The organism is uncultured Croceicoccus sp. (assembly GCF_947496385.1).
Taxonomy (GTDB): domain Bacteria; phylum Pseudomonadota; class Alphaproteobacteria; order Sphingomonadales; family Sphingomonadaceae; genus Croceicoccus.
This window is the reverse complement of the sequence record NZ_CANMCP010000002.1, coordinates 166726-221190: the sequence shown is the minus strand read 5'-3', so window position 1 is coordinate 221190 and position 54465 is coordinate 166726. Positions and strand designations below refer to the sequence as shown.

General features: G+C 65.2%; 64 protein-coding genes and 1 pseudogene (1 of these 65 only partly in view). 35 read left to right on the top strand and 30 right to left on the bottom strand.

Going from position 1 to position 54465, the window contains the following annotated elements; all coding sequences use genetic code 11:
* Positions 1 to 531, bottom strand: partial view of a thioredoxin domain-containing protein gene (locus Q0897_RS04830; protein WP_299307920.1) — the 5' portion only. The gene continues 153 nt to the left of window position 1, outside the view; the window shows 531 of its 684 coding nt (coding positions 1–531); the start codon lies at positions 529 to 531; its stop codon lies off the left edge, out of view.
* A complete protein-coding gene (locus Q0897_RS04825) occupies positions 531 to 1079 on the bottom strand; it encodes a DciA family protein (protein ID WP_299307919.1) in 549 nt (182 codons plus the stop codon). Before Q0897_RS04825 ends, Q0897_RS04830 begins: the two co-directional genes overlap by 1 nt.
* A 66-nt stretch (positions 1080 to 1145) precedes the next feature.
* On the opposite strand from Q0897_RS04825, the gene Q0897_RS04820 reads away from it, so the two are divergent.
* Both Q0897_RS04820 and nudC read left to right on the top strand, forming a co-directional pair.
* Entirely contained in the window at positions 1146 to 2177 is a 1032-nt protein-coding gene (locus tag Q0897_RS04820) for an A/G-specific adenine glycosylase (RefSeq protein WP_299308162.1), read from the top strand.
* Positions 2178 to 2203: 26 nt separating this feature from the next.
* Entirely contained in the window at positions 2204 to 3091 is an 888-nt protein-coding gene (gene nudC / locus Q0897_RS04815) for an NAD(+) diphosphatase (protein ID WP_299307918.1), read from the top strand.
* 30 nt (positions 3092 to 3121) lie between these two features.
* Here nudC and Q0897_RS04810 read toward each other — a convergent pair whose 3' ends face one another.
* The 3 genes from Q0897_RS04810 to mgtE are packed head-to-tail and all read right to left on the bottom strand — an operon-like array spanning position 3122 to position 5291.
* Positions 3122 to 3370: a hypothetical protein gene (locus Q0897_RS04810; protein WP_299307917.1), complete on the bottom strand. Its 249-nt coding sequence runs from the start codon at positions 3368 to 3370 to the stop codon at positions 3122 to 3124.
* A gap of 59 nt (positions 3371 to 3429) precedes the next feature.
* Positions 3430 to 3825 carry a DUF1489 family protein gene (locus Q0897_RS04805; protein ID WP_202085518.1) on the bottom strand — a complete coding sequence of 132 codons (396 nt, stop codon included), beginning with the start codon at positions 3823 to 3825 and terminating at the stop codon, positions 3430 to 3432.
* 47 nt (positions 3826 to 3872) lie between these two features.
* Positions 3873 to 5291: a magnesium transporter gene (gene mgtE / locus Q0897_RS04800; RefSeq protein WP_299308160.1), complete on the bottom strand. Its 1419-nt coding sequence runs from the start codon at positions 5289 to 5291 to the stop codon at positions 3873 to 3875.
* A gap of 212 nt (positions 5292 to 5503) precedes the next feature.
* Between mgtE and Q0897_RS04795 the strand changes: the two genes are divergently transcribed.
* Positions 5504 to 5968, top strand: coding sequence for a peptidylprolyl isomerase (locus Q0897_RS04795; protein WP_202085516.1), 465 nt, complete (start codon positions 5504 to 5506; stop codon positions 5966 to 5968).
* Between the two features lie 65 nt (positions 5969 to 6033).
* Here Q0897_RS04795 and Q0897_RS04790 read toward each other — a convergent pair whose 3' ends face one another.
* The 13 genes from Q0897_RS04790 to Q0897_RS04730 all read right to left on the bottom strand — a co-directional run bounded on the left by Q0897_RS04790 (position 6034) and on the right by Q0897_RS04730 (position 16161).
* A complete protein-coding gene (locus Q0897_RS04790; RefSeq protein WP_299307915.1) occupies positions 6034 to 6918 on the bottom strand; it encodes a LysR substrate-binding domain-containing protein in 885 nt (294 codons plus the stop codon).
* Positions 6918 to 7865 (bottom strand): hemolysin family protein, encoded by a 948-nt coding sequence (locus tag Q0897_RS04785; RefSeq protein ID WP_299307913.1) that lies wholly within the window; start codon positions 7863 to 7865, stop codon positions 6918 to 6920. Before Q0897_RS04785 ends, Q0897_RS04790 begins: the two co-directional genes overlap by 1 nt.
* A 39-nt stretch (positions 7866 to 7904) precedes the next feature.
* Positions 7905 to 8411, bottom strand: a complete 507-nt coding sequence (gene ybeY / locus Q0897_RS04780) for an rRNA maturation RNase YbeY (RefSeq protein ID WP_299307911.1) — start codon at positions 8409 to 8411, stop codon at positions 7905 to 7907.
* Between the two features lie 5 nt (positions 8412 to 8416).
* Complete coding sequence (locus Q0897_RS04775) at positions 8417 to 9436, bottom strand: PhoH family protein (RefSeq protein WP_299308159.1); 1020 nt, start codon at positions 9434 to 9436, stop codon at positions 8417 to 8419.
* Between the two features lie 123 nt (positions 9437 to 9559).
* Positions 9560 to 10402: a hypothetical protein gene (locus Q0897_RS04770; RefSeq protein WP_299307909.1), complete on the bottom strand. Its 843-nt coding sequence runs from the start codon at positions 10400 to 10402 to the stop codon at positions 9560 to 9562.
* Positions 10402 to 11742 carry a tRNA (N6-isopentenyl adenosine(37)-C2)-methylthiotransferase MiaB gene (miaB, locus tag Q0897_RS04765; protein WP_299307907.1) on the bottom strand — a complete coding sequence of 447 codons (1341 nt, stop codon included), beginning with the start codon at positions 11740 to 11742 and terminating at the stop codon, positions 10402 to 10404. Before miaB ends, Q0897_RS04770 begins: the two co-directional genes overlap by 1 nt.
* Positions 11743 to 11799: 57 nt before the next feature.
* On the bottom strand, positions 11800 to 12573 hold the full coding sequence (locus tag Q0897_RS04760) for a lysophospholipid acyltransferase family protein (protein WP_299307905.1): 774 nt from the start codon (positions 12571 to 12573) through the stop codon (positions 11800 to 11802).
* 2 nt (positions 12574 to 12575) lie between these two features.
* On the bottom strand, positions 12576 to 12995 hold the full coding sequence (locus Q0897_RS04755; RefSeq protein ID WP_202085509.1) for a Fur family transcriptional regulator: 420 nt from the start codon (positions 12993 to 12995) through the stop codon (positions 12576 to 12578).
* A 143-nt stretch (positions 12996 to 13138) separates the two neighbouring features.
* The gene (locus tag Q0897_RS04750) at positions 13139 to 13570 is read right to left on the bottom strand and encodes a MucR family transcriptional regulator (protein WP_299307903.1); all 432 of its coding nucleotides are present in this window, start codon (positions 13568 to 13570) and stop codon (positions 13139 to 13141) included.
* A 216-nt stretch (positions 13571 to 13786) separates the two neighbouring features.
* Entirely contained in the window at positions 13787 to 14278 is a 492-nt protein-coding gene (locus Q0897_RS04745; protein ID WP_299307902.1) for a GNAT family N-acetyltransferase, read from the bottom strand.
* Between the two features lie 6 nt (positions 14279 to 14284).
* A complete protein-coding gene (gene tsaB, locus Q0897_RS04740) occupies positions 14285 to 14920 on the bottom strand; it encodes a tRNA (adenosine(37)-N6)-threonylcarbamoyltransferase complex dimerization subunit type 1 TsaB (RefSeq protein ID WP_299307900.1) in 636 nt (211 codons plus the stop codon).
* Between the two features lie 21 nt (positions 14921 to 14941).
* Complete coding sequence (locus tag Q0897_RS04735) at positions 14942 to 15547, bottom strand: malonic semialdehyde reductase (RefSeq protein WP_299307898.1); 606 nt, start codon at positions 15545 to 15547, stop codon at positions 14942 to 14944.
* A 38-nt stretch (positions 15548 to 15585) separates the two neighbouring features.
* Positions 15586 to 16161: a NifU family protein gene (locus Q0897_RS04730; protein ID WP_299308157.1), complete on the bottom strand. Its 576-nt coding sequence runs from the start codon at positions 16159 to 16161 to the stop codon at positions 15586 to 15588.
* A gap of 137 nt (positions 16162 to 16298) precedes the next feature.
* On the opposite strand from Q0897_RS04730, the gene Q0897_RS04725 reads away from it, so the two are divergent.
* The 7 genes from Q0897_RS04725 (at position 16299) to Q0897_RS04695 (ending at position 27000) form a co-directional block, all read left to right on the top strand.
* Complete coding sequence (locus Q0897_RS04725; protein WP_299307896.1) at positions 16299 to 19217, top strand: M16 family metallopeptidase; 2919 nt, start codon at positions 16299 to 16301, stop codon at positions 19215 to 19217.
* A gap of 159 nt (positions 19218 to 19376) precedes the next feature.
* Positions 19377 to 20750, top strand: coding sequence for a class II 3-deoxy-7-phosphoheptulonate synthase (locus tag Q0897_RS04720; protein ID WP_299307894.1), 1374 nt, complete (start codon positions 19377 to 19379; stop codon positions 20748 to 20750).
* 168 nt (positions 20751 to 20918) lie between these two features.
* Complete coding sequence (egtB, locus tag Q0897_RS04715; protein WP_299308155.1) at positions 20919 to 22139, top strand: ergothioneine biosynthesis protein EgtB; 1221 nt, start codon at positions 20919 to 20921, stop codon at positions 22137 to 22139.
* A gap of 10 nt (positions 22140 to 22149) precedes the next feature.
* Positions 22150 to 23154 (top strand): L-histidine N(alpha)-methyltransferase, encoded by a 1005-nt coding sequence (egtD, locus tag Q0897_RS04710; protein WP_299307892.1) that lies wholly within the window; start codon positions 22150 to 22152, stop codon positions 23152 to 23154.
* 122 nt (positions 23155 to 23276) lie between these two features.
* Positions 23277 to 24302: an aspartate-semialdehyde dehydrogenase gene (locus tag Q0897_RS04705; protein ID WP_299307890.1), complete on the top strand. Its 1026-nt coding sequence runs from the start codon at positions 23277 to 23279 to the stop codon at positions 24300 to 24302.
* A gap of 7 nt (positions 24303 to 24309) precedes the next feature.
* Positions 24310 to 25071: an alpha/beta fold hydrolase gene (locus Q0897_RS04700; RefSeq protein ID WP_299307888.1), complete on the top strand. Its 762-nt coding sequence runs from the start codon at positions 24310 to 24312 to the stop codon at positions 25069 to 25071.
* 63 nt (positions 25072 to 25134) lie between these two features.
* Complete coding sequence (locus tag Q0897_RS04695; protein ID WP_299307886.1) at positions 25135 to 27000, top strand: M2 family metallopeptidase; 1866 nt, start codon at positions 25135 to 25137, stop codon at positions 26998 to 27000.
* Between the two features lie 52 nt (positions 27001 to 27052).
* On the opposite strand, the gene Q0897_RS04690 is transcribed toward Q0897_RS04695, so the two are convergent.
* From Q0897_RS04690 to Q0897_RS04675, 4 genes are all read right to left on the bottom strand, one after another.
* Complete coding sequence (locus tag Q0897_RS04690; protein WP_202085495.1) at positions 27053 to 27190, bottom strand: DUF2256 domain-containing protein; 138 nt, start codon at positions 27188 to 27190, stop codon at positions 27053 to 27055.
* Positions 27191 to 27266: 76 nt separating this feature from the next.
* Positions 27267 to 28016: a 3-oxoacyl-[acyl-carrier-protein] reductase gene (gene fabG / locus Q0897_RS04685; RefSeq protein ID WP_299307884.1), complete on the bottom strand. Its 750-nt coding sequence runs from the start codon at positions 28014 to 28016 to the stop codon at positions 27267 to 27269.
* Between the two features lie 3 nt (positions 28017 to 28019).
* Positions 28020 to 28961, bottom strand: a complete 942-nt coding sequence (gene fabD / locus Q0897_RS04680) for an ACP S-malonyltransferase (protein WP_299307882.1) — start codon at positions 28959 to 28961, stop codon at positions 28020 to 28022.
* Between the two features lie 69 nt (positions 28962 to 29030).
* Positions 29031 to 29849: an LD-carboxypeptidase gene (locus Q0897_RS04675; protein ID WP_299307881.1), complete on the bottom strand. Its 819-nt coding sequence runs from the start codon at positions 29847 to 29849 to the stop codon at positions 29031 to 29033.
* A gap of 68 nt (positions 29850 to 29917) precedes the next feature.
* On the opposite strand from Q0897_RS04675, the gene Q0897_RS04670 reads away from it, so the two are divergent.
* The 8 genes from Q0897_RS04670 (at position 29918) to Q0897_RS04635 (ending at position 37152) form a co-directional block, all read left to right on the top strand.
* Positions 29918 to 31351, top strand: coding sequence for a Mur ligase family protein (locus Q0897_RS04670; protein ID WP_299307879.1), 1434 nt, complete (start codon positions 29918 to 29920; stop codon positions 31349 to 31351).
* Between the two features lie 41 nt (positions 31352 to 31392).
* The gene (locus Q0897_RS04665) at positions 31393 to 32331 is read left to right on the top strand and encodes a DUF808 domain-containing protein (RefSeq protein ID WP_299307877.1); all 939 of its coding nucleotides are present in this window, start codon (positions 31393 to 31395) and stop codon (positions 32329 to 32331) included.
* A gap of 144 nt (positions 32332 to 32475) precedes the next feature.
* Positions 32476 to 32859 (top strand): 30S ribosomal protein S6, encoded by a 384-nt coding sequence (gene rpsF / locus Q0897_RS04660; protein WP_202085483.1) that lies wholly within the window; start codon positions 32476 to 32478, stop codon positions 32857 to 32859.
* Positions 32859 to 33083: a 30S ribosomal protein S18 gene (rpsR, locus tag Q0897_RS04655; RefSeq protein WP_047821188.1), complete on the top strand. Its 225-nt coding sequence runs from the start codon at positions 32859 to 32861 to the stop codon at positions 33081 to 33083. The genes rpsF and rpsR overlap by 1 nt, the downstream gene beginning before the upstream one ends.
* 12 nt (positions 33084 to 33095) lie before the next feature.
* Positions 33096 to 33716 carry a 50S ribosomal protein L9 gene (gene rplI / locus Q0897_RS04650; protein ID WP_299307872.1) on the top strand — a complete coding sequence of 207 codons (621 nt, stop codon included), beginning with the start codon at positions 33096 to 33098 and terminating at the stop codon, positions 33714 to 33716.
* Between the two features lie 171 nt (positions 33717 to 33887).
* Positions 33888 to 35327, top strand: coding sequence for an AMP nucleosidase (locus tag Q0897_RS04645; RefSeq protein WP_299307871.1), 1440 nt, complete (start codon positions 33888 to 33890; stop codon positions 35325 to 35327).
* Between the two features lie 157 nt (positions 35328 to 35484).
* Positions 35485 to 36621, top strand: coding sequence for a DNA polymerase III subunit beta (gene dnaN, locus Q0897_RS04640; RefSeq protein ID WP_299307870.1), 1137 nt, complete (start codon positions 35485 to 35487; stop codon positions 36619 to 36621).
* 120 nt (positions 36622 to 36741) lie between these two features.
* Complete coding sequence (locus Q0897_RS04635) at positions 36742 to 37152, top strand: hypothetical protein (protein ID WP_299307869.1); 411 nt, start codon at positions 36742 to 36744, stop codon at positions 37150 to 37152.
* 73 nt (positions 37153 to 37225) lie between these two features.
* On the opposite strand, the gene Q0897_RS04630 is transcribed toward Q0897_RS04635, so the two are convergent.
* Together Q0897_RS04630 and Q0897_RS04625 are read right to left on the bottom strand one after the other, a co-directional pair.
* Positions 37226 to 38530, bottom strand: coding sequence for an aminotransferase class V-fold PLP-dependent enzyme (locus Q0897_RS04630; RefSeq protein ID WP_299307867.1), 1305 nt, complete (start codon positions 38528 to 38530; stop codon positions 37226 to 37228).
* Entirely contained in the window at positions 38530 to 38955 is a 426-nt protein-coding gene (locus Q0897_RS04625; RefSeq protein WP_299307865.1) for a TonB-dependent receptor, read from the bottom strand. Before Q0897_RS04625 ends, Q0897_RS04630 begins: the two co-directional genes overlap by 1 nt.
* A 7-nt stretch (positions 38956 to 38962) precedes the next feature.
* Between Q0897_RS04625 and Q0897_RS04620 the strand changes: the two genes are divergently transcribed.
* Complete coding sequence (locus tag Q0897_RS04620) at positions 38963 to 39988, top strand: type I restriction endonuclease (RefSeq protein ID WP_299307864.1); 1026 nt, start codon at positions 38963 to 38965, stop codon at positions 39986 to 39988.
* A 24-nt stretch (positions 39989 to 40012) separates the two neighbouring features.
* Here the strand turns inward: Q0897_RS04620 and Q0897_RS04615 are convergent, their stop codons facing one another.
* Positions 40013 to 40417: a hypothetical protein gene (locus Q0897_RS04615; protein ID WP_299307863.1), complete on the bottom strand. Its 405-nt coding sequence runs from the start codon at positions 40415 to 40417 to the stop codon at positions 40013 to 40015.
* On the opposite strand from Q0897_RS04615, the gene Q0897_RS04610 reads away from it, so the two are divergent.
* The 12 genes from Q0897_RS04610 (at position 40404) to Q0897_RS04555 (ending at position 47835) form a co-directional block, all read left to right on the top strand.
* Positions 40404 to 40709, top strand: a complete 306-nt coding sequence (locus tag Q0897_RS04610; RefSeq protein ID WP_299307862.1) for a hypothetical protein — start codon at positions 40404 to 40406, stop codon at positions 40707 to 40709. The two genes, Q0897_RS04615 and Q0897_RS04610, sit on opposite strands and share 14 nt — an antisense overlap.
* A complete protein-coding gene (locus Q0897_RS04605; RefSeq protein WP_299307861.1) occupies positions 40706 to 41299 on the top strand; it encodes a hypothetical protein in 594 nt (197 codons plus the stop codon). Before Q0897_RS04610 ends, Q0897_RS04605 begins: the two co-directional genes overlap by 4 nt.
* Positions 41299 to 41907, top strand: a complete 609-nt coding sequence (locus Q0897_RS04600) for a hypothetical protein (protein WP_299307859.1) — start codon at positions 41299 to 41301, stop codon at positions 41905 to 41907. Before Q0897_RS04605 ends, Q0897_RS04600 begins: the two co-directional genes overlap by 1 nt.
* A gap of 8 nt (positions 41908 to 41915) precedes the next feature.
* Positions 41916 to 42227: a hypothetical protein gene (locus Q0897_RS04595; RefSeq protein ID WP_299307858.1), complete on the top strand. Its 312-nt coding sequence runs from the start codon at positions 41916 to 41918 to the stop codon at positions 42225 to 42227.
* A 50-nt stretch (positions 42228 to 42277) separates the two neighbouring features.
* Complete coding sequence (locus tag Q0897_RS04590; protein ID WP_299307857.1) at positions 42278 to 43585, top strand: hypothetical protein; 1308 nt, start codon at positions 42278 to 42280, stop codon at positions 43583 to 43585.
* 57 nt (positions 43586 to 43642) lie between these two features.
* Positions 43643 to 44128, top strand: coding sequence for a hypothetical protein (locus tag Q0897_RS04585; RefSeq protein ID WP_299307856.1), 486 nt, complete (start codon positions 43643 to 43645; stop codon positions 44126 to 44128).
* A gap of 12 nt (positions 44129 to 44140) precedes the next feature.
* Positions 44141 to 44536, top strand: coding sequence for a hypothetical protein (locus Q0897_RS04580; protein ID WP_299307854.1), 396 nt, complete (start codon positions 44141 to 44143; stop codon positions 44534 to 44536).
* The gene (locus tag Q0897_RS04575) at positions 44533 to 46458 is read left to right on the top strand and encodes an SGNH/GDSL hydrolase family protein (RefSeq protein ID WP_299307853.1); all 1926 of its coding nucleotides are present in this window, start codon (positions 44533 to 44535) and stop codon (positions 46456 to 46458) included. The genes Q0897_RS04580 and Q0897_RS04575 overlap by 4 nt, the downstream gene beginning before the upstream one ends.
* Positions 46459 to 46544: 86 nt before the next feature.
* On the top strand, positions 46545 to 46772 hold the full coding sequence (locus tag Q0897_RS04570; RefSeq protein WP_299307852.1) for a hypothetical protein: 228 nt from the start codon (positions 46545 to 46547) through the stop codon (positions 46770 to 46772).
* Positions 46765 to 47238: a lysozyme gene (locus Q0897_RS04565; protein ID WP_299307851.1), complete on the top strand. Its 474-nt coding sequence runs from the start codon at positions 46765 to 46767 to the stop codon at positions 47236 to 47238. The genes Q0897_RS04570 and Q0897_RS04565 overlap by 8 nt, the downstream gene beginning before the upstream one ends.
* Positions 47238 to 47633 (top strand): hypothetical protein, encoded by a 396-nt coding sequence (locus Q0897_RS04560; protein ID WP_299307850.1) that lies wholly within the window; start codon positions 47238 to 47240, stop codon positions 47631 to 47633. The genes Q0897_RS04565 and Q0897_RS04560 overlap by 1 nt, the downstream gene beginning before the upstream one ends.
* Positions 47593 to 47835, top strand: a complete 243-nt coding sequence (locus Q0897_RS04555; RefSeq protein ID WP_299308181.1) for a hypothetical protein — start codon at positions 47593 to 47595, stop codon at positions 47833 to 47835. The genes Q0897_RS04560 and Q0897_RS04555 overlap by 41 nt, the downstream gene beginning before the upstream one ends.
* A 22-nt stretch (positions 47836 to 47857) precedes the next feature.
* On the opposite strand, the pseudogene Q0897_RS04550 reads toward Q0897_RS04555, so the two are convergent.
* A pseudogene (locus Q0897_RS04550) lies at positions 47858 to 48061 on the bottom strand (type II toxin-antitoxin system HicB family antitoxin); the annotation flags it as partial.
* 14 nt (positions 48062 to 48075) lie between these two features.
* Between Q0897_RS04550 and Q0897_RS04545 the strand changes: the two are divergent.
* Positions 48076 to 49263, top strand: a complete 1188-nt coding sequence (locus tag Q0897_RS04545; RefSeq protein ID WP_299307849.1) for an integrase arm-type DNA-binding domain-containing protein — start codon at positions 48076 to 48078, stop codon at positions 49261 to 49263.
* A 450-nt stretch (positions 49264 to 49713) separates the two neighbouring features.
* Here Q0897_RS04545 and Q0897_RS04540 read toward each other — a convergent pair whose 3' ends face one another.
* Both Q0897_RS04540 and Q0897_RS04535 read right to left on the bottom strand, forming a co-directional pair.
* Complete coding sequence (locus Q0897_RS04540) at positions 49714 to 50199, bottom strand: hypothetical protein (protein WP_299307848.1); 486 nt, start codon at positions 50197 to 50199, stop codon at positions 49714 to 49716.
* On the bottom strand, positions 50196 to 50330 hold the full coding sequence (locus Q0897_RS04535) for a hypothetical protein (RefSeq protein WP_299307847.1): 135 nt from the start codon (positions 50328 to 50330) through the stop codon (positions 50196 to 50198). Before Q0897_RS04535 ends, Q0897_RS04540 begins: the two co-directional genes overlap by 4 nt.
* Before the next feature lie 137 nt (positions 50331 to 50467).
* Between Q0897_RS04535 and Q0897_RS04530 the strand changes: the two genes are divergently transcribed.
* Genes Q0897_RS04530 through Q0897_RS04520 form a run of 3 tightly spaced genes read left to right on the top strand, consistent with a single transcriptional unit; the run spans position 50468 to position 52448 of the window.
* A complete protein-coding gene (locus Q0897_RS04530; protein ID WP_299307846.1) occupies positions 50468 to 51469 on the top strand; it encodes a DNA-primase RepB domain-containing protein in 1002 nt (333 codons plus the stop codon).
* Positions 51466 to 51708: a hypothetical protein gene (locus Q0897_RS04525; protein ID WP_299307845.1), complete on the top strand. Its 243-nt coding sequence runs from the start codon at positions 51466 to 51468 to the stop codon at positions 51706 to 51708. The genes Q0897_RS04530 and Q0897_RS04525 overlap by 4 nt, the downstream gene beginning before the upstream one ends.
* Before the next feature lie 47 nt (positions 51709 to 51755).
* A complete protein-coding gene (locus Q0897_RS04520) occupies positions 51756 to 52448 on the top strand; it encodes a hypothetical protein (protein ID WP_299307844.1) in 693 nt (230 codons plus the stop codon).
* Between the two features lie 239 nt (positions 52449 to 52687).
* Here the strand turns inward: Q0897_RS04520 and Q0897_RS04515 are convergent, their stop codons facing one another.
* Together Q0897_RS04515 and Q0897_RS04510 are read right to left on the bottom strand one after the other, a co-directional pair.
* Complete coding sequence (locus tag Q0897_RS04515; RefSeq protein WP_299307843.1) at positions 52688 to 53554, bottom strand: hypothetical protein; 867 nt, start codon at positions 53552 to 53554, stop codon at positions 52688 to 52690.
* A gap of 19 nt (positions 53555 to 53573) precedes the next feature.
* Positions 53574 to 54437: a tyrosine-type recombinase/integrase gene (locus Q0897_RS04510; protein ID WP_299307842.1), complete on the bottom strand. Its 864-nt coding sequence runs from the start codon at positions 54435 to 54437 to the stop codon at positions 53574 to 53576.
* Positions 54438 to 54465: the final 28 nt, after the last annotated feature.

The window sequence follows — 54465 nt, the reverse complement described above, 5'->3', positions numbered from 1 at the left end:
ATCGTCCGCGATGCAGCGGTCGAGCGCCGCCGGGGTATAGCCGCGCCCCTTCATCAGGTCGTACAGCCCCGCATCGCGGGCAAGCGCCTGCCGCCGGGCCGCGTTGGTGCCAGTTTCGTAACGCGCCCGCTGTGCAGGCGTGGTCGCGCGGATGCGATCGAGCCATTGCGGCTGCGCCTTCATCAACACGGCGTGGTTCGCGGCGAAATTCACCGGCTTGCCGCAATTGGCGATCAGCGCCACGGTCAGGTCGAGCGGGTCGCGAACGAGATGGCGAATCTCCACCCCGACATGGCCGGGCCGGGCATAGGCGAGCTTGAGCATGTCGCCGGCCTCCTGCTCGAAATGCGCGCAATGCGGGCAGGTATAGCTCACATATTCGGCGAGCCGCATATCGGCATCGGCCCGGCCGATGAGGTGGCCCGCCATCGGCGCGGTCTGCGTCGTCGCACTCTCCTGCGCCGATACGGCGGGCGTGGCGGCCAGGCTCGCGGCGAGCGCGGTGCCGAGTACTGCCAAGATCATGCGCATCAGTTCTTCGTCCTGTTCCCTGCCGATTCCATCGAGCGTGCCAGCGATTCCAGCACGGTACGAAGTTCCGGATCGCCAATATCGCGCAGCGATTCGCCCAGTTCCATCGAAATCGGTTTGAGCGATGGGGGCGCCGCCGGCCGTGCCCCATTGTCCTTCGGCGGCTGAACCGCGCCTTGCCGGATCTTCACCCGCTGTATCGCGCGATAGCCGAAGAACCGGTTCACCCGCTCGATAATGTCGGGTACGACATGCTGAATGAGCGGGGCATGCGCGGGCAGCACCACGAGGTTGAGCGTGCCATCCGCCTTTTCGCCGGGGGGAAAGCGGATGGATTCGGGGGCGGTGACGCGCGCGTGTTCGGCCCCGACGATCTCGGGCCAGCGCGTGACGATGCTCGACTGCACGAAACCGAAGCGGCGAAACGCGGTTCGCCCGATCTGCGGCATGAGATCGGCAATCGGCTTCGCCCCGCCGCCGCGCGGACGCTCATACGGCTTGGCGGCGCCTTTGCGCGGTTTTGCAGGTTTGGCGGAGTCGCTTTTCATTGATGCACCGCCCATGCCATAGAACCGGGCGTGAAGACCAGTTCCCAGATGTTCGAACCCGACCCCATGCCCGCGCGCCTGTTGCTGTCATGGTACGATGCCTTTGCGCGCGATCTGCCGTGGCGGACCCCGCCCGGTTCGAAGGCGCGGCCCGATCCCTACCGCGTGTGGCTGTCGGAAATCATGTTGCAGCAGACCACGGTGGCCGCCGTGCGCCCCTATTTCGGGCAATTCACCGCGCGCTGGCCCGATGTGGACGCGCTCGCGGCGGCGGACGACGATGCGGTCATGGCGGCATGGGCGGGGCTTGGCTATTATGCACGGGCGCGCAACCTGCTGGCCTGTGCAAGGGCGGTGAGCCTGCGCGGCGGCTTTCCCGATACGGAGGAGGGGTTGCGCGCCCTGCCCGGTGTCGGCGCCTATACCGCGGCGGCGATTGCGGCAATCGCGTTCGGCAGGCGGGCGGTCGTCGTCGATGCAAATGTCGAACGGGTGGTTTCGCGCCTGTTCGCAATCACGGAACCGCTCCCGAAATCGCGCCCCACGATCCGTGCCGCAACGGACGCGATCACGCCCGACATGCGCGCCGGCGATTTCGCGCAGGCGATGATGGACCTCGGCGCGACGATCTGCACGCCCAAGGGGCCGGATTGCCCCGGATGTCCGTTGAACGCCGGTTGCTTGGGACGCGAGCAGGGCGTGGCCGCCGAACTGCCCCGCAAATTGCCGAAGAAACCCCGGCCCGACCGCCGCGGCACCGCGTTCGCCGCCGTGCATGACGGTGATGTCCTGCTTGTCCGGCGGGCGGGGCGGGAGATGCTTGGCGGGATGTGGGCCTTGCCCGACGATGGCTGGGCAGCGGGACGGGACGGGGACGGCATGGCCCCGTTTCCGGCCGACTGGACCAGGGCGGACGGGACCGTCGATCATGGCTTTACCCATTTTGCCCTGTCGCTCTCGGTCATGAGGACGGAACTCGCGACCCGGCGCAATCTGCCGGAGGGTCAGTGGTGGCCTCTCGACCGGATCGCGGAGGCCGGGCTGCCGACCTTGTTTGCAAAGGCGGTGCGGCTGGCGCTTTGCGATACGGCGGATTAGGGATGGTGGCCGAGAGGAACCGCACCATGTCCACACCCGCCGCCGCAAAGCCCTGTTTCATCGACCGTGCCGTCCATTTGCGCGGAGATAGCGAGGCGATCGCTGCGCTGCTTCGGGGCGATGCGCGGCTTTTGTCGATGGCCGGCATGGCGCCCGATTTCGATGCGCAGGACCGGCTGCGCTGGACCGCGCTGTCCGACGCGCCGGAGGGGTCAGAGCTGGTATTCCTCGGTCTCGATGGGGAGCGGGGCTGTTTCGCGGCGGTCCCGGCGATCAGCGATCCGGTGCCGATGCGCGCCGTGCGCGACCTTGCCGCGCGGCTGCATTCGGATGAGTTCGCCGTGTTCGCCTGCGCGCGGAGCATGGCCGACTGGCACGCGCGCCACCGGTTCTGTGCCGTGTGCGGTGCGCCGACGCGTATCGCGCGGGGCGGGTGGCAGCGGGACTGCACCGATCCGGCCTGCGCCGCGACGCATTATCCGCGTTCCGACCCGGTGGCGATCATGACCGTGGAACACCGCCGCCCCGATGGCGAACGCGTGCTGCTGCTCGGGCGGCAGGCGGGCTTTCCCGCCGGCATGTATTCCGCGCTCGCCGGCTTTGTCGAACCGGGCGAAACGCTGGAGGATGCGGTCGCGCGCGAGGTGATGGAGGAGGCGGGCGTCCGCGTCCGCGACGTCACCTATCGGGCGAGCCAGGCATGGCCGTTTCCCTCGCAATTGATGCTGGGTTGCCATGCGCATGCCGACGATGACCGTATCACCGTGGACGAAAACGAGCTGGAGGATGCGCGCTGGTTCACGCGGGCGCAGATCGCCGATGCGCGCGATGGAAAGGCCGGGGCGGGATTTTCGATGCCGCCTGCCTATGCCATCGCGCATCGGCTGATCTGCGAATGGTGGGAGCGGGGCTGAACCCGCGCCCCTGTGGGTTCAGTCGTCGGTTCAGTCCGCGCGTTCGGACTGTATCGCAGCGCGGGTCTTTTCACCCTTTTGCGCGTCCTGTGCGGGCTGATCCTGTCCGGTGACGCGTTCGACCTGATTTTCGGGGGTGAAGGCGTTCTTCTCCTCCGCCCGCTTGCCCACGCGGCGTTCCAGGTCGCCGCCGGCGGAGCCTTGCTGCGACGGGGTGGCCTGTTCCTGTGCCGCATCGATGATGTCATTGTCGGGGTGACGCGATTGGCGTTCTGGCATGTGCTTTCTCCTTTACCCGGTCAACGGGCCGGGGAGGGCACACGTTCCGTCGTTCTCGCTCAGACGAGGCCCAGCTTCGTCAGACGGTTGAGCAGACGGCCCGGAAGCACGTCGCCCGGATCCGCGCCCTCGGGAAGGTCGCGCGGCGCGTCCGCCTCCTCCAGATAGCGCCAGCCTTGATGCGCACGCTTGGGCCGGGTTTCCACCGCGATCAGTTCGGGGGCGAGCACGATGTCATACCGGCCATCCTCACGCTTTTCGAAGGCGCGGATCTCGCTCCTCCCGACGATGGCATGGTCCACGATCCAGTAGAGCGAGCCGCCGATCATCTCCTCGTGCCGTTTCGGGATGTAGCGGGTGTTGATACGAAACTCGGCCTCGTGCGCGGCGATCCGCTGGCGCAGGCCGTCGACGCCATTGGCGCGAAAGGCGATCTTGGTCATGTTGAGCGGCATGATGCCTATCTAGGGAGCAGCGGCGCCATGTGCCAGCGCCGCGCGTTTCATCCCGTCAGCCCGCTCGCCACCGCGAGGCCGAGAAACGCGAAGAAACCCATGGAATCGGTAATCATCGTGACGAACACGGACGATGCCACGGCCGGATCCTGATTCATCCGGTCGAACAATACGGGCACGGCGACGCCCGCGAAACCGGCGGTGACGATATTGATGACGACCGCCGCCCCGATCACCGCGCCCAGCATCGGGGTAAAGATGAACGCCGTCGCCGCACCGATGAGCACCGCGACCGTCCCGCCGTTGAGCAGGGCGACCCGCATTTCGCGCCATATCACGCGCCGGGTGTTCGACCGGGTAAGCTGATTGGTGGCGAGCGCGCGCACCGCGACCGCCATCGTTTGCGTCCCCGCATTGCCGCCGATGCTGGCCACGATCGGCATGAGCACGGCGAGCGCGACGAGCCGTTCGATCGCGGCGCCGAAGCTCGCGATGATGAGCGAGGCGATGAGCGCCGTGCCCAGATTCGCGATGAGCCAGCGCACACGCTCGGTATAGGATTGGCGAATCGGCTCGTTGATGTCGCCTTCGCCCGCGCCGGACATGAGCAATGCGTCCTCGCCAGCCTCTTCCGACATGATGTGGACGATGTCGTCGGCGGTAATCTGGCCGAGCAGGCGGCCGGAACCATCGACCACGGCGGCGGAAATCAGGGCGTATTTCTGAAAGCGGAGCGCGACCTCTTCCTGGTCCATTTCCACGGGGATCAAGGTCTGGTCCCGCTTCATCACGTCGGAAATCGCGATATTGCGCGGCACGCGAAGGATCCACGATAGCTGGCACGTGCCGACCGGGCGGTGCGCGGGATCGACGACGAACACTTCCCAGAATTCGGTCGAAAGATCGGCGTTTTCGCGCAGGTAATCGATGAGGTCGCCGACGGTGATATGCTCGGGCACCGCGACCAGGTCGCGCTGCATCAAACGGCCCGCCGATTCCTCGGGAAAGGACAGCGCGCTTTCGATGGCGGCGCGGTCGCCGGGGTCCATCTCGGCAAGGACGGCGTCGCGCTCATTCTCGTCCAGATCCTCGATCAGGGCGACGGCGTCGTCGGTTTCGAGCTGTTCGGCGATCTGCGCGACGGCATCGGGCGACAATGCGGCGATAAGCTCGTCGCGCACGTGCTCGTTCAGCTCGGCGATGACCTCGCTGTTCATCAGCTCGGCAATGGCGGCGCCCAGTGCGGGGCGTTCCTCGCGGGCGAAAATCTCGAATAGATCGGCGATGTCGGCGGGGTGGAGCGGTTCGACCAGATCGTAGACGCGCTGCCGCTCGTCTTCCTCGAGCGCCTCGCGCACTTCCTCGACGAATTCGGGCCTCAGCCGGTCATCCTCGTCGAGCCGTTCCTCACGCGCGTCGAGATCGGCGGCGAGGCGCGCGGACTCCCCTGCGGAATCGTCCATCATGGCGTGTTCGTCGCGGTCCATCGGCGACGAGGGATAGGCGGCGGCGCCATTAAATCAACCGCGAAGCGCGCCTCGGGCGCATTGTGGAAAAACCTGTCGACAAGTTCCGGGAAAAACTCGGTAAAACGCGGGGATGACTTTGCGGACGCCCTTCCTATATCGGGGCCAGCCAATGGCGGGACGTTCCCGCCCGATTAGTATCAGGAGATTGCATGGCCGACGAAACACTGACCTTCACGCTGGACACCGGCAATGGCGAGGGCGGCGATGTCGTCATCAAGCTGCTTCCCGACATCGCACCCAACCACGTCGCCCGGATCAAGGAGCTGGCGAGCGAAGGGTTCTATGACGGGGTGAAGTTCCACCGCGTGATTCCCGGTTTCATGGCGCAGGGCGGCTGCCCCAACGGCACCGGCATGGGCGGATCGAAGAAGCCGGACCTGAAACAGGAATTCAACGATCACAAGCACGTGCGCGGCACCTGCTCGATGGCGCGCACGCAGGATCCGAACAGCGCGAACAGCCAGTTCTTCATCTGCTTCGACGATGCGAGCTTCCTCGATCGGCAATATACCGTCTGGGGCCAGGTTGAGAGCGGCATGGACCATGTCGACGCATTGCCCAAGGGCGAGCCGCCGCGCGAACCCGGCACGATCGTCAAGGCGACGGTGGGCTGAGCCTGCGTCGCACGATGTGAAAAAAGGCCGCGGGGGCGATCACCCCTGCGGCCTTTTTTCTGGCGTCACAGCTTCGCGTTCACCAACCAGTCGTGGAAAATCCGCACCGGCCGGTTTTCGAGCGCGCGCGGACGGCACACGAACCAGTAGCTATACGGGCTTTCCACCTCCAGATCGTAGAGCGGGGCCAGCCGCGCATCGTTGGAGCGGGACAGATGGTCCCCGTGCATGATCGCCACGCCCAGCCCCTGCGCGGCGGCTTCGAGGATGAGCGGGCCGCTGTCGTAATGATCGACGGTGGGGCGGTGGCGCGGCAGGAGCCCGGCGGCCTTGCGCCACGCTTCGAAACTGCGCTCCATATCCGAATGGACGAGGAAGTTCTGCTTCGCGAGGAGATCGGGGTCAGGCGTATCGCCGAGCATCGCCACAAGCTCGGTCGAGGCGATGGCATGGACGCGGTTCTGGTCGAGTTGCACCATGTGCAGCGAAGGATCCGGCCCGTCGGACAGGATGATCGCGGCATCGAGCGTATCGCCGAGCCGCGGCACCGGATGCGAGGAGCTTTCCATGTCGATATGCAACGCCGGATACAGCCGCCGCAATTCGCGCATCCGCGGCACGAGCCGCTGCGCCGCGAAGAGCGGCATCACCGCGAGGCGCAGGCGCAGGAGCCGCGAATCGCCCATGTGCGTGCCGATCTTCTCGGCCAGCTCGTCGAGCGCGGGGGCGACCGCATCGAACAGGCTTTGCCCGTCCTCGGTCAGCTTCATTGCCTGATGCTGCCGCAGGAAGAGCTTCTTGCCCACGAAATCCTCCAGCGCGGTGACCCGGCGCGACAGCGCGGACGGGGACAGCGCCAGCTCGTTCGCCGCCGCTTTTGCCGAACCGAGCCGGACGATGCGGACAAACGCCTCGAGACTGCGCAGCGGGGGAAGGCGGCGCGTCGCCATCAGCCTTCGGCCTCTTCGTCCGCGTCGGTTTCGGGCACGGGCGGGTGCAGCCGCAGCCGTTCGACATGGCGTTCGTCGCCGGCGATGATCTCGATCCGCCAGCCGCTGTCATGGTGGAGCACGCTGCCGACCTTGGGCACTTCCTCCGCCAGCACGAAGGCCAGCCCGCCCAGCGTATCGACCGACCCTTCGATGACGGCGAGCTCGGGATCGACGCGGCGCGCCACCTCGGTCAGCTCGGTTCGGGCGTCGGCGTCCCACATGCCGCCGTCGATCGGCACGAGCTGCTCGACCGGGGCATCGTCATGCTCGTCCTCGATATCGCCGATGATCTCCTCGACCAGATCCTCGATCGTGATGACCCCGTCGGTGCCCGAATATTCGTCGACCACGATCGCGAGATGGACCCGATGCGACCGCATGTCGGCCAGCACGTCCAGCGCCCCGCGCGCCTGCGGCACGTAGACCGGCTGCCGCATGAGCACGGTCCAGTCATCGGGCGGGGTTTCGCCGGTGGCGAGGAAGGGGAACACGTCCTTGATCAGCATCATGCCGATCACGTGATCGAGCGATTCGGCATAGACCGGGATGCGCGAATGGCCGTGTTCGGCAAAGGTCGCGACCAGCTCGGCCCAGCTTGCGCTGCGTTCGATGGCGATGATCTCGCTGCGCGGAATGGCGACGTCGTCGGCGTCGTTCTCGCTGAAATGCAGGAGATTGCGGAGCATCTGCCGTTCGGTCTGCGACAGGTCGCCATTGGCATGATCGGCCGCGGTGTCGCGATCCTCCTCATGCTCGTCAATGGCTTCCTCGATCTGCTCGCGCAGCGATCTTTCGCCTTCATTGTCGAAGAAGGCGCGTATGCGATGCCACAACGCCCTTCGGTCAGGCTCCGGGTTGCGCGTATCGCCAGATTGGCTGCCGTCCGGCATCGTCGTGTCTTTCATCCTCGGTCATCGGCCCGCCCGTCGTGGGGGGCGCCACTCTCATAAATCGCGATCCGCATAGGGATCGTCGATCCCCAATGCCGCCAGCGCCCTGATTTCGAGCGCTTCCATCGCCTCGGCCTCTTCGTCCCCATCCTCGTGATCGAAACCGGCGAGGTGGAGGAGGCCGTGAATCAGCAGATGCGTTGCATGATCTGCAAGCGCAACCTGTTTTTCCTCGGCCTCGCGCCTGCATACACCATGCGCCATGATGATGTCGCCCAGCATCACGGGCGCGCCGGGCCGTTCCGCGGCACGCAGCAGCTCCTCGCGCGCGATCATCGGAAAGCTCAGCACGTTGGTCGGCTTGTCCTTCGCGCGCCATTCCTGGTTGAGCGCGTGGACTTCCTCGTCCTCGCCCATGACGACGCTCACCAGAATCTCGGAATGCGCCAGTTCGGGCAGGACATGCGCCACGGCCCGCGCGGCCGCGGCACAGCGCGCCTCCCAATCGGTGTCCTGACCCCAGACAGGATCGACGTCGAGCTCGATCGTGGCGGCGGACATGCGCGTCAGCCCTGCTGCCCTTCATAGGCATCGACGATGCGGCCCACGACCGGGTGACGCACCACGTCGGCGGCGGTGAAGCGCGCCATCCCGATGCCCTCCACCCCTTCGAGCCGTTTGACCGCGTCGGCGAGCCCCGAAAAGCTGTCTCCGCCCGGAATGTCGACCTGCCGCGGATCGCCGCACACCACCATGCGGCTGTTCTGGCCAAAGCGGGTGAGGAACATCTTCATCTGCGCCGGGGTGGTGTTCTGCGCCTCGTCGAGGATGACGAACGCATCGGCGAGCGTGCGCCCGCGCATGAAGGCGATGGGCGCGATCTCGATCTCTCCACTGGCGAGGCGGCGTTCGACCTGTTCGGGCGGCATGCAGTCGTAAAGCGCGTCGTAAAGCGGGCGGAGATAGGGGTCGACCTTCTCCTTCATGTCGCCGGGCAGGAAGCCGAGCCGCTCGCCCGCCTCGACCGCGGGGCGCGAGAGGATGAGCCGCTGCACGCTGCCGGTGATGAGCTGCGCGACGGCCTGCGCGACGGCGAGATAGGTCTTGCCCGTGCCCGCCGGGCCGAGCGCAAAGATGATGTCGTTGCTGGTGAGCGCGCGCATGTAGTCGATCTGCGCCGCCGAACGCGGGGCGATGGTCTTCTTGCGCGTGCGGATCATCACCGGCGGGCGCTTGTCATCGCCGCGCACGATCCCGTCGAGCGTGGGTTCGTCCGACATCGCGATGAGCGATTCGACCGCCCCGGCGTCGAGTTCGAAACCGCTTTGAATCCGTTGATGCATGGCTTGGAGGACGTCGCGGGCGCGTTCGACCGCATCCTCGCTGCCCTCGATCTGCACGCGATTGCCGCGCGCCGCGATATACACGCCGAGCCTGTTTTCGATGCGGACCAGATTGGCATCGAACTGCCCGAAAAGCGCGGCCAGCACGCCGGGGTTGTCGAACTCCATCTCCGTGCGCGAACGATGGCCCGCGGGGCCGGCGGCGATGGGGTCGTAGGGGCTGTTTTCGTCCGTGCCGGACATGCGCGCCTGTTTGCGGCTCACTGAGTTTCCTTGTCTGTGTCCGCGCCGATCATCCGGGGCGAATCGTCATCAGGTGAATGTAGGCGCCGCAAGCGCGGTGACAAGGACATGTGTCACCTCTGCTCAGCGCGCGCGGCCCGCGACCGCCGTTTCGCCCGCGGCGAGCAGCAAATCGCCATTGGGGCCAACGACATAGGCCGGATCGGCGGAGAGCACGCGCAGGAGGCGACGCTGCGCCTCCGACAGCGCGGCGGTACCGGGACAGGCGCGGCTTTCAACATCGCTCAGAACAAGCGTCCCGGCTCGCACATCGACCCGGCCCGAAATCGTATCCGCGCACCCGATATCCACCGAAAGCCGCCCCTCCGCCACGCGCAGCAGCACGGGCGAATCATCCGGCGACGACAGCATCAGCGCGAATTGCCGCCCCTCGATCACCGGGGCGGGAAAGCTGTCGCGCGCCGGTCCGTCCGGAACGAGAATGGCGCGGTGCCCGCCGCCCGCAATCGCGATCCGGCCATCGCCATCGCGGCCGATGGCGGGGCGCGTGGTCAGTATCGCAGACAGCGCGTTGTCCGGTGCATCGGGCGGGCAATTGACGAGCGTGGACGGCCCGCGCAGCACGGCGAGGCTGTCGCCGGTCGCGATATACAGCCCCTCGTGATGGTTGCAGCCATCCCATGACAGGGTCGTTTGCGTAAAGCGGACGGAGCTTTCGCCAAAATCGTCCACGGGCGCCGCATCGTCGAGCGAGACGAGCCGGAAGCGCCCCTCGACACCGGCGAAGTCTGCACGCGCGAAACCAGCCGGCAGGGCGGGCGCCGCCGTATCCCCGGTCGGCGCAGTTGTTGCCGCAGCCACGGGCGCAGCCGGCGGCGTATCCTCCGCCCGATCCCCGCATGCCGACAGCAGCACGGCGAGGGGCAGCATCACCGACCCCGCCGCCCATGCCGCGGCCCGGCGCATCAGGCGTCCACGGTTCCCAACCGGCGCGCGGCAAGGCTGTTCGGTCCGGCCTGTTCGAGCTCCACCGTCACCAGGTCACCGATTTCGGCATCCCCTGTGAAATAGGCGGATTGCAGCCAGGGCGTCTTGCCGATCCACTGGCCATCGCGGCGACCCTTGCGCTCGACCAGGATGTCGCAGCGCTTGCCGACCGTGCTTTCGTTGAAGGCTTGCGAATGCACGGCGAGCAGGGATTGCAGCCGTTGCAGCCGTTCGTCCATGACGGCCTCGGGCACCTGTGCGTCCATGGTGGCGGCGGGCGTGCCGGGGCGCGGGCTGTATTTAAAGCTGAACGCCGCGGCATAGCGGATGTCGTCCACCATGCGCAGCGTCTCCTCGAACTCGGCATCGGTTTCGCCGGGAAAGCCGACGATGAAATCGCCCGAAATCGCGATGTCGGGCCGGGCCTCGCGGAATTGTTCGATCACGCGGACATAGCTTTGCGCCGTGTGGCTGCGGTTCATCGCGGCCAGCACCCGGTCGCTCCCCGACTGCACGGGCAAGTGGAGATAGGGCATCAGCTTGTCGAGCTCGCCATGCGCGGCGATCAGGCCGGGGGTCATGTCGTTGGGATGGCTGGTGGTATAGCGGATGCGGGCAAGGTCGGGCAGGGCAGCCAGCGCGCGGACCAGCCCTTCGAGGCCGACGGCACGGCCCCTGTCATCCTCGCCCCGCCAGGCATTCACGTTCTGACCGAGCAGCGTGATCTCGCGCGCGCCGCCATCGACGAGCCGCTTCGCCTCCTCCACCAGATCGGCGAAGGGGCGGCTGATTTCCGCGCCGCGGGTATAGGGCACCACGCAATAGGTGCAGAATTTGTCGCAGCCTTCCTGCACGGTGAGGAACGCCGATGGTGCACGCTTGCGCCGGGCGGGCAGCGCACCGAATTTCGCGATCGCCGGCATGTCGGTGTCGGTCACGCGCTCGCCCTTCACCGCACGGTCGATCATCTGCGGCAGGCGGTGATAGGCCTGCGGGCCGACCACCATGGAAACGCCGGGGCTGCGCGCCATGATCTCCTCGCCCTCAGCCTGGGCGACGCATCCGGCGACGGCGATCATCGGTTCGCGGCCCGATTTCGCGCCCGCCTTGCGCAGGCGGCCAATGTCGGAATAGACCTTTTCGGCGGCCTTCTCGCGGATGTGACAGGTGTTGAGAACGACGAGATCGGCCTCCTCGCCCTCCGCGGCGGGAACGATGCCCTGCTCGCTCAGCATCTCGGCCATGCGCTCGCCGTCATAGACGTTCATCTGGCAGCCGAAGCTTTTGACTCGGAAATTTTTCGGTGCGGCTTTGGTCATGCGCCGCCGCTTACACCCAATCGCCATCCCGCGAAAGGGAGTGGCTAAAGCGCGTCCTTATCGCGCGTGGCTGCGGTCGAGCGCCTCGGTCAATGCGCCTTGCGCCGCGCGGGTCATCGCCTTGCGCCCGTCGAGCGCGTCGCCCGAAAGCGGGGTGAGAAAGCGCACCGTCACGGCAACAGGCGTCCGGCCCGCGACAATGCGCAGGAAATTGTGCAGGCCCGGCTCGTCCCCGACCCAGCAGACGGCGGGCGCGTCGGGGCCGTAATCCATGAAAACCGGCTGCACCGAAACGCCGGGCGGCACCGGGTCGATCGCGGACAGGAGTGCACTTTTAAGCGGGAGCATCTCGTGCCCGTTGGCGGTCGTGCCTTCGGGAAAAAGGACGAGCGTGTGCGACACGTCGAGCGCGTCGCGGATGCTGTCGGCCTGCTCGCCCACGGTCTGCCGCCGCGACCGGGCGATGAACACCGTGTCGTTCATGTCGCACAGCCATTTGAGCGGGCCGACACCGGCGAGCCCGTCATGCGCGACAAAGGCCGCCCCCGACACGCGGGCCAGCACCAGAATATCCATCCAACTGACATGATTGGCAATAAGGATGCGCCGCCCCGATGCCGGCACCCCGTCGGTGCGGACGCGAATGCCGGCAATGCGCGCAATGCCCGACAGGAACGCGGGCGGCACCCGGTTCGGCATGCGGAGCAGGCGGGTCAGGTAATAGGCCGGCACGCACATCGCGAGCCATACCAGCATCGCCGCAATGCGCGGCACCACGCGCCAGTCGGACAGCGACAGTCCGCTGCCGTGCGCCACGGTCGGCGCGCCCATGCCTAGTCCCGGTCCAGCCTTACGCCGTAGAGTTCCATGCGGTGATCGACCAGGCGAAAGCCCAGCCGCTCGGCAATCTGGCGCTGCAACGCTTCGAGTTCGGGATCCACGAATTCGACGACCTTGCCGGTTTCCACGTCGATCAGATGATCGTGATGCGCCTCTGGCGTGGCTTCGTAACGGGCGCGGCCATTGCCGAAATCGTGGCGGTCGAGGATGCCCGCCTCCTCGAACAGGCGGACGGTACGATAGACCGTCGCGATCGAGATGCGCGGATCGACCGCGCTGGCGCGTTCGTGCACCTTTTCCACGTCGGGATGGTCTTCGCTTTCCGACAATACCTTCGCGATCACGCGCCGCTGGTCGGTGATGCGCAGGCCGCGTTCAGCACAGATTGCTTCGAGATCGATAGGATTGGGCACGGGGTATCAACGCCTTTTTCTTCGCGCCGGACCGCCGCACGAAGGGCGGGCCGGCAGTTTGCGGCCAATCATAGACCGCGTGTCCGTCAGTGCAACCGCCCCGTACCCATCGATCACCCGATCATGCGACGCGCGGCGCGGGATCAGCTTTTCTTCTTGACCCGCGTGCCAGGCTTGCGACCGAGGCCGATCTTCTTGGCCAGTTCGCGGCGCTTTTCCGCGTAATTGGGCGCGACCATCGGATAATCCGCGGGCAGGTTCCAGCGCGCGCGATATTCATCGGGCGTCATGTTGTAATGCGTCATGAGATGGCGTTTCAGCATCTTGAGCTTCTTGCCGTCTTCGAGGCAGACGATGTAGTCGGGCTTTACCGATGCGCGGATCGATACGGCGGGTTCGGGCGGGGCCTCGTCCTGCTTCACCTCGCCGTCCAGTCCGGCGAGCGCGGCGTGCACCGCGGTGATGAGCGTGGGGACATCGGAAACATCGATGGCATTGTTGCTCACATGAGCGGCCACGATGTCCGAGGTCAAAGTAATGAGGGTTTCCTTCATATCCAGGTCGGACTGTTCCATCTCTCGGACTTTCAAACGGGGGTTAATGATTTGTTTCATACGCGCTTTTTGTTGAGGGGGGCGCGTATGAGGCGTCTGCCACTTAAAGTGCGGAAACGCATTTACAAGCCTTCGGAGGCGAATCTCCTACAGCAACACGCCTTAACACGAGCCTAAAACGCGGCAGGTTGGCGAAGTATCGGCAAATAATGATCGCAAGGCGCGGCCAAACGATATTTAATAATAGGGCTGGCCGGCGATGGGTTCGATTGCATAAGTGACGGCGTCGCGCTCGGTTCCGTCGCGGCCCTTGTAATATCCGGGCCGGCGCCCCACCGGACAGAAGCCGATCCCCTCGTAAAGCGCACGGGCCGGATTGTCGGACCGCATTTCGAGGAAAAGCCGCGCCACGCCCCCGACCGCCGCCCGGTCGATCACGTCGATCAGCAGATGCCGCCCGTAACCGCGCCCCCGCCAGCGCGGCGCCACCGCGATGAGCATCAGCTCCGCCTCGTCCAGAACGGTGCGCACCACCGCGAATCCCGCCGCCTCGCACGATGTGTCGAACGGGCCGTCGAACCGCCCGTCACTACGGATGATGGAATATTGCGTGCCGGGCATGAGCAGGCCGCCCGTCAATTGTGCACGGGTCCATGCCTCGCCGAAGGCGGGATCGAACGCGCTTTTCATCACGTCCATCATCGCGTCGATGTCGTCGTGCGGCGGCACGTGGCGCTATCCGGTAAGGGCGGGCGGTTCGATACCGCCGGGCAATTTCGCATCCGGTCCGCGCCCGTAAGCCGGGCGGACATCCCCCGTCAGCCGCGCCGCATGCAGGAGGGGGAAGCGCCGCGCATCCGGCAGCATCGGCATCGCCGTGCCAGACCCGCGCCGCGCAACCAGCGCCTCTGCCTGATTGCCGGCGATGCGCTCGCATACGATGGCTGCGGCGGCATCGTCGGGGCGCAGCGAACGCACCGCGTCCAGCGGCGTGGCATCGTCGCCGAACGATTGCACGAACCATTCGCCATGACCGCCGGTGTTGCACACCGCGACCGGCTCGCCCGCATCGGCGACCGCCTGCGCCGCGACGAGCGCATGCGTATGATAGCCGAGCAGCGGAACGCCCCACGCCACGCCCAGCGCGCGCCCCGCAGCAAGCCCGACGCGAATGCCGGTAAAGCTTCCCGGTCCCAGCGCGACGGCAATCCGGTCGGCGCGCCCGCGCCCCGGCAATTGCGCGATCATCGGGATCAGCCGTTCGGCATGACCGCGGCCCAGAACCGCATGGTCCCCCGCGATCAGCGTGTCACGGTCGAACAGCGCGGTGGAACACGCCTCCGTCGCGCAATCGATGACCAGCGTCTTCACGAAACCCGGCCCCGTGCCCGATCAGAGGACGATATTGAACGTCTCGAAATCGGGACGCGGGCTGCGGTCATAGGTGCTGTCCATGTCGCCGTAGCCGAGAGTGGAAATGAAATTGGGACGCCAGCGCGGATGATCGCCGAGGAATTCGGACGTCACCTTGTCCGCGTCGAAGCCCGACATCGGCCCGCAATCGAGACCGAGCGCGCGGCATGCGATGATGAAATAGGCGCCCTGCAGGCTCGAATTGCGAAAGGCGCTTTCGCGGCGCGCGTCCTCATCCTCGAACCAGCTTTTCGCGTCGGTATGGGGGAACAGCCAGGGCAGCTCCTCGTGAAAGTCGAGATCCATCGCGAGGATGACCGCAACGGGCGCCTGCTCGATCTTGTCGCGATTGCCCTCGCTCGCACAGGCGGCGAGGCGTTTGCGCGCATCGTCCGATGTGCACCAGATCAGCCGCGCGGGAAGCTGATTGGCCGAGGTCGGCCCCATCTTCATGAGGTCCCAGATGCGGTGCAGCATGTCGGGCGCGACCGGCTTGTCGAGATAGCCGTTCATCGTCCGCGCCTCGCGAAAGATGCGGTCCAGCGCATGGGCGTCGACGGGCTGGGGAAGGGCGGTGTCGGTCATGATCGGCCTCTGAACTGTCGAAAAGGGCGCGGCGGGGTTCAGGCCGCGCGCACTTCGCTCACTTCGGGAACGTAATGTTTCAGCAAGCCCTCGATCCCGTGTTTCAGCGTCGCGGTCGAGGACGGGCAACCCGAACAAGCCCCCTGCATGCCGAGATAGACGACGCCATCGTCGAACCCGCGATAGACGATATCGCCGCCATCGGCCGCGACCGCCGGGCGCACCCGGGTTTCGAGCAGGTCCTTGATCTGCGCGATGATGTCGGCGTCTTCCTCCCGGTCGGCGACGACGGGATCGGTTTCGGCCGGCACGGAAAATTCCGCCCCGCCGCCTGCGAACAGAGGCGCTTCGGACACGAAATGGTCGAGCAGGACCGAGACCACCTGCGGCTTCAGCGCGGACCAGTCGGCGCCCGGCGCCGCGGTCACCGCCACGAAATCGCCGCCGAACAACACGCCCGTCACATCGCCGAGCGAGAACAGCGCGGACGCCAGCGGCGAGGCTTCGGCCGTTTCGGGGTCGGTAAACTCGCGCGTGCCGGATGGCATCACCTGCCGTCCGGGCAGGAATTTCAGCGTGGAGGGATTGGGCGTGGTTTCGGTTTCGATGAACATGCGCCCGATGTAGAGAGAAACCGCCTGCATTCAAGCGCCATCGTCGCCCCGCGCCAACAGGCCGATGCCGGTATTCAGTGGCGCTTCATCACCCGGCCACCTATATGGCGCCCATGATATTGAACGCCCGCACGGCCATGCGTCTTGCCGTATCGCCCTTCGCCCTCTCGCTCTCCGCTCTCGTGGGCCTTTCCGCCCTTTCACCCGCCGCCCATGCACAACCCGCCCCGTCCGCCGAGGCGAGCCGCGAATGGCCGCAGGTGGAAACGGACCGCCCTTGGATCTACCGCGGGAGCGACGTGCCGCCCGATACCGAATGGGATTTCGGCGAGCTGGAAAACGGGCTGCGCTATGCGGTGCGCTTCAACGAGGTGCCGCAGGGGCAGGTGTCGATCCGCGTGCGCGTCGATGCCGGGTCGCTCCACGAAACCGAGGATGAGCGCGGCTTTGCCCATCTTCTCGAACATCTTGTGTTCCGGGAATCGAAATATCTCGGGCCGGGGGAGACGATCCCCCGCTGGGAACAGCTCGGCGCGACGTTCGGCAACGATACCAACGCCGAAACGACCCCGACGCAGACCGTGTACAAGCTCGACGTGCCCGACATGGACCCGGCGAAGGCGGACGAGGTGTTTCGCTTGCTGTCGGGCATGGTCACGGCGCCCACGCTTTCCGAAAAGGGCGTGAAGACCGAGGTGCCCATCGTGCTCGCCGAAAAGCGGGAGCGGGGCGGCGCCGGCCTCCGCGTGAGCGAGGCCAGCCGGGAGACCTATTTCGCGGGGCAGCCGCTCGCCACCCGCGCGCCCATCGGTACGGAGGCCACGCTGGGCGCCGCGGGGCGGCGGAACGTGCGCGCGTTCTATGACCGGTGGTACCGGCCGGAGAACACCGTGATTTCCATTGCAGGCGATCTCGATCCTGCGTTGATGACGCAGCTCCTGCAGAAATATTTCGGCGGCTGGAAGGGGAAGGGCCGCGCCGTGCCGGCGCCCGACTTCGGCGATCCGGTCGCAGGCGCCGATGCCCGCTCCGCAGAAGGCGCGCTGGCGCCCGTGGGGGAGACGCGGGTGATGGTCGAACCCGACCTGCCGCGCAATGTCGGCTATGCCGTGCTCCGCCCATGGGAGAAGGTCGCCGATACCATCGCGTATAACGAGGGGCTGCTCCTCGATCAGCTGGCGATCTCGGTACTGAATCGCAGGCTGGAGGCGCAGGCCCGCGCCGGCGGCAGCTATCTCGCCGCGCAGGTCGGCCAGGACGACGTCAACCGCAGCGCGGACGTGACCTTCGTATCGGTCACGCCCCTGTCCGACGACTGGCAGGCCGCGCTGAACGATGTACGCGCGGTGATCGCGTCGGCGCTCGCCACTCCGCCGACCGAGGCGGAGGTGCAGCGCGAGCTTGCCGAATTCGACAATGCCTTCGCCATCGGGGTGGAGACTTCCTCGGTGCAGCAGACGCGCGACCTTGCCGACAATATCGTGCAGGCCATCGACATTCGCGAAACCGTGGCGGCGCCCGATACGGTGCTCGACGTGCTGCGCGGGATGAGCGACCGCATTACGCCGCAAGCTATCCTGCAACATACGCGGCAACTTTTCACCGGTGAGGTCCTGCGCGGCCTGATGATCGTGCCCGATGCGGAGGAGGCGGATGCCGCCGCGTTCCGCGCGGCGCTGCTCGCCCCGGTCGAGGCGCTCGACAACAGTGCCGATAACGGACCGCAGCTGTCCTTTGCCGACCTCCCCGCCATCGGCACGCCGGGCACGGTGGTCGAGGAGGCGCCCTCGGGCCTTTTGGGTATCGAGACGATCACGCTTTCGAATGGCGTGCGCGCGATGCTGTGGGCGAACGATGCCGAACCGGGGCGCGCCAATGTGCGCGTGCGGTTCGGTGCGGGCTACGGTGCGTTCGATGCGGACAGCGCCCCCTATGCGACGCTCGGCGAAGGTGCTTTGATGAGCGCGGGCGTCGGTCAGCTCGACCAGGACGACCTCGAACGCATCGCGACCGGGCGCAAGCTCGGCCTCGGCTTCGCCATCGAGGAGGACAATTTCGTGATGAGCGCGGAAACGCGCCAGTCCGACCTCGCCGATCAGCTTTACCTGTTCGCGGCGAAACTGGCCGATCCGCGCTGGGATGCGCAGCCGATCCTGCGCACGCGGGCCGCGCTGGCGCTCGGCTATGGCAGCTACGCCACCAGCCCGGCCGGCGTGATCGAGCGCGACCTCGAATATATCCTGCGCGGTGAGGACCCGCGCTTCCACGCGCCCACCCCGGCGGAGGCGGAGACGCTCACCCCCGAAGGCTTCCGCAAGGTATGGGAGCCGATCCTGGCGAGCGGGCCGGTAACGGTGGAAATCTTCGGCGATTTCGACCGTGCGCAGGCGGTTGCCGATCTGGAAAGGACGTTCGGCGCCCTCGACCAGCGCCCCGCGATGGAAATGAGGCCGCAGCTTTCCTCCTTCCCCGAAACGGGCGGCGATCCGATCGTGCTCACCCATCGCGGCGACGCGAACCAGGCCGCGGCGATCATCGCCTGGCCGACGGGCGGCGGGCGTGACCGCGTGCGGCTTTCGCGGCAGGTCGAGATCCTCTCGCAATTGTTCAACAACCGCCTGTTCGATGCGATGCGCGAACGGCTGGGCGCGAGCTATGCGCCCAATGTCGCCTCGCGCTGGCCGCTCGACCGCGAGGATGGCGGCATGATCATCGCCATGGCGCAGCTGCAGCCCAAGGACGTGCCGGCGTTTTATGACGTCGCCAACGGCATTGCCGCCGACCTCGTCGCCAATCCGCCCGGCGCAGAGGAGATCGCCCGCGTCACCGAACCGCTGCGGCAGCTGATCAGCCGGTCGTCGAGCGGGAACGGCTTCTGGCTCAACCAGCTCGGCGGGGCGGCGCGCGATCCGCGGCGCTTCGATCAGGTGCGCTCGATCCTCGACGATTATTCGCGCACGACGCCCGAAACGATGCAGAAGCTGGCGCAGATGTTCCTCGCAGGAGAGGACACGGTCCGCATCTCCGTGCTGCCGGAGGAACAGGCCGGGGAATGATGCGATGCTGCGCGTGTGACATGCGCAGCATCGTTTCGTTTCGATGTTTACCATTGTAACCTTTGCAAAGCGGGATGCGCGTTGCTATGGCGGGCGCCTTCCGACCACCACCGAACATGACAAGACCGCCACGACTGGCGGCGCGATGGAGTGACCACATTGGCAAACGACTGGAGCCCCGAAAGCTGGAAATCGCATGAGGGGCGGCACCTGCCGACCTATGCCGATACGGCGGCCCTGAACGATGTCGAGGAGCGCCTGTCGCATTATCCGCCGCTCGTCTTCGCGGGCGAGGCGCGCGCGCTCAAGGCCGATCTCGCCGAGGTGGCGGGCGGCCGCGGATTTTTGTTGCAGGGCGGCGATTGCGCGGAAAGCTTCGCCGAATTCCACCCCGACAATATTCGCGACACGTTCCGCGTGCTGCTGCAGATGGCGGTCGTGCTGACCTTCGCGAGCAAGCAGAAGGTCGTGAAGGTCGGGCGAATGGCGGGGCAGTTCGCCAAGCCGCGCTCCGCCCCCACCGAAACGCAGGGCGAGACCGAGCTGCCCAGCTATTTCGGCGACATCATCAACGACATCGGCTTCGATTTCACGGGACGCCAACCCGATCCCGAGCGCATGATCCGCGCCTATAGCCAGAACGCGGCCACGCTCAATCTGCTGCGCGCCTTTGCGGGCGGCGGCTATGCCAATCTGCGGCAGGTGCACCAGTGGACGCAGGACCATATCGGGCGTTCCGACTGGGGCGCGCGCTTTTCGCAGACGGCGGACCGCATTTCGGAGGCGCTGGACTTCATGGCGGCATGCGGCGTCGATCCCGCAACCGTCCCGCAATTGCAGGGCACCAGCTTCTACACCAGCCACGAAGCGTTGCTGTTGCCGTATGAACAGGCGCTCACCCGGAAGGATTCGCTCACCGGCGACTGGTACGATACCTCCGCGCACATGCTGTGGATCGGGGATCGCACCCGGTTCGAGGGCAGCGCCCATGTCGAATATCTGCGCGGAGTGAACAACCCCATCGGGATGAAATGCGGGCCCTCGCTCGAACCCGATGCGATGCTGCGCCTGCTCGACACGCTCAACCCCGCGCGCGAGCCGGGGCGGATCACGCTCATCAGCCGGTTCGGCCATGAAAAGGTGGAGGCGGGCCTCGCCCCACTGGTCCGTGCGGTCAAGCGTGAAGGGCACCCGGTGGTGTGGTCGTGCGACCCGATGCACGGCAATGTCATCAAATCGCCGAGCGGCCTGAAAACCCGCCCGTTCGACCGCATCCTGTCGGAGGTGAAGGGCTTTTTCGCGGTTCACCGGGCCGAGGGCACCCACGCCGGCGGCATCCATGTCGAAATGACCGGGCAGGACGTGACCGAATGCACTGGCGGCGCCATCGCCATCACGGACGAGGCGCTGGGCGACCGGTATCGCACCCATTGCGATCCGCGCCTGAACGGGGCGCAGTCGATCGAACTGGCCTTCCTGCTCGCCGAAATGCTGAACATGGAAATGCGGCAGCGCGACGCCGAAGCCGCATGATTCCAGCCGGGGCGTGGCCGTCGCCATGCCCCGGTCGCACCGGAATCGGATGAATTTGCGCGTGCGGTTGGCACTTCGGCGCCGATCGCGCATTATAGGGGCATGGATAATGCCGCGCCCCGCCCCGAGATCGACACGACACGCGCCGGGGCGACCGATTCCCCGGCCATGAACAGCCTGGCCGAACGGTTCCGCGCGACCCGCCAGCTCAGCCTCGATCTCGCCGCGCCGCTCTCCGATGCCGACGCCACGATACAGTCGATGGAGGATGCCAGCCCGGCGAAATGGCACCTGGCGCACACGACATGGTTTTTCGAGACCTTTCTCCTGCGCGACCGGCTCGACGGCTATCGGCTTTTCGATGAGAAATTTCCGTATCTTTTCAACAGCTATTACGAGGCGGAGGGCGAGCGGATCGCCCGGTTTTCGCGCGGTATGCTCTCGCGCCCCACGCTGGAGGAAATCGTCGCCTTTCGCCGCGCGGTTGACGATGCGATGGAGCCGCTGCTGACCCGCGAGGATTGCGCGGAGCTCATCGCGCTCGGCATCGCGCATGAGCAGCAGCACCAGGAATTGCTGCTCACCGATATCAAGCATGCGTTGTTTCAAAACCCGCTCGGCCCCGCGATGTTCGAGGGCGACGTGCCGACGGGCGCGCCGGGCGATGATGGCTGGATCGAGCATCCCGGCGGCATCACGCGCATCGGCCATGATTTCGGCGCGGACGATGCGGATGCGGCCCGCGATTTCGCCTTTGACTGCGAGGGGCCGCGCCACCGCCATCTCCTCGAACCGTTCGCGATGGCGCGGCGGCTCGTGACCAATCGCGAATGGGAGGCGTTTGTCGCCGATGGCGGCTATCGCGATGCGGCGCTGTGGCTGTCCGATGGGTGGGCATGGGTGCAGGCCAATGGCATTGCCGCGCCGATGTATTGGGAGGGCGACACGCAGTTCACCCTCTCCGGCGCGCGGCGGCGCGATCCCGATGCGCCGGTCACGCATATTTCCTATTACGAGGCCGATGCCTTTGCCCAATGGGCCGGCGCGCGCCTGCCGACCGAGGCAGAGTGGGAGGCGCTCGCCGCGAGCGAGGATCCGCATGCGGGACAGCAGTTCGACAGCGCCGGCCCGGTCCATCCCGTGGCGCGAGACGGTCTGTTCGGGTCGTGCTGGCAATGGACGCGTAGTGCGTATCTGCCCTATCCCCGGTTCCGCCCGGTCGAAGGGGCGGTCGGCGAATATAACGGCAAGTTCATGTCGGGGCAGTTCGTGTTGAAGGGGGGGAGCTGTGCGACGGTGCGCGGCCACATGCGCGCCAGCTATCGCAATTTCTTCTATCCGCACATGCGGTGGCAATTCACCGGGCTCCGGCTCGCCAAGGATATTTGAGGGGATACACATGCCAGTCGAACAAGCGGTTCGCATCGTCGATGAAGATGCGAGCGGGATCGACCGCGCCTTTCGCGACGAGGTGATCGCCGGCCTGTCACAGGCCCAGAAGGCGGTGCCGGCGCGGTGGTTCTATGACGAACGCGGATCGCAATTGTTCGAGGATATCACCGCCGTTCCCGAATATTACCCGACCCGGGCGGAGCGGGAGATCCTGTCCGCGCGGGGGCAGGAATTTGCCGATGCCATCGGATCGGGCCGCGCCGTGGTGGAATTCGGCTCGGGCAGTTCGGCGAAGACGCCGCTGCTGCTCGATGCCATTGCGCCGTCGGCCTATGTCCCGCTCGACATTTCGGGCGAATTCCTGCGCGCGTCGGCCAATACGCTGGCCAAAAGCTTTCCCGACCTGCCGATTCACCCGGTCGAGGCGGATTTTACGAAGCCCGTCACCCTGCCGGATGCGATCGCGGGCGCGCCGCGGCTGGGGTTCTTTCCCGGATCGACGATCGGCAATCTGGTGCCGCGCACCGCGGTCGACCTGCTGCGCCAGATGCGACGCACGTTGAGTGCGGACGGGGCGGGCGAAACGCCGGCACAACTGCTGATCGGGATGGACCGGATCAAGGATACCGCCGTGCTGGAGGCTGCCTATGACGATGCGGCCGGGGTGACGGCGGCGTTCAACCTCAACCTCCTCACCCGCATCAATCGCGAGCTGGGCGGCGATATTCCCGTGGCGGATTTTGCGCATCGGGCGATCTGGAACGATGATATCGCGCGCATCGAAATGCATCTGGAGGCGCAGGCCGACATGCGTTTTGCGATCTGCGGCCATGATTTCGCAATGGCCAGGGGCGAGACGATCCATACCGAGAACAGCCACAAATATGGCAAGCGCAGCGCCAATACGCTGCTGCTTGCGGGCGGCTGGACGCCGATGCGGCGGTGGAGCGACGACAAGAATCGTTTCATGCTCATCCTCGCCGAGGCCAGCCCGTTGCGCATGGCCCCCTGATCCGCGCAATGTTTCGCCAATCCTATGGGTTGTCAGCCATCCCATGTGCGGTTAGGGCGCGCACAGTGCGGCGCTGGCGTGATGCGCCGTTTGACATAATGTCTTTCAGGTAAGGTTTGATCATGGGTTATCGGGTGGCCGTCGTTGGCGCGACGGGGAATGTCGGGCGCGAAGTGCTCGCGATCCTGGCGGAGCGCGAATTTCCGTATGACGAGATCGCGGCGGTTGCGTCCTCGCGTTCCGTCGGGACCGAGGTGGAGATCGGCGACACCGGCAAGATGATCAAATGCCGCAATATCGAGCATTTCGATTTCACCGGCTGGGACATTGCGCTGTTCGCCGCCGGAAGCGGCCCGGCGAAGGATTACGCGGCGAAGGCGGCGGCGGCGGGATGCTATGTCATCGACAACAGCTCGCTTTATCGCATGGACCCGGACGTGCCGCTCATCGTGCCGGAGGTGAACCCCGACGCGATCGAGGAGGCGGTGAAGCGCAAGATCATCGCCAATCCCAACTGCTCGACCGCGCAGATGGTCGTCGCGCTGAAACCCCTGCACGATGTCGCCACGATCAAGCGCGTGGTGGTCAGCACCTATCAATCGGTGTCCGGTGCGGGCAAGGCCGGCATGGACGAGCTGTTCGAGCAGAGCCGTGCCATTTTCGTCGGAGACGCCGTCGAACCGCGCAAGTTCACGAAGCAGATCGCCTTTAACGTCATTCCGCACATTGACGTCTTCCTCGACGATGGTTCGACGAAGGAAGAGTGGAAGATGGTCGTCGAGACGAAGAAGATCATGGACCCCAAAATCAAGGTGCAGGCCACCTGCGTGCGGGTGCCGGTATTCGTGGGCCACGCCGAATCCATCACGCTGGAATTCGAGAAGGAAATGACCGCAAGCCAAGCGCAGGACATCCTGCGCGAGGCACCGGGCATCATGCTCGTCGACAAGCGGGAGGACGGCGGATACGTCACCCCCGTCGAATGCGCGGGCGACAGCGCCACCTATATCAGCCGCGTGCGCGAGGATCCGACGGTCGAAAACGGCCTGGCGCTGTGGTGCGTGTCGGACAATCTGCGCAAGGGTGCGGCATTGAACGCGGTGCAGATCGCCGAATTGCTCGGCCGCCGTATTTTGAAAAAAGGCTGATCGCGCAATGGCTCTCCCCGATTACGATACGGTTGCGGCGCGCGACGGCACGCCCCTTGCCGTGCATCGCATGGGGGAGGGCACGCGCGGCACGGTCGTGCTGCTGCACGGGTTGTTCTCCAATGTGGAGACGAACTGGGTCAAGTTCGGCCATGCGCAGAAGCTCGCCGATGCGGGGTTCGCGCTCATCATGCCGGATCTGCGCGCGCATGGGCACAGCGGGGCGCCACACGATCCGGTCTGCTACCCGCCCGACGTGCTCGTCCGCGATCTTGAGGATGTGATCGCCCATTACGGGCTGGTCGAATATGATCTCGTCGGGTTTTCACTGGGCTCGCGCACGGTGCTGCGCGGTGTGCTGGACGGGCTTACGCCGCGGCGGCTCGTGCTGACCGGGATGGGGCTCGAAGGGCTTGCCGGGTGGGAGAAGCGGGCGGTCTTCTTCCGCGATGCCATCGACCGGTTCGACGAGGTGCGCATGGGCGACCCGGCATTCTTCGCCGTCAGCTTCATGAAAACGATGAAGGTGGACCGCACCGCTGCGCGGCTGCTGCTCGGCTCGATGGCCGACACCAGCCGCGATGCATTGTCCGCGGCGACGATGCCCACCCTGGTGCTGTGCGGGGACAAGGACAACGACAATGGCAGCGCCGACGCGTTGGCCGAGGCATTGCCGGACGGGCGCCGCGCCACGATCCCGGGCACGCATATGAGCAGCGTTTCCGAAGGCGCGCTCGGCGATGAGCTGGTGGCGTTTCTGACCGCTTGATTTCGGACGGGGGGCGGTCCAAACCGGTTTCATAACGAACCGGGATCGAAGGATAACACCCTGATGAAATTCGCTTCTTCCGTCGCCGCCATGGCGATGGCCATCGCGCTTGCCGCCCCCGGCCACGCGCAGACCGCCGCCGACAGCAACCCTGTCACCACCGATGCGGAGGAGGCGGCCCGCTTTCCCATGACGGCGGAAGGCGCGGCACAATTCATCGCTGCCGCCGAAGCCGACCTGTTCGGTTACAGCGTCGATGCCAGCCGCATCGCGTGGGTCAACGCCACCTATATAACGCCCGACACCAACGCGCTTGCCGCGCAAAGCGGCGCCATCGGAACGCAAAAGCAGGTGAAATACGCGCTTGCCGCCGCGCAATATGCGCGTGTCCCGGGGCTCGATGCCGATGTGGCGCGCAAGCTCGACATATTGCGCAACGGCATCGTCCTGCCCGCGCCGACCGCCGATGGCGCGGCGGAGGAATTGAACACCATCGCGACCGATCTCAACGCGCAATATGGCAAGGGTCGCGGCCTTTTGAACGGCGAGCCGATTTCGGGCAGCGATATCGAGGCGGAGATGGGCAATCTTGCACGCACGCCGGCCGAATATGCGGAGATGTGGGCAAGCTGGCACGACAATGTCGGCGCGCCGATGAAAAACGATTACGCGCGCATGGTCGCGATCGCCAACGAAGGCGCGAAGGAACTCGGCTTTGCCAATACCGGCGCGATGTGGCGGTCGGGATACGATATGCCGCCCGAACAGTTCGCCGCGGAAACCGAACGGCTGTGGCAGGAGGTAAAGCCGCTCTACATGGCGCTCCACACCTATGTTCGCGGGCGGCTGAACGCGAAATATGGCGATGGTGTGCAACCGGCCACTGGCCCGATCCGCGCCGACCTGCTCGGCAATATGTGGGCGCAGGAGTGGGGCAATATCTACCCGCTCGTCGCGCCCGAAGGGGCCGGCGATCTCGGCTATGACATCGGCGAATTGCTGGAGGCGAAGGGCGAGGGGCCCATCGACATGGTGAAGATCGGCGAGGGGTTCTATTCCTCGCTGGGGTTCGAGCCTTTGCCCGAGACGTTCTGGGAGCGCAGCCAGTTCACGAAGCCTGCCGACCGCGAAGTGGTGTGCCATGCGAGCGCGTGGGACGTGGACAATGTCGACGACATCCGCATCAAGATGTGCATCAAGGTGAACGCCGGCGACTTCGTCACGATCCACCACGAGCTCGGCCACAATTACTATCAGCGTGCCTATAACGAGCAGCCGTATCTCTATCTCAACGGCGCGAACGACGGGTTCCACGAGGCGATCGGCGATTTCGTCGCACTTTCGATCACGCCGGAATATCTGGTGCAGATCGGCCTGCTCAACCGCGAAGACGTGCCCTCGGCGGACAAGGACATCGGTTTGCTGCTGCGCCAGGCGATGGACAAGGTGGCGTTCCTGCCCTTCGGCCTGCTGGTCGATCAATGGCGCTGGGGCGTGTTCGACGGCAGCATCGCGCCTGCCGATTACAACACCGCGTGGACCGATCTTCGCCGCGAGTATCAGGGCATCGCCCCGCCGGTGGAGCGTCCCGCCGATGCATTCGACCCAGGCGCGAAATATCACATTCCGGGCAACACGCCCTACATGCGCTATTTCCTTGCACGCATTTTGCAGTTCCAGTTCTACAAATCGGCATGCGAGCAGGCCGGATGGACCGGGCCGCTGCATCGGTGCAGCTTCTACGGCAACGAGGAGGTGGGGCAACGTTTGAACGCCATGCTGGAAATGGGTGCGTCGAAGCCCTGGCCCGATGCACTGGAGGCGTTCACCGGGAGCCGCGAGATGAGCGGCAAGGCGATGGTGGAATATTTCGCCCCGCTCAAGGCCTGGCTGGACGAGCAGAACAAGGGCCAGCCGCAGGGTTGGTAATCCGATGAAGGGGCCGGGCGGAAACGTCCGGCCCTTCGGTCATGGCGGCGCGCTATTTCGCCGTGCGGCGGCACCGCTCCGAACAATAGACGACATTGTCCCAGTCGCGCGCCCATTTCTTGCGCCAGGCGAACGGGCGTTCGCACACCGGGCAGGTCTTCGTCGGCAGGTTCGGTTTCTTGTGCGCCATCGTGTGGGACAACGCATCGCGCGCGTTCCGGTTGCCGGGCGGGTGCGGCCATTCGCCCACCCACCCGGCGACGGGGTCAGATCATCGCCATGCCGCCGTTCACGTGGAGCGTCTGCCCGGTGACGTAGCCCGCTTCCTTCGACGCGAGATAGGCGACCGCGGCGCCGATGTCGGACCCTTCGCCCATGCGCCCGGCGGGAATGCGGGCGTTCAGCTCGTCCTTCTGTGCCTCGGGCAACACGTCGGTCATCGCCGTGCGGATGAAACCGGGCGCGACGCAGTTCACCGTGATGTTGCGCGTGGCAAGCTCCTGCGCGAGGCTCTTGCTCATGCCGGTAAGACCCGCCTTGGCCGCGGCATAGTTCATCTGCCCCGGATTGCCGGTGGTGCCGACCACGCTGGTGATGGAGATCATGCGCCCGAACTTCGCCTTCATCATGGGCCGGGTCGCGGCGCGCATGAGCCGGAACGCAGCGGTCAGGTTGACCTGCAACACCTGCTCCCAATCCTCGTCCTTCATCCGCATCATCAACCCGTCGCGGGTGATCCCTGCGTTATTGACGAGGATGTCCAGCTTGCCGAGCGTGTCGATCGCCGCGGGGACCAGCGCATCGACGCTTTCCGCGCTCGACAGGTCGCAGGTGATTTCCACATGGTCGCCGCCGGTTTCGGCATTCAGCTGTTCGCGAAAGGCGCGCAGCTTGTCGCCGTTCGATCCGCTGAGCGCAAGACGCGCGCCCTGTCCTGCCAATGCGCGGGCGATTTCGGAGCCGATGCCCCCCGATGCGCCGGTCACCAGCGCCGTCATTCCGGTCAGGTCGAACATCGCTCAGATCTCCTTTGCCAGCGTTTCGCAATCGGCCATCGTGACGATGGAGCGCACCTCCACGCCATCGGCGGACCGCTTGACCATGGGGCCGAGCACCTTGCCGCCCAGCTCGATGAATTGCGTGACGCCGATCGCGGCCATGCCCGCCGCGCTCTCGCGCCAGCGGACCCGGCCCATCACCTGCGCGACGAGATGCTTGCGGATTTCTGCTGGGTCGGCGACAGGCTGCGCCGTGACATTGGCGAACACCGGCAGGCGCGGTGCGTTCGGCATCGTCTTGGTCAGCGCATCGTCCATCGCGGCGGCGGCCGGTTCCATCAATTCGCAATGGAACGGCGCCGAGACGGGCAGCATCACGGCGCGGCGGATGCCGAATTCCTTCGCAATGGCGACGGCGCGCTCGATCGGCGCGACGTGCCCCGACAGCACGACCTGCGTCGGGTCATTGTCATTGGCGACGGTGCACACTTCGCCTTCCGCCTCGGTCGCGGCCTTCGCCAGTTCGGACGCCTTTTCCACATCGGCGCCGAGCAGCGCGCACATCGCGCCGACGCCGACGGGCACCGCGGCCTGCATCGCCTGTCCGCGCAGTTTCAGGAGCCGCGCCGTATCGGACAGCGAAAACGCACCGGCGGCGCAAAGCGCGCTATATTCGCCGAGGCTGTGGCCCGCGACATAATCGCCCTTCTCGGCAAGCGAGACGCCGAATTCCTTCTCCAGGACGCGCACGATGGCCATGGAATGCGCCATGATCGCAGGCTGCGCGTTTTCGGTGAGGGTGAGCTGATCCTCCGGCCCGTCCTTCATGATGGCGAAGAGCTTTTGTCCCAGCGCGTCGTCGACTTCCTCGAAAACCTCGCGGGCGTGGGCGGATGTGTCGGCGAGCGCAGCGCCCATGCCGACGGTCTGGCTCCCCTGTCCGGGGAAGATGAAAGCTTTCATGGATGTCTCCTTATGCATTGCGGGGCGGGGTAGGTCGCGGCGCATTCGCCCGCAAGCCCCGCCGTCATCTCATTTCGGGCGGGGGCCGAACGGAACGATGCGATTGGCGGCATCGTGACCGATGTCCGCCCGGCCGAGGAAAGGCACGCCCGCCCGCTCGCACCAATGGCGGCAGATCGCCTCTGCGCCCATGCCGAAGGGGCGATCGTTTTCCGGCACGTCGGACACCCGGCCCAGCCGCACGCCGGCAAGGTTCATGGCCGGCATCGCCTCGGCAACATGGAAGAAAAGCCGGTCGATGGCATACAGATACTCGCTCACTTCCTCCAGCATGAGGACATGGCCCGACAGATCCGGCATGAGCGACGTACCGCAGATCATGGCGAATGTCGCAAGGTTGAAGGCCACTGTCGGCGCATCGGCGGCAAACGGCTCCATCGTGCCCCGGTCGCCCGACATGAAGGACAGCGTGCGCCGCACCGCCGCCGCGCCGCCCTCGCGCCCGATGTCGTAAGGCATGGGGGCATGGGTCGGCCGCCCGATGGAATGGCGGTAAAACCCGGCGAGCAGATAGCCCGCATCGGAATAGCCGAAATAGCGTTTGTCGCGTGCCGCATCGTTCATCCGCGCAATCGCGTCCCCGGCGATCCGGCACGCGCCATATCCGCCCCGCGCGAACCACACGGCATCGAACGCCGGATCGTTCGCGCATTCGATGAGCGCCTCGCGCCGCTGTGCATCGCTTCCTGCGAAATGGCCCGATTCCTCGAAACATTGCGGATGGAACGTGAGCGAAAGGTCCGGGTAGTCGCGGGCGAGAGCCGCCACCGCGTCGGCGCAATCGCGCGGGAAGGGGGCCGACGGGGCGCAGATGGCGACGTTATACATATAAAACCATCGCTAAACCCCATGCCCGTGATTGCCAAGCGTGCCCTTTGCCAATAGCCACAGCGGCGATGACCGACAATATTGCCAAACCGTCCGACCTTCTTTCGCGCCCGTTCTTCTTTTGCGGGATCGGCGGATCGGGGATGCTGCCGCTGGCCTGTATCCTGCGGGCGCGGGGGGCGGACATCGGCGGGTCCGACCGCAGTTTCGATGCCGGACGCAGCGCGGCGAAGTTCGCATGGCTCGAACGGCAGGGCATCGCCCTGTTCCCGCAGGACGGCAGCGGGGTGACCAGCGCCGAGCAGGTCTTGATCGCAAGCGCCGCGATCGAGGAGAGCGTGCCGGAGGTGGCGCGCGCGCGCGATCTTGGCTGCGCGCGGATGAGCCGGGCCGAATTGCTGGCCGAGCTGTTCAATGCCGCGCCCGATTCCATCGCCATCGGCGGGACCAGCGGGAAATCGACCGTGACGGGCATGACCGGCTGGATCATGGCGGAGGCAGGGCGCGACCCCACCATCATGAACGGCGCCGTGATGAAGAATTTCGTCACCGACGACGCGCCCTTTGCCAGCGCGCGCACCGGCGATGGCGGCATGTTCGTGGCGGAGGTGGATGAAAGCGACGGGTCCATCGCGCTCTACCGACCCGGCGTCGCGGTGCTGCTGAATGTCAGCCTCGATCACAAGAGCATGGAGGAATTGCGCAGCCTGTTCGGCAATTTCCTGGCGGTTGCGCCGCGCGCCGCGATCAATGCCGACGATGCGGAGAGCATGGCACTCGCCGCCCGTGCGCAGGCCATAACCCGTTTCGCCATCGACAATGAAGAGGCCGACATCGGCGTCGTCCCCGGTACCATCGTGCAGAAGCCGACCGGCATCGCCGCCACGATCGTCGACCGCCGCGCCGATACGCGCCACGACCTGCAATTGAAGCAGCCGGGGCGCCACAATCTCGCCAATGCGCTGGCCGCGATTGCCGCCGCTGATGCCGCGGGCGTGTCCGTTGCCGATGCCGTCGCCGCATTGTCCCGGTTCGAAGGGTTGCGGCGCCGGTTCGATGTCGTCGGCACAAGTGCGCGCAACATCACCGTCATCGACGATTTCGGCCACAACCCCGAAAAATGCGCCGCAACGCTCCGCACGCTGAAGGCGCATCCGGGCCGCGTCATCGCCTTTTTTCAGCCGCACGGATATGGCCCGTTGCGGCAAATGGGCATGGAACTGGCCGAAACCTTCGCGCAGGTTCTGCAACCCGACGACAGGGTGATCTTTTCCGACCCGGTCTATTTCGGGGGAACCACCGATCGTTCGGTCGGTTCGGAACGGATCGTCGCCGCCATCAATGCGGCCGGCGGCAATGCCGAACATATCGCGGACCGCGGTGATTGCGCGGATCGGATTGCGCAAATCGCGCAAACCGGCGACCGCATCGTGGTGATGGGCGCGCGCGACGATACGCTGAGCCAGTTTGCGCACGATCTGCTGATGCGGCTCGACCGCTGAACGCGGTTCGCCCGCGACAGGACATTTGAAGGGGAATTGCATTGGCCACAGGTCTGGTAGCGTTGTTCGACGATATTGCGGTGATCGCGCGCGCCGCGGCCGCGTCGGTCGACGACGTCGGCATTGCCGCATCGCGCGCGGGGACAAAGGCGGCGGGCGTGGTCATCGACGATGCCGCCGTCGCGCCGTCCTACGTCACCGGGCTTTCGCCCAAGCGCGAATTGCCCATCGTGTGGCGCATCGCCAAGGGCAGCTTCTTCAACAAGCTGATCATCCTGCTGCCCGCCGCGCTTTTGCTCAGCGAATTCCTGCCCTGGACCATCACGCCGATCCTGATGCTGGGCGGGTGCTACCTGTCCTACGAAGGGGCGGAAAAGGTGATGGAGAAGCTCGGCGCGAAGAAACAGGGCAAGACGATCGACGAACCGATCGAGGATCCTGCCGCCTTCGAAAACGAACGCGCATCGGCGGCGATCCGCACCGATCTCATCCTCTCGGCCGAGATCATGGCCATCACGCTCAATTCCGTGGCGGCGGAAACGCTGTTGTCGCGGGCGGCGGTGCTGGCCATTATCGGGATCGGGATTACCGTCGTGGTCTATGGCGCGGTCGCGCTGATCGTGAAGATGGACGACATCGGGCTGTATCTGTCGCAGAAAAGCAGCGCATTGTCACAGCGGGCCGGGCGGCTCATGCTGAAAGGGATGCCGTTTCTCCTGCGCGCGCTGTCGTTCATCGGGACGATCGCCATGCTGTGGGTCGGCGGCGGGATCATCCTGCACGGGCTGGAGGAGCTGGGCGTGCCCGGCCCGGCGCATGTCGTGCATGATATTCAGCATCACGTCGAACTGGCCACGGGCGCATTGTCCGGCGTGCTGGGCTGGTTGAGCTATGCGACCGTATCCGCGCTGGTGGGGCTGGCGCTGGGCTTCGTGATCGCGATTCTCCTGCACAAGGTGTTTCGCATCGGCGCGCATTGAGCGTGCATGCCTAAGGCTTGCATCTGGCGCCGCTTCGTGTATGGCGCGGGACGTTCCTGCATTGCGGGGACACGAAGAAAGCCGGAGGGGCCCCGCAATGGTGCGGACACGCCAGCGATCGGTTAGAGTACAAGGAACGAGCGCATGCCGCTTTACGAGCATGTGTTCCTTGCGCGTCAGGATCTGAGCCAGGCTCAGGTCGATGCGCTTGCGAACACCGCCACCGAAATCGTCGAGGCCAATGACGGCAAGGTTGTCCGCACGGAGACCTGGGGCCTGAAGAACCTCGCCTACAAGATTCAGCGCAACCGCAAGGCGCATTTCGTGATGCTGAACATCGACGCTCCGACCGGCGTCGTTGCCGAGCTGGAGCGCCAGACGCGCATCAACGAAGACGTCATCCGCTACATGACCATCCGCATCGACGAGATGGACAACGAACCCTCCGTCATGATGCGCAAGAACGACCGTGACCGCCGTGGCGGCGATCGTGGCGATCGCGGCGGCAACCGCCGGGGAGACCGCTAATGGCCCGTCCTTTCTTCCGTCGTCGCAAGAGCTGCCCGTTCTCCGCAAAGAACGCGCCCGCCATCGATTACAAGGACGTGCGCCTGCTGCAGGGCTTCATGTCCGAGCGTGGCAAGATCGTTCCCAGCCGCATCACCGCGGTGTCCGCCAAGAAGCAGCGCGAGCTGTCGAAGGCGATCAAGCGCGCACGCCACATCGGCCTGCTGCCCTATATCGTGAAGTAAGGAGGAAAACCCATGGATATCATCCTCCTCGAACGTATCGAGAAGCTGGGCAGCATCGGCGACGTCGTGTCCGTCAAGGACGGCTACGCGCGCAATTTCCTGCTCCCCAATAAGAAGGCCCTTCGCGCCAACGAATCGAACCGCAAGGTGTTCGAGGCGAATCGCGAACGGCTCGAAGCCGAAAACGCCGAAAAGCGCACCGCTGCCGAAGCACAGGGCAAGAAGATCGACGGCGAGGAAATCGTCCTCATCCGTGCGTCGTCCAACTCGGGTCAGCTTTACGGTTCGGTCAACGTGCGCGACATCGCCGCGGCCCTGACCGAAAAGGGCCACGAGGTGAACAAGTCGCAGATCGTGCTCGACGGCCCGATCAAGACGATCGGCATGTTCGACGTGCGCGTCGTGCTTCACCCCGAAGTCAGCGTCACGGTGAAGGCCAATGTCGCCCGTTCGGACGACGAAGCCGAGCTGCAGGCGCAGGGCATCGACGTGATGGCGCAGATGTTCGAAGAAGAATCGCAGAACACCGGCGGCTTCACCGAAGAGCGTGATCCAAATGCCGAGCCGGGCGAAATCGCCGGCGAGCCGGAAGAATCCGCAGAAGACGAAGCCGAGGGCGAAGAGCAGGCCTGATCGGTCGCTTTTCGGCCGTTGGTTGGAAAAGACGGGCGCGGTATCCGGATGGATGCCGCGCCCGTTTTCGTATCCGATCGCGGAATTGTGCTTCATGCCGGAATCGGCGTGGATCGAAAAACGGTGCAGTCTGCCTTTGAAATGTAGGATATTGCGGGCTATCTGCCGCCGATGGATACGCCCCACACGATCATTGCCGAACTGACCCGCCTGCACGACGAGGCGGTCGAACGGCTCCGCGCCGACATTGCCGCCTTTGCCAATGATGGCAGCCTGCCATCCTCCACCCGGCGAAGCGATGGCAGCTATTGCTACCCCGAACTGCGCCTCACCTATAAGGGGGATGGCGATCCGTCGGATATTTCGCGCGCGTTCGGGCGGCTCAACCGGCGGGGGCATTACAACACCACCGTAACCCGGCCGCGGTTGTTCGCCGAATATCTGCGGGAGCAGCTTTCGCTCATCCTCGCCGATTATCCGGTCGAGGTGGACGTGAAGCGTTCGCGGCAGGAAATCCCGTTTCCCTACGTCCTCGACGGCAATGCGGGCCGCGATCTTGCCGGGGTCAGCCCGCAATTGCTGGCGCGGCATTTTCCGTCGACCGATCTGGCGCTGATCGGGGATGAACTTGCCGACGGGTTCGAGATCGGCAATCCGGACGATCCGATGCCGCTGTCGCTGTTCGACGGGTTGCGCACGGATTTCAGCCTGGCACGCCTCGCGCATTACACGGGCACCGATCCCGACCATTTTCAGAAATACGTGCTGTTCACCAATTATCACCGCTATGTCGACGAATTCGTCGAATGGGCCGGCACGCAGGTCGGGCAGGGGCGGTATCAGGCGCTCGCCGGGGCGGGCGGATTGTTCATCGATCAAGAGACGACGGGCGCGCGCGGGCTTCTCTCCGATACGGCGTGGCGGCGGCACCAGATGCCCGCCTACCACCTCATCGGTGAAGGGCGTAGCGGCATCACGCTCGTCAACATCGGCGTCGGGCCGTCGAATGCGAAGACGATTACCGACCATCTCGCCGTGTTGCGGCCTGAGGCGTGGCTGATGATCGGGCATTGCGGCGGCTTGCGCCCGACGCAGAAGATCGGCGATTACGTGCTCGCCCATGCCTATCTGCGCGATGATCACGTGCTGGATGCGGTGCTGCCGCCCGAAATTCCTTTGCCCGCGATTGCCGAGGTGCAGCAGGCGCTTGCCGCCGCGGCCGAGGATGTGAGCGGGACCGAGGGGGCCAGCCTCAAGCAGCGGATGCGGACCGGCACGGTGGTCACGACCGACGACCGCAACTGGGAATTGCAGATCAGCACGACGGCGCGCCGTCTCTCGCTGTCGCGCGCGGTCGGTATCGACATGGAAAGTGCCACCATCGCGGCGCAGGGCTATCGTTTCCGCGTGCCTTACGGGACGCTGCTCTGCGTGTCGGACAAGCCGATCCATGGCGAGATCAAGCTGCCGGGGCAGGCCAACAAGTTTTACGAGGAGGCCATCGGCGCGCATCTGCAGATCGGCATCCGCACCTGCGACCTGCTGCGTGAGGAAGGCACTCGGCTCCACAGCCGCAAGCTGCGCGCGTTCAACGAGCCGCCGTTCCGCTGACAGCGGGGGAAAACTCCGCGCAAAACGCAATCGAATCGCGGCGTTCCCGGTGTGTTCGCCTTGCCCCGATGCGCGTGGGCGCTAAGAAAGTTTGGCCGTATTGAACTTTGCCCGCACCGCGCATGTCCGCCGCCGGGCACAGGGGGAATTGAGTATAATGAAGGCCACTATCGAACGCGCGACCCTGCTGCACAGTCTCAGCCACGTGCAATCGGTGGTGGAGCGGCGCAATACCATCCCCATCCTGTCCAACGTGCTGATCGATGCGTCGTCCGATGGCGGGGTGAAGGTCATGGCCACCGACCTCGATCTGCAGGTCGTCGAAACGATGAGCGCGGCCAGCGTCGAAAGCGCGGGCGCGATCACCGTGTCGGCGCATCTGTTGTTCGACATCGCGCGCAAATTGCCCGACGGTTCGCAGGTCAGCCTGGAAACCGCGGACAATCGCATGGTGGTAAAGGCGGGGCGCAGCCGGTTTCAGCTTCCCACCCTGCCGCGTGACGATTTTCCGACCATCGTCGAAGGCGACCTGCCGACCAGTTTCGAGATTCCGGCCGCCACGCTGGCGCAGCTCATCGACCGGACCCGCTTCGCGATTTCGACCGAAGAGACGCGTTACTACCTCAATGGCATTTTCTTCCACGTGGCCGAGGACGGACCGGGCGGGCAACCTGTGTTGAAGGCGGCGGCGACCGACGGGCACCGCCTCGCACGCTTTACCCTGGCGCGTCCGGACGGGGCGGAGGGGATGCCCGACGTCATCGTGCCGCGCAAATGCGTCGCCGAATTGCGCAAGCTGCTCGAAGAATCGCTCGACACCAATGTGGAGGTCGATCTGTCCGCGTCCAAGATCCGCTTCACCATGGGCGGGGAGGGCGGCATCGTGCTCACCAGCAAGCTGATCGACGGGACGTTCCCCGATTACAGCCGCGTGATCCCGACCGGCAACGACAAGCTGCTGAAGCTCGATCCCAAGAGCTTTTTCTCCGGCGTGGACCGGGTGGCCACCATCGCCACGGAAAAGACCCGCGCGGTGAAGATGGCGCTCGACCAGGATCGCGTCACGCTTTCGGTGACCAGCCCCGACAATGGCACGGCGGCGGAGGAACTGGCCGCCGATTACAGCGCCGAGGGGCTGGAGATCGGGTTCAATGCCAATTATCTGAAGGATATTCTCGCCCAGATCGAGGGCGATAATGTCGAACTGCACCTCGCCGATGCCGGTGCGCCCACGCTGATCCGGCAGAATTCGGACAGTCCGGCGCTTTACGTGCTGATGCCGATGCGGGTCTGACGGATTAAAAATCCGGCGCTTCATCGGCGCGCAATCTGTTTCCGTCCATTCGCGGTGCATGGCCCTTGGGTTATGCGCCGCGATTTCCTATGGCGCGGCCAACGAAACGGAGATTATCTTATGAAGACCATCACGAAACTCGCCATGACCGCATTGGCGGCCCCGCTCGCCCTGTCGGCAATGCCGGCCGCCGCGCAGGACGGCGCAGAGGAAAACCTGCGCTGTGCGGCGTGGGCGCTTCTCGCCAGCGAGCAGGCGCAGGACCCGGAGCAGAAGCGCGGAATTGGCATGGTCATGGCCTATTTCATGGGGCGTTACGAAGCGTCCTCGGGCAAGAAGATCGGCGACGTGATGAGCTATGACGCATTGCCGACGATTATCGGCGATCTTCCCGCCGCCAATGCCGAGTGTCAGCCGCTCGCCAAGAGCTTCGGCAATCGCCTGACCGAGGTGGGCATGCGGATGCAGGCCGAAGCGCAGGCCAAGGCCGCAAGCGAGCAGCAGGGCAACAACGCCGAGGGCGGCCGCTGATCCCGTAAACGACAGAGGGCCCGGTCGCTGATGCGCCGGGCCCTCTCGCTTATTAGGACAGCGCGACGCGGGATCACGCGCGTCGTTCCTCGGCAATCTGGCGCAGCGCGCCGGCCAGCGCGTCGACGTCCGCCATCGAATTGAACAGCGCCGGCGTAACCCGTACGCAGGCACCGCTGTCCAATCCGGTGCGCAGGACGGTGAATATTCCGAACCGGTCGAGCAATTGCGCGGCCAGAGCGCGGTTCTCGTGCGCCGAGGTTTGCCCCCGCATCCGGAACGCGGTCATGCCCGCATGCATCCGCGGGTCGTCGGGGGTCAGCACCTCGATATCGCGATCCTCGCGCACCCCCGCGACCCAGCGGTTGCGTAGCGCCCGCAGCCGCGCGGCACGGCGCGGCGCCGTGATCGTCTCCTGAAACCGGAGGGCGGCGGGAACGCTCAACAAGGCGGCGAAATCGAGGGTCCCTGTATGGACGCGCGAATCGATGGCACCCGAACCGGGGTCGTCATCGGCGATATCGGGATCGATGGCGGCGATGCGGCCGCGCCGGATATAGGCGGCCCCCACGCCAAGCGGCGCCCCGATCCATTTGTGCAGGTTCAGGCCCACGAAATCGGCGTCGAGATCGGGGAGAGCGAAATCGACCTGACCCAGGCTGTGTGCGGCATCGACGATGGCATCGATGCCGCGTTCGCGCGCCATGGCCACGATGTCCCGCACCGGAATTTGCAGGCCGGTCCGGTGGCTTATATGCGTCAAAAGCACGAGCCGGAGCCGCGGATGCCGATCGAAAGCCGCTTCGTAGGCGGCGAGTATGTTGGCATGGCTTGCCGGTTCGGGCAGGGCGATGCGAACGATTTCGGCCCCGCGCCGCGCCATGGCCGATACCATCGCGTCCTGCATGCTGTCGTAATCGAGATCCGCGATCAGCGCCGCCTCGCCAGCGCCGATCCGGTTATATCCGCCGATCAGCGCCTTCAACGCCTCGGTCGCGTTGCGGGTGAATACGATCTCCTCGACATCGGCGCGCAGGAAGCGCGCGACCTGCTCGCGGACCTGCCTGAGGTCTGCGCCCATGCCGCGCCGCGCATAGAAGCTGGTGTCGCGATTCACTCTCGCGACGTGCTCCTGATACGTGGCGAGCACCGGACGGGCCATCATGCCCCAATTGCCGTTTTCGAGCTGAGTCACATCGTCGGTCACGTCATATTGCGCCGCGATCCGCGCCCAGTATTGCTCGTCCCCCGCGTCCGGAACCGGCGAACGGGCGACCGCGGCGCGGAGCGGCGCGGCCAGCCCGCCGCCCCCCGCCACGCCGCCGATCCCGGTCGCCACACCGCCAAGGACACGGCGTCGGTCGATTGCCGATCGCATCAGAAATCCAGCCCGAGCCGCACGTAATACAGCCCGCCATCGGTATCGTAGGGCGCATTGCGCGAATAGATGAGGCCGCGATTGGCCTGAAACGTTGCCTCGTCGGGATAGCTGTCGAACAGGTTTTCGGCACCGATCGTCAGGCCCACATGTTCGCCCAGACGCGCGCTGAGTGATGCATCGAACAGCACCATCGACCCGAAACGTTGAAATATATCGCCCGTCGCATTGCCGCTGCTATCGGTCCACGGACCGTAATACCGGCCGTTGAGATTGACCGAAAAACGCCCCAGATCGTAGCCGAGCGCGGCGGTCGCATTATGTTTGGGCAAGCGTTCCTCGAAAATGCGACGCTGCGTTTCATTGGCAACGGTGGCGCTGTTCTGGCTCGTCACTTTCGTGTCGTTGTAATTTGAATCGAGCATCGCTGATTTGCAGGCGACGTTACGGAAGCATCGTGAGATTTTGCAGACCGAGGAAGCCTCGAAAACGACGCTGGTCCTGCCGTTTCTCCGCGCCTTGGGTTACGATATTTTCAATCCGTCCGAGGTCGTGCCGGAGTTCACCTGCGATGTTGGGACGAAAAAAGGCGAAAAGGTCGATTACGCGATCTGTATCGGTGGTGAGGTGCAGATGCTGATCGAATGCAAGCCCGTCGCCAGCGAATTGTCGATCAAGCACGCGAGCCAGCTTTATCGTTATTTCGCGGCGACAAATGCTCGCGTGGCGTTGCTCACCAATGGGATCGTTTACAAGTTCTTCACCGATTCCGATCGGGCGAACATGATGGACGACAAGCCCTTCCTGACCTTCGATCTCGACGCCTACCGTTCGACCGATTTGAAACATGTGGCCGCATTTGAACGATCGGATTTCGATCTCGACCGCATCGTCAGGCAGGCCGGAAACCTGAAACTGCAATCGCAGGTTTCGAAGGCCTTGCGGGACGAGTTTGCCCAACCCTCCGACGAATTCGTAAAGATGATCGCAGGCCGTTTGCATGACGGGCGCCTGACAGAAGCAGTTCGTGAGAAGTTTTCAAACGCCATCGCGCAGGGTATCTCTGCGATCATTCGGGACGGGGTGAACGAGCGGCTTGAAAACGCGATCCGGGGCGGCGGGGAAGTCGAACCCGAGCAACCTGAAGAAATTGACGCATCAGATGGTATTGAGACAACGCAGGTCGAGATCGACGGGTTCAATATTATTCGCGCCATCTGCTCGAAGGAGGTCGATCCCGAGCGCGTCGTGATGCGTGATGCCAAATCCTATTGCGCTGTTTTGCTCGATGACAACAACAGGCGCACGATTGCCCGCATGCATTTCAACAGCCAGACCGCACGCCATTTCGGAGTCTTCGTGGGTAAGGAAGAGAACCGTCATTCGGTGTCGGGTCCGACCGATATTTACAAGCACGCTGATGCAATTCTTGCGCGGCTGGCTGAACTGGAAGCCTAAGCGGTGCCCGTTCCGATTCCCGTCCTATTGGCGGCTGCGACCAAGATCGCTCAGGACGAACGGGCGCATCGTGCCGCCAAGGTTGCTCTTGCGGCGGGCAGCGAAGCCTTCGGGAAATGGCGGCAGTCGAGAGCCGACAAGGTTCGCGAGGAGGAGGGTGCGGAGTCCGCTCCCCTCGGGAAGGTGCCGAAGAAAGTCGGCCTGGGCGGCGCTGTCAGCCGCAAGGTCAAATTTCGAAATGGAGCGTCGGGCGACCTGATCCGGTTTGCCTATACCGACGAATACGAGCTCGTCACCGTCCGCACCGTGGGCAATTGGCGGAGCGACGGGAGTGAACTCACCGGTTTCTGCCTCAATATGAAGCGAGAGTGCAGCTTCGCAATTTCGGGCATTTCGGAATGGGCGGATATTGCGGTTGGCCCAACGCAATCGGAGCCAGTGCCAAGCGTATCCGGGCTTCCCCGGCATCGACAAGAACCTGCTCTCGCTCAACGGCAATCCGATCGCGCGGGTGTCGGCCGGCGAGATCATGGATATTCGCAAGGGCGAGAGCGGCGGCGCGGCGCGAGTGACGATCGTGCCGACGCCCTATTTCGACGTGCATGTCGACGGGCGCGCCGCACGCGTGGCGGCGCCAATGGCGATGCGGGCGGCGGGCGCCGGATCGGCCGGCGCGCAGAGCAGTCTCGCGCGATCGCGAAAAAGGGCGATGTCGGCATGATCGAGCTGCCCAAGGGCGTCGTGCCCAATGCGATGACGCCGGCGCTGATCGATTTCGGCGCGACGCAGCGCCCCTCGACAGGGGCGAAGGCGCTGCGCATCGATCGGCCCGGCAATCGGTACCGCGGCGCATTCAGCCTGCCGCCCTTTCCCATGCGGGAGCAGGGGCGCGTCATCGTCTCGCGTCTCATCCGCGCCCAGAGCGAGGGGCTGCGCATTCCGTTCGAGCTCGCCGGCGTCGACCAGGGCGTCCCCGGCGCCCCGGTGGTCGACGGGGCGGGGCAGAAAGGCATGACGATCGCACTGCGCGGGCTGACGCCGTTTTACGCGGCGAAAGAGGGGTTCTGGCTGTCCATCGTCGATGGCGACCAGCATTATCTTCACAATGTCGCCGCGCCGGCCGTTGCGGATGCCGATGGCAAAATCGTGCTCTCGCTTTCGGAGATGCTGCGGACGCCATTTGGCGACGGCGCGGCCGTGCATCTGGCCAGGCCGATGATCGAGGGCACTGTCCTGGGCGATGAGCGGTCGTGGAGCATTTCGCTGGCCCATCATCTCGAGGTCGAATTCGAGATCGAGGAGGCGGCCTGATGCGCCGCGTCGGCCTCACCGTCCTGATGCGGGTGGCGTTTCCCGGCGCGATTGCGCGTTGGTGCGATGGCGGGTTTTTCGAGTTCGAGGGCGAGCTCTATCGCAATTGCGATCCGGTGTGGGGTTCGGTCGCATCGGTCGAGCCGATCGCGGAGGGCACCGGTGACGAATTGCCCAGCATGGGTTTCACGATCTTCGCGCCCGGCAGCACGCCGATCGCCGACCTCGACCGCGACGACCTCCAAGGCTCGCGCGTGAAGCTGTGGATCGCCGAGTTCGATGCGCCGTCCGGGGAGATTACCCGCGCGGACCTCTATTACGACGGGCGCATCGACCGCAGCGTCATTTCGATCGGCCGGCAGCTGCGCTCGGTCGATTTCGAGGTCGGCACGATGATCGAGCGCATGTTGCTCCGCAATCGTGGCAATTCGCTGAGCTCGGCCTGGCACAAATCGGTCTGGCCGGGGGAGACGGGACACGACAATGCGACGGGGCTGAAAACGCAATTTGCGTGGGGTGTTGGTTCGCCGCCGGCGGGCGTGTCCGCGGGTGGTCCTTACGGCGGCGGCGGGGCGGCGCGCTATCAGGCGATGCAGGTGGCACAATGATCCCCGACATGATCCGCAGGCAGCGCGCGACCGAGGCGACGCTGCGCAAGTATCGCGAGCGGGCGCTCGACTGGCGCGGACGGACTAGCTGTGTCCACATGGCACGCTATCACCTGCGCCAGATGGGGCACCGTCCGCCGCCGATGCTCGACGCGGTTTTACCCGAGGGCCGTATCGCACCGCTCGAGATGCGGCTCGGCGATCTTGCCGTGGTGCGGGGCACTCATGGGCTCGATGCGATCCTGCTCCATGCCGGCAACGAGGCGCTGGGCTGGCCCGAAGATGGCAGCCGGATCGTGCCGATGATCGTGCATGAATAGGTCGGGGCGTGGCGGGTGTGATGTCGGGCGCTTTGAAAACGGTCGCGACCGTGGCGGGAGTCGTGGCGCTCGGCGCGACGGGCATCGGGGCGATCGCCGGCGTCGGCACCGCCCTCGCGGCGGCGGCGGCCACGGCTTCCGGCGTCGCATCGGTGGTCAGCGCAGCGTCGAGCGTCGGCGCGCAATTGCTGGCGAAGGATCCCCCGCGGCTCGGTTCGCTCACCGATACGGTGCTGGCCGTCAATCCGCCGCAGCCCTATCTGCTCGGTCGCACCTATTTCGGCGGGGTGATACGCCATGAAACCGGCTATGGCCCGACCACGAACAAGGTGCCCAACCCCTATTATTTCCGGGCCGCGGTCTTCAGCGGGGGCGGGCCTGTCGAGGCGCTGGAATCGGTGATGGTCGATTACAAGCCCATCGCGCTCGCCGGCACGTCCGCACTCGGCTATTACAGCGGCTTCCTCGATGTTTGGTCGCAGTTGGGCGCCTGCCCCGAGGGGGCTGCGCTGGCGCAAGGCAGCGCGCCGGCGATTCCCGGTTGGGGCGCGTCCGCAAAGCTTTCCGGACAGGCGGCAATCGCCTTTCGGGCGAAGTTCGACAAGAAGGGCAATCGTTTCGCGAGCGGCCTGCCGGCGCTGGGCGGCGTCTGGCTCGGTGCGCGCTGCTACGACATGCGCAAGGACAGCACGCTGCCCAACGGCAGCGGAACGCATCGGCAGTTCGTCGAAAGCACCTATCAATTCAGCAAGAACCCCGCGGTGCAGGCGGTAACCTACGCGATGGGCCGCGTGCAGAATGGCGAGCTGGTCATGGGTGTCGGCATCGGCCTCACCGAATTTCAGATCGATGGGCAGCATGTCGACGGGATCTGGTGGGAGGACTGGGCCGCGTTTGCGAATGTCTGCGATGCCAATGGCTGGGAATCGGGCGGCGTCGTATTCGAGGGCGAGGGCGCACCGCCGCGGTGGGACAATCTGAAGGACATCTGCGCGGCCGGCGGCGGCATACCGGTCGTCACCGGCGGAAGACTCGGCGTTGTCTGGCAAGCGCCGCGGGTTGCGGTCGACGTGATCCGTGCCGATGATCTGACCGAGGAGCCGGTGCGCAAGCCGAGCAGCCGCAGCATCGCCGAACGGGTCAACATGATCACGCCCAAATGCGTCAGCGAAGCACACCAGTGGGAATTCGTGCCGGGCGCGCGGATCCGCATCGCCGAATATGTGGCGGCCGACGGCGGCGAGGAACGCGACGCCGGCGAGACGCAATTGAACCTGGTCAATCGCCCGGATCAGGCGGCGGAGCTTTGCACCTACCGTCTTGCCCGCGCCCGGGAACGCGGGCCGATCGAATTGTGATGCGGGCCGAGGATGCGGCATTACCGGATCGTTAGCTGCCTGCAATGCGGTGATGACATGGCGGATTATGGGCTGGCCGGACAGAAGGTGATCGTGCTCGATCGGACGATCGACCTTGCCGCGATGACCGTCCGTCTGACCGTGGAGACGGAAACCGATGCGAAGCATTCGCTCGCGCTCGGTCGGCGAGCGGTCCTGCCTCCGACCGTCGCCGGAGCGTCGGCCCAGGAACGGGACCAGATGGCCTCTGCGCTCGTGGGGGTTGCGATCGAACCGGTCGCCGACGAGGCCGCGATGCTGGCGCTCGACGCGCGGCGGGGCGACATCGCGGTGCGGGCCGATGTGAACAAGAACTTCGTCCACAATGGCGGGACGACCGGCACGCTGGCCGATTGGGGGCCGCTGCTGACCCCCGACGAGGTTGCCAGCGCCACCTACGCCGCCAGCGCCGGGAGCGCGACCACGGCGGGCAGCGTGGGCGCTTATTCGGAAGCCGACATCGTCGCATTGCAGGATCGCATCGCCGCGCTCGAAGCGCAGTAACGGAGTAACCACATGGCCCTGTTTCCCACCGTCGCCGCGCCCCTTGTGGCGTGGCGGGCGACCCCGCTTGTCGAACAGATCATCGTCGAGGGGTTCGATCTTTCCAGCGCGACCTTCCGCCTTGAAGTGCGCGACAGGCGCGATGGCGGGCAATTGCGTGCCGGGCTCAACAATGCGAGCAACGGTGTCGAAGGGATCGAGGTCACCGGGGTCGAGACGATCGAGCGCATGCCGGTCACGTTCATCGAGCTGCGCATCGACCAGGCTACGATCGACGCGATGCCACCCGCGCCCGAGATCGGCGAGGACGTCGAACTGGTGTGGGGCATGTTCATTCAGACCGTCGCCGGGACCAAGTTCATGGCCTTCGACGGGCCGTTCATCCTGAAAGCGAGTGCAATATCATGACCATTCGAGTGAGCGTTGGCGACAATACCCGCGCGGCGGCGCTGTTCCTGCAGCTTGCGCAGGAGGCGGCCACCGGATCGAGCGCGTCGCAGCAGGCCGCCGCCGAACAGATGACGATCGCGGTGCAACAGGCGGAACGCGCCGAGGATGAAGCCGACCGCTCGGGCCTTGAGGCCGACCGGTCGACGAATGCGGCGATGGAGGTGGTCGCGCCGATCAAGGCCAGCCTTTCGACACCGCAGGCAGGGGAAGCGGGGGTCGCCACGCTCGCCGCGGGCACGCGCAGTTTCGACGACAAGCTGGTGGCCGATGCGTCGATCGCCGGGCCGGGCCGGATCACCGGTTTCGACACATGGTGCTTCGTCGAGGGCGGGCGGATCGAGTTCGTGCTCTATCGCGACAATGGCAATGGCACCTTTTCCGAAGTCGGCCGGCGCACCGAGGCCACCACCGGCGAGGGCGCGGCGTGCAGCATCGTGTTCGACGTTCCGCTCGAGTTCGGCGATTACCCGGTGCGCACGGCCTATCGCCAGATCGACCCGAACGCGCTTTCCGCCGTCGAGGAGCCGGGCAATTTCAAGATCGCGAGGCCGAACGATTTCCCCGCCGCCTTCGCCAATGCCGACACGGCCGCCTCGCCGGTGCGGGCGATGGTGCAAACGCGATACCAGCAGGACGTGCAGACCGTAACCGCGCCGGCGGTGGCGGGGCTCTCGGATCGCCTGAACACGGTCGAAGCAGCGCTCAAGCCCGATCCGCTCGCCGTGCCCGACCAGACTCCGATCCAGACCCGCCGCCTGCGCCGCGGTGCTTTCGATGGCGGTCCGCGCCAGTTCGCCGCGGTCGATCCGATCGGCTTCTCGACGTCGACTGTGGGCGAGAATACCTTCACGCTGACCGGGGCGGGCGTGAACGTGTACGAACGTGAGAGCGCGATGATCCGCTTTATCGGCAGGCGCTGGATCCTCGGCCAGTCCTATCCGGGCGGGCTGTTCCGCTACAACCGCAGCTTCTCCTTCCCGGTGACGGGCGAGATGGTGATGAACCAGGGGCGCAATCCCATCGTCGAGGTCGTCGTGACCGGCGATGCCCTGGAGTTCCGCACGCAGGGTTTCGATCAACCGATGCTGGTCGCGGTCGACGGGGAGTTCACGAGCTTTGCCGGCTATACCACCCCGGCGACGAACGCGCTGCAATGGGTGAGGCTGGACTTTCCGCAGGGCTTGATCGGCAAGCGGGTGCGCCTGCTCTTCCCGCCCGATACGGCGGTGGGGGCATTCCGCGTGCGGGGCACCCTGTCCGAGCCCACGCCCGCCTATGATCTGAGCGCCGCCTTCATGGGCGACAGCCTGACCGAAGGCAGCAATTCGACCGAACCGCACCGCGATTCATGGGGCAGCATTGCCGCGGCGCGGCTTGGCATCAAGAACTACGTGCTCGGCGGGATCGGCGGCACCGGATATGTCCGCCGGCAGGGCGACCGGCCCAATTTCCTCGAGCGCGTCGACGACATTCTGACCATGGTCGACGGCGGCCCGCCCGATGCGGCGATCATCGCGGGCGGCATCAACGATTACTACGACACGCCGGAGCAGAAGGCCGCGTTCGAGGCCAATGCCCTGGCGCTGTTTCAGCAGCTGCGCGCCGGGGCGCCCGACATGCGCATCGTGGTGGTCGGCCCGCTGGCGGCAAAGACCGGATATGACGACGCGATGCGGGGCAAGCGCGACGCGCTGTTCGCCGCGGCCGCCCAGGTCGAGAACGTCGATACGGTCGACATCGAGGATATTTTCGAGATCCCCGAATGGCCGACCTGGTTCGGCCTCGCGCCCAATGGAACGGTCGACGATACCCACACGCTCGATCCCGGCCATGCGTGGATGGGCGAGGTCATCCCGCAGCGGATCAAGCCGCTGTGGTGACGGCGGTTCTGCCCGCTTCCCCCTTACACCGAACCCGAATGAAAAGACGCCGGCGCGCTGCGCTTCGGCGGTAAAGGAGACATATCATGATCGATCCCCCTCGCCAGCTCTCCGAGGGGGCTGGCGATTACGTCACCGCCTTCGGCAAGGCGGCTCCGCCGATCGCCGTGAGCGGGGTCACCGCCGCGGGCATGTCGCTGCAGGACTGGGTGCTGGTTGCAACGCTCGTCTATACGATCGCGCAAACCGCGCACCTTATCTATCGGTTCGTGCGCGACCATCGCAACGCGAAGCGGGAGCGTCTCGATGGATAAGGCGCCGACAAAGGCGGGCCTGGTCGGATCGGTCCTGGTCATGGTGGGCCTGGCCGTCGCCACGATCGCGCCGTGGGAAGGCAAACGCAACGCGCCCTACCGCGACCCGGTCGGCATCGAGACCGTCTGTTACGGCGAAACGCGGGTGGAGATGCGCCGCTATTCCGATGCGGAATGCGCCGCCATGCTGGAGCAGGCGACCACAGAGTTTGCCGAAGGGGTGCGCTGGCGCAATCCGGGCATTGCCGAATATCCGTATCAATGGGCCGCCCACGCAAGCTTCGCCTACAATGTCGGCCTTGCAACCTACGGCAGGTCCAGCGTGGCGCGTCTGTTCGAAGAGGGGCGGCAGCGTGAGGCGTGCGCCTTTCTCAATCGCTATGTCTACGCCGGGGGCAAACGCCTGCGCGGGCTCGAACGGCGTCGTGCGGCCGAGGCCGAACTGTGCCTGCAGGATGCAGTGTGATGCCGGGCATGGCATGGCCTTTTGCAATTCCGTGGCCTTGGCCGCGATGGGCCTGGCTGACCATTGGCGCGCTCGTCATGATCGTGGCCGGGGTCTGGCTTTCCACCGCTATGACGAACGACAGGCGCGCCGCGACCGAAGGGCGGTTGGCGGAGAAGCAGCACGAGGCCGCTGTGGCGAGCGGGCGGGACGCGGTTGCGACGGTGTCCGAGAATGCCGCCGCCGCGGCCGCGAGTGACGCGATGACCATGGAGAACGAATATGCGATCCGGAACGCTGAAGGCAGCGATGCTGTTGTCGATCCTCGCGCTAGCGATGCAGGGCTGCGCGCTCTTTGCAGGCGGCGCTCCTATCTTGACGACCCGCGCTGCGTGCAGTTCGCTCCTGCCCCCTGACTGGCGCGAGGGCGTGGCAGGGGCGCCATTGCCGGCAGGCGAAACGGTGGGCGACTGGATCGCGTTCGGCGATGCGCAGACGGGCCAGCTCGACAAGGCCAATGGTCGGACGCTCGATTCCATCGGCATTGTCGAGCGATGCGAGGAACGCGATCGCGCGGCGATCCGTGCGGCGCGGCCGAAGTTCCTCGGCATTTTCTGAAAGTCGTCAGTTGCGCATTGCGGAGGACATGGTCGAGCTCGCCGGCGGCCGAAAAGCAGCCCGGCAGATCGGCACATTCGACACCATAGGCGCTGTCCGCGTCCTTATGCACGGCGGCGTCGGGGGGTAACGGGGGGATAACGGACGGCCTTTTCCCGTTCGCTGCCCCGCAGAATTGCGTGCATTCGCTCCATCGCGGCGGAGGGAGTATCCGCCGCGCTTCCATCAAGAGAGATAGCTATGCTGACCGACGCGGCTGTTCGCAGCGCGCGCCTTCGTGCGCGTTCATACAAGCTGTGGGACGGGGACGGCTTGTTCCTGCTCGTCGTCCCTAACGGGCGCCGCACATGGCACTGGCGCACGCGCGCCGGGGGCAGGGAGCGGTTGCATACGCTCGGCGCCTATCCCGAAATGGCATTGGCGGATGCGCGGATCCGGCGCGACGAAATTCGGGCCGGCGATGCGGGCGACGGCTCCGAGCCGGTGCGCGATGCTGGCACGTTCGGCCAACTGGCCGACGCCTGGTTTCGGCACAATGTGGCCGGATGGTCGGCCGCCCATGCCGATGATGTGATGGCGAGCCTGTCCCGTGACATCTTGCCGGACCTCGCCGCCCGGCCGGTCGACGGCATCGCACCGCCCGAGCTGCTGGCGCTGCTGACGGCCGTCGAGGCGCGCGCCTGTGTTCCGACGGCGCACCGGATCCGTCAGCGGCTGTCCGACATATTCGCCTATGGCATTGCCAAGGGGCTTGCGGGGCAGGATCCGGCCGCGCGCCTGGCCGCGGCGATGAAGGATGCACCGCCATCGGTTCCGCATCCTGCATTGCTCGACATCAAACAATGCCGCGCCTTGCTCGATGCGTGTGAAGTGGCGGAGGCTCGTCCGGCGACCCGGCTTGCCTCGCGATTCCTGGCACTGACGGCCGTGCGCCTCAATGCGGTGCGGGGCATGCGATGGGGCGAGGTCGATCGGGACGCGGCCGGCGGCCCAGTATGGACCGTGCCGCCCGAACGCATGAAACTGTCGCGGGCGAAGAAAGCCGAAGCCCGCTTTGCGCACGTCGTGCCACTCTCGCCGCAGGCCATCGCCGTTCTGGATGCTGCGGCCGTCGATCATGGCGGTGACGTCAACGCATTGGTTTTTCCGGGCCGGGGGAAGAACGCCGCCATCGGCGAGGGGGCGATCCGCGAACTCTATATCCGGGCCGGATTCGGCGGACGCCATGTGCCGCATGGCTGGCGATCCAGCTTTTCGACGATCCTCAACGAGACGCTTGGCCCCGACTGGCGGGCGGCGATCGACATGGCACTGGCGCACACGCCGAAGGACAAGGTCGAGGCTGCGTATAATCGCGCGCAGTTGCTCGATCGGCGCCGCATCGTGCTCGCTCGGTGGGGCGCGATGTTGGGTGAGCGGAGCCTATAATTGTTGATAACGCCAAAAAGGAACAAAATAGGATTCGACAACGGGCCGAATCGCATTAACCATGAAAAACCCCGGGCGTTGGAGCGCCCGGGGGAATCAGAAACCACGTTGAAGGCGTGGTGGGTTTTGCTAGCCCGACTGCTTTAGGAGTCCGGCCCTGCCAAAGTCAACATGCCTTCTTCGTTTTACGAAAGGCCTGTTAAAAAATGGCAACCAAACGAACGAATTCTCCGCCTATCACTCCGGAAATGGCGGCACATATGCGATTCCTTGTTCGAGAACAGGGGCTCTACCAACATCAGGCAGCAGCGCTGCTGGGTGTGAACCCGGGCCGGGTCAACGAGGTTATGAAGGGGCGTAAATTCCCTGAGGAACCGTCCCGGCAGGGCAGCTTCCCCTTCTGATCTCGGTCGGGAGTGGGCCTAATTGCTTTAGCCACTCCCGACCACATCACGTTAACGCCTCCATGGCAAAGATCGAGCCGCTGAGAAAGCCGATCAGCCCAATCACGGCGAGTAGGACGGAAGCGGCGATCCACAGGCTGCCGTGTTTCGTATCCTTCTTCTGCTCTTCTCTGCTTTTCTGTTCGTCCTCCACCCGGCCAAGCTGCCGGAACAGAGCCGAGCCCATCGCATCCATCAGCCTTCCCTGGGAAAAATAGGCGCTCATATAGGCAACCACGGTGGCGGACAGACCGATGACGTAGCCCATGAAGGCGAGCCGCAGAGATGCCATGCCGCCCTCGGCGACATTGCTCGCATAGGTGAGGAGCGCGATGATCGCACCGCCGTTGATAAGCACCAGCGTGCGAAATCCGGCGAGCGAAAATTCATGCTGGAAGCGCAGCCGATCATTTACGTCAGTGGCGAGAAAATCGATCAGCTGTTGATCGCGCTCGATCCCGGTTTCTTCCACCTCGATGGTATCCTCGCTCATTCATCCAGCGCCTTGGCGACGAGGCGGCGGATGGCCTCGGCGCGTGAGGGGATGTCGGCTTGTTGTCGGCGCCAGTCGTCCACCCGGTCAAGAAAGCTCTTCGGGGCAGAGAATATAAAACGCTCGGTCATTGGTTCTTTGGACATACGATATCAGCTATATCACTTTCCTGTTGACGGCAAGATGCAGGACAGATATCAGTGATATCAGACCAGCGGGGAGAGTAGGACCTCCCCGCCGGCCCTAACTCGAACCAAGGAGCACACCCATGGCCCAAGCTGCCCTGATCCCTACCACCGCCAAGCATATCGACGCCAGCGACGATCTTACCGATTTCCTGTCCCATGCGATCGGCGATGCCATCCATCTTCTCGCCATTGGCGCGAAGGGGTGGATCGTGGGCCGTCATTTCGGCACCGACATCGACGCCGCCGCCGCATGGGCGCGCCGGCAGAACGCGCGCGGCAGCAATATCTACTTCACGGTGAACCGCGCCGCCGACGGATTGCACAAGAAACCGCGCAAGGACGATATCGATGCGGTGCGCTTCGCCCATGTCGATATCGATCCCAAGGATGTCGACTGGGACCGGGACGCCGCCGTTCGCGCGTTGATGGACGGCCCGGCGCGGCCGAGCATCCTCATTCATTCGGGCCGCGGATTGCAGGCATTCTGGCGCGTCGCCGGTGCCGATATTGCCCAGGTCGAGGCGATCAATCGGGCGCTGATCGCGCGCTTTTCCGGCGACAAGGGCACGTGGAGCAGCGACCGGATGATGCGCCTTACCGGCACGGTCAATCATCCCTCCGCCGCGAAGAGATCCGCCGGCCACCCGGCACAGGCCGCGCGCACCATTCACCAGGACGGCGCGGTGTGGCCGGTTGGCGCGCTGGCGCAGGCGTTCGATGCCGACTTGGATACAGCGCCCGGGCGCCGCCGCGCGCCGTCTGCACCGGTGCGTGTGATATCGGCCCGTTATTCCGATTTCGAGATCCGCACGATGCGGCATGCGGCGGCGATCTTCAACGGATTGATCTGTTCGCCCGCCGTGATGCGGGACATCGCGATCGCGAAGATCGCGCGCCGCGCCATTATCGAGCTGGAACTGGTGCGCGATCCGTGTCTGCTCCTGCTCAAGGCGATGGGGACCGCGGTCAATGCCTGCTCCGGCATCGGCACGCGGTTCGACAAGATGGCGGCGGTCGCCATGCTCCGCGAGGCGGAGTGCCAGCTGCTCACCCTTTCGGGCGCACGCGGAGCGATCCGTTGAGCGCGGCGGCCGACCGCCGCTTCGATCCGGCCAATGACGTGCATTTCGGAATCAGCGAGGAGGCGCATTATCGCGCGGTGCAGGCGGGCGAAGGACTGCGCACGGTCGCCTTCATGATCGAGCGTATCGACCTCGACGAACTGCCCGCGCCGCTCGCTCCGCTGCTACACACGTTGGCGGACGCGATGGGCCATGCCCTGAATGATGGCGACGTGGTTTTTCCGAAGCGTGCGAAATGAGTGGGTGGAGATATGGCGCGATGGCATTGACGGATTGGAGAGCATGAATGGTTGACGCGAAGAACAAGGGTGATCGGCCGCGCGGAATGAGCGATGCCGAAATTAGCAAGCTGTGCGATGAGGTGCAGGAACGCGCGTGGAATCGGGAGCCATATTCGGCGCAGGCTGCGTTCGTCGATGCAGCAGGGGCGTTCGATCGAAAGACGCGCGGCGAACGACGGGCCGCGCGTCGTGCGAAGGGTGTGCGAACAGGAAGCCACGAAGGCGATCTCACCGATGTGGGTGTTGAGATTCTCGAGGCGCTGGTCGATTTCGACGGGCAACTGACAACGGCCCGCATTCTCGAGGCCTATTGCCGCCGTGCGCAATCCACCATCCTGAAGGCTCTCGGCCGGCTACGCGCGGCCGGTGTCATCGATCCCGATACCGACGCGATCCGTTGGGACCGGTTCGGCACCCAACATTATGATGCCGTTCTGGCCGCTCGCGCGTTTGAGATGATGGATGCGGTTGGCGATCGGTTTCCGGGCCGGGCCTATTGGGTTCTCGTGCGCATCGCAGCGTTTGGCAGCCCGACCTTGTCTTTCGATGATCTTGAATTGCTGGCCGGCGGCATGGTCGATCCGGACGATCTGCCGCGCGCTGTCGAAACCCTGCGCCGCGCCGGCCTCATCCATCCAGAGACATTGGAAAACAATCGCGAAGGCTTTGATCGGTTCGAAGTCGGGAGCCGGAAGTAGCGCGGACCAGACGGTTCAAAGAGCCTGTTTTTCGCGCAAATGCGCGCGTGTGGCGCCACGATCGTGATTGGCACAGCCTTTGCCCCCTTGGCCCTCGCCAAGCATCGGAGCGGCGCAAGCCGCTCCGTCCGACGGTGCGTCCGTCGGTGATTTCAACGTCTGGGAGGTCGTTTCGGAGCCGGTCAGCCAGAAAAGGCGGCGTAGCCGACGCATGAGAAGGCGAAAGCCTTCTCATTCCTTTATGGATTAGAATAATCCCATGGTCTCTCGGTACGGGGAGGATTCGCGGTACTGGCTTCACGAAGGTCGCGGGCGTCCACGGCGCGGGCGCAGGCGGCGAGGCTATCGTGCGTTGCCTTGTCCTTCGGCTCGGGGCCGATCGATGCGTGCCATTCCGCGCACGTCATTTTCGCCGCAATGGCATCCAGTTCCGCCTGATCCGCTGCCAGATGATCCTTCGCGCAAGCCGGGGTGGGTCCGGGGCGCAGGAGGCGTCCTAACCAACCGCGTAGCTCCTGAGGCACCAGGAGGGCGTAGGCGTTGCTGATCTGCCGAACCTGGGGGCCATCGGGCTCCGGGTTCTCGATCGGTTCGCTACGCCGCATCCAGCGCAGGAACCCCGCATCGCGCAGGCGCACCAGCGCGCGGTGGGTCGCCGAGTAGGAGCGCCCGATCGCTTCGGCGATCGTGCCGATGGCGGGTTCGAGGCGACCGGTTGCATAATCGACGAGCCCGAACAGATATTCCAGCACCTGGATGCCGACATGACCGAGGATGCCGTTTTCGCAGCCGGGGTGCTTTTCCCGCCGCTTTCTGCGGGTCAGATCTTCTAGTTTCTTGGCGCGATCGAGCAGGGCACCTTTCCACCGGCTGGCTACATGTTTGGTGCCGTCATGAATCGGCTTCCAGACACGATCCTCGATCTGTCCACGATAATAGCTGTTGCGCCAGACGGGCTCGCCGCTGCGCGGGCTGTCGCCCCGCCCGAGCCGGGCGCGGGTCTTGGCGCTGAGCTTGACGCCAACCAGTTGCGCCGTGATCGCTCCGATCGAGCGGACCCCATCGCCGCTGTCCGAAAGCTTGTCGCCGAAAACCGAGGCCGTCATGCGCGGCCTCCTGCGCGTGTCAGCGCGGGAGAAGCGTCTCGGGCGGAGGCATTCCCTCCATCAGCAGATCCGCCCAGACCTGCGCCAGCTCGCGGCGTCGAGGCATGTAGGCGGCCCGGTTGTAGGCTGCCTCGACGCCTTCGGGCACGTGCGCCAGCATGAGGTCGATGATCGCACGGTCGCGCTCGCGATCCTCCAGCGCCGCGCGTTCGTTCATGATCGTTGAAAAGCTCGATCGCCAGCCATGCGGGACATGGCGCCCCGCGAGGCCCGCGTCGCGATAGTGCTTGCTGAGCGTCGAATCGCTGATCGCCTTGCGCCAGCTGCCGATGCCGGGAAACAGCCATTGCGGGCTGGGGCTGGCTTCCATCGCCGCCTTTACCGTTTCGACGGATTGGCGCGAGAGCGGCATGACAAATTCGAAGGCCGCGTCGCGTTTGCGTTCGCGAGTGAGCTTCATCTTCCCGGCCGGAATTCGCCAGATCGGCTGCTTTCCGTCCAGATCCTCGAACTCCGCACGCTCGGCCACCCGTATCACGCCCGGTCGCGCCGCTGTCAGGGCCAGCAATCGGGAGGCGAGCCGCGTTGCCCACCAGATATCGTTGAGCGCCTCGGTCGAGGTGAGAACCTTGCGCGCGTCCTTCAGCTTGGTGCAGGCAGGGCGCAGCTTCGGATCGGTCGGCTTCAATGCCTTGCGGATGATCGCGGCAGGATCCTGTTGGCAAATTCCCGATGCGATCGCCCAGACGAAGACGTCGGAGGTATGCGTTCGCACGCGATGCGCCATTTCCTTCGCACCGCGTGCCTCGATCTGGCGTATCGCTTCGAGTATTTGCGGGGGCTTGATACTGTCGATCGGCGTGGCGCCGATAATCGGAAACATGTTTTCCTCGAGCCGCACAAGCACTTGC

Excerpts from the sequence above, each read along its gene's own strand:
- Q0897_RS04585 (WP_299307856.1), top strand. The coding sequence starts at position 43,643 with ATGGCGGATTATGGGCTGGCCGGACAGAAGGTGATCGTGCTCGATCGG.
- Q0897_RS04675 (WP_299307881.1), bottom strand. The coding sequence starts at position 29,849 with ATGTATAACGTCGCCATCTGCGCCCCGTCGGCCCCCTTCCCGCGCGAT.
- ybeY (WP_299307911.1), bottom strand. The coding sequence starts at position 8,411 with ATGTCCGCCGCCACGATCGAGCTCGACGTCGATCCTGTCTGGGGTCAG.
- dnaN (WP_299307870.1), top strand. The coding sequence starts at position 35,485 with ATGAAGGCCACTATCGAACGCGCGACCCTGCTGCACAGTCTCAGCCAC.
- mgtE (WP_299308160.1), bottom strand. The coding sequence starts at position 5,291 with ATGATGGACGATTCCGCAGGGGAGTCCGCGCGCCTCGCCGCCGATCTC.
- Q0897_RS04560 (WP_299307850.1), top strand. The coding sequence starts at position 47,238 with ATGCCGGGCATGGCATGGCCTTTTGCAATTCCGTGGCCTTGGCCGCGA.
- Q0897_RS04775 (WP_299308159.1), bottom strand. The coding sequence starts at position 9,436 with ATGTCCGGCACGGACGAAAACAGCCCCTACGACCCCATCGCCGCCGGC.
- Q0897_RS04520 (WP_299307844.1), top strand. The coding sequence starts at position 51,756 with ATGGTTGACGCGAAGAACAAGGGTGATCGGCCGCGCGGAATGAGCGAT.
- Q0897_RS04730 (WP_299308157.1), bottom strand. The coding sequence starts at position 16,161 with ATGTTCATCGAAACCGAAACCACGCCCAATCCCTCCACGCTGAAATTC.
- egtB (WP_299308155.1), top strand. The coding sequence starts at position 20,919 with ATGAACAGCCTGGCCGAACGGTTCCGCGCGACCCGCCAGCTCAGCCTC.
- Q0897_RS04750 (WP_299307903.1), bottom strand. The coding sequence starts at position 13,570 with ATGGAACAGTCCGACCTGGATATGAAGGAAACCCTCATTACTTTGACC.
- Q0897_RS04770 (WP_299307909.1), bottom strand. The coding sequence starts at position 10,402 with ATGCGCCGGGCCGCGGCATGGGCGGCGGGGTCGGTGATGCTGCCCCTC.
- Q0897_RS04515 (WP_299307843.1), bottom strand. The coding sequence starts at position 53,554 with ATGACGGCCTCGGTTTTCGGCGACAAGCTTTCGGACAGCGGCGATGGG.
- Q0897_RS04785 (WP_299307913.1), bottom strand. The coding sequence starts at position 7,865 with ATGAAAGACACGACGATGCCGGACGGCAGCCAATCTGGCGATACGCGC.
- fabD (WP_299307882.1), bottom strand. The coding sequence starts at position 28,961 with ATGAAAGCTTTCATCTTCCCCGGACAGGGGAGCCAGACCGTCGGCATG.
- Q0897_RS04760 (WP_299307905.1), bottom strand. The coding sequence starts at position 12,573 with ATGGGCGCGCCGACCGTGGCGCACGGCAGCGGACTGTCGCTGTCCGAC.
- Q0897_RS04705 (WP_299307890.1), top strand. The coding sequence starts at position 23,277 with ATGGGTTATCGGGTGGCCGTCGTTGGCGCGACGGGGAATGTCGGGCGC.
- Q0897_RS04795 (WP_202085516.1), top strand. The coding sequence starts at position 5,504 with ATGGCCGACGAAACACTGACCTTCACGCTGGACACCGGCAATGGCGAG.
- Q0897_RS04575 (WP_299307853.1), top strand. The coding sequence starts at position 44,533 with ATGACCATTCGAGTGAGCGTTGGCGACAATACCCGCGCGGCGGCGCTG.
- Q0897_RS04600 (WP_299307859.1), top strand. The coding sequence starts at position 41,299 with ATGCGCCGCGTCGGCCTCACCGTCCTGATGCGGGTGGCGTTTCCCGGC.
- Q0897_RS04700 (WP_299307888.1), top strand. The coding sequence starts at position 24,310 with ATGGCTCTCCCCGATTACGATACGGTTGCGGCGCGCGACGGCACGCCC.
- Q0897_RS04605 (WP_299307861.1), top strand. The coding sequence starts at position 40,706 with ATGATCGAGCTGCCCAAGGGCGTCGTGCCCAATGCGATGACGCCGGCG.
- Q0897_RS04540 (WP_299307848.1), bottom strand. The coding sequence starts at position 50,199 with ATGAGCGAGGATACCATCGAGGTGGAAGAAACCGGGATCGAGCGCGAT.
- Q0897_RS04690 (WP_202085495.1), bottom strand. The coding sequence starts at position 27,190 with ATGGCGCACAAGAAACCGAACCTGCCGACGAAGACCTGCCCGGTGTGC.
- Q0897_RS04820 (WP_299308162.1), top strand. The coding sequence starts at position 1,146 with ATGCCCGCGCGCCTGTTGCTGTCATGGTACGATGCCTTTGCGCGCGAT.
- Q0897_RS04530 (WP_299307846.1), top strand. The coding sequence starts at position 50,468 with ATGGCCCAAGCTGCCCTGATCCCTACCACCGCCAAGCATATCGACGCC.
- Q0897_RS04510 (WP_299307842.1), bottom strand. The coding sequence starts at position 54,437 with ATGTTTCCGATTATCGGCGCCACGCCGATCGACAGTATCAAGCCCCCG.
- miaB (WP_299307907.1), bottom strand. The coding sequence starts at position 11,742 with ATGACCAAAGCCGCACCGAAAAATTTCCGAGTCAAAAGCTTCGGCTGC.
- Q0897_RS04645 (WP_299307871.1), top strand. The coding sequence starts at position 33,888 with ATGGATACGCCCCACACGATCATTGCCGAACTGACCCGCCTGCACGAC.
- Q0897_RS04565 (WP_299307851.1), top strand. The coding sequence starts at position 46,765 with ATGGATAAGGCGCCGACAAAGGCGGGCCTGGTCGGATCGGTCCTGGTC.
- nudC (WP_299307918.1), top strand. The coding sequence starts at position 2,204 with ATGTCCACACCCGCCGCCGCAAAGCCCTGTTTCATCGACCGTGCCGTC.
- Q0897_RS04695 (WP_299307886.1), top strand. The coding sequence starts at position 25,135 with ATGAAATTCGCTTCTTCCGTCGCCGCCATGGCGATGGCCATCGCGCTT.
- fabG (WP_299307884.1), bottom strand. The coding sequence starts at position 28,016 with ATGTTCGACCTGACCGGAATGACGGCGCTGGTGACCGGCGCATCGGGG.
- Q0897_RS04580 (WP_299307854.1), top strand. The coding sequence starts at position 44,141 with ATGGCCCTGTTTCCCACCGTCGCCGCGCCCCTTGTGGCGTGGCGGGCG.
- egtD (WP_299307892.1), top strand. The coding sequence starts at position 22,150 with ATGCCAGTCGAACAAGCGGTTCGCATCGTCGATGAAGATGCGAGCGGG.
- Q0897_RS04635 (WP_299307869.1), top strand. The coding sequence starts at position 36,742 with ATGAAGACCATCACGAAACTCGCCATGACCGCATTGGCGGCCCCGCTC.
- Q0897_RS04630 (WP_299307867.1), bottom strand. The coding sequence starts at position 38,530 with ATGCGATCGGCAATCGACCGACGCCGTGTCCTTGGCGGTGTGGCGACC.
- Q0897_RS04725 (WP_299307896.1), top strand. The coding sequence starts at position 16,299 with ATGCGTCTTGCCGTATCGCCCTTCGCCCTCTCGCTCTCCGCTCTCGTG.
- Q0897_RS04810 (WP_299307917.1), bottom strand. The coding sequence starts at position 3,370 with ATGCCAGAACGCCAATCGCGTCACCCCGACAATGACATCATCGATGCG.
- Q0897_RS04625 (WP_299307865.1), bottom strand. The coding sequence starts at position 38,955 with ATGCTCGATTCAAATTACAACGACACGAAAGTGACGAGCCAGAACAGC.
- Q0897_RS04735 (WP_299307898.1), bottom strand. The coding sequence starts at position 15,547 with ATGACCGACACCGCCCTTCCCCAGCCCGTCGACGCCCATGCGCTGGAC.
- Q0897_RS04790 (WP_299307915.1), bottom strand. The coding sequence starts at position 6,918 with ATGGCGACGCGCCGCCTTCCCCCGCTGCGCAGTCTCGAGGCGTTTGTC.
- rplI (WP_299307872.1), top strand. The coding sequence starts at position 33,096 with ATGGATATCATCCTCCTCGAACGTATCGAGAAGCTGGGCAGCATCGGC.
- Q0897_RS04670 (WP_299307879.1), top strand. The coding sequence starts at position 29,918 with ATGACCGACAATATTGCCAAACCGTCCGACCTTCTTTCGCGCCCGTTC.
- rpsF (WP_202085483.1), top strand. The coding sequence starts at position 32,476 with ATGCCGCTTTACGAGCATGTGTTCCTTGCGCGTCAGGATCTGAGCCAG.
- Q0897_RS04825 (WP_299307919.1), bottom strand. The coding sequence starts at position 1,079 with ATGAAAAGCGACTCCGCCAAACCTGCAAAACCGCGCAAAGGCGCCGCC.
- Q0897_RS04805 (WP_202085518.1), bottom strand. The coding sequence starts at position 3,825 with ATGCCGCTCAACATGACCAAGATCGCCTTTCGCGCCAATGGCGTCGAC.
- Q0897_RS04545 (WP_299307849.1), top strand. The coding sequence starts at position 48,076 with ATGCTGACCGACGCGGCTGTTCGCAGCGCGCGCCTTCGTGCGCGTTCA.
- Q0897_RS04570 (WP_299307852.1), top strand. The coding sequence starts at position 46,545 with ATGATCGATCCCCCTCGCCAGCTCTCCGAGGGGGCTGGCGATTACGTC.
- rpsR (WP_047821188.1), top strand. The coding sequence starts at position 32,859 with ATGGCCCGTCCTTTCTTCCGTCGTCGCAAGAGCTGCCCGTTCTCCGCA.
- Q0897_RS04535 (WP_299307847.1), bottom strand. The coding sequence starts at position 50,330 with ATGACCGAGCGTTTTATATTCTCTGCCCCGAAGAGCTTTCTTGACCGG.
- Q0897_RS04595 (WP_299307858.1), top strand. The coding sequence starts at position 41,916 with ATGATCCGCAGGCAGCGCGCGACCGAGGCGACGCTGCGCAAGTATCGC.